Annotated in this window: 45 protein-coding genes, 1 rRNA gene and 7 pseudogenes (1 of these 53 running past the window's edge); 20 read left to right on the top strand and 33 right to left on the bottom strand. The window is 65.5% G+C overall.

Annotated elements, in window-relative coordinates:
* Window position 1: 1 nt before the first annotated feature.
* A 16S ribosomal RNA gene (locus tag ACAD63_RS13870) occupies window positions 2–1449 on the bottom strand.
* Between the two features lie 92 nt (window positions 1450–1541).
* Window positions 1542–2282 (bottom strand): FadR/GntR family transcriptional regulator, encoded by a 741-nt coding sequence (locus ACAD63_RS13875; RefSeq protein ID WP_133098579.1) that lies wholly within the window; start codon window positions 2280–2282, stop codon window positions 1542–1544.
* A gap of 267 nt (window positions 2283–2549) precedes the next feature.
* Between ACAD63_RS13875 and uxuA the strand changes: the two genes are divergently transcribed.
* The gene (uxuA, locus tag ACAD63_RS13880; protein ID WP_434032852.1) at window positions 2550–3590 is read left to right on the top strand and encodes a mannonate dehydratase; all 1041 of its coding nucleotides are present in this window, start codon (window positions 2550–2552) and stop codon (window positions 3588–3590) included.
* Between the two features lie 47 nt (window positions 3591–3637).
* Window positions 3638–4657, top strand: a complete 1020-nt coding sequence (locus ACAD63_RS13885) for a Bug family tripartite tricarboxylate transporter substrate binding protein (RefSeq protein WP_135705160.1) — start codon at window positions 3638–3640, stop codon at window positions 4655–4657.
* A 196-nt stretch (window positions 4658–4853) separates the two neighbouring features.
* On the opposite strand, the gene ACAD63_RS13890 is transcribed toward ACAD63_RS13885, so the two are convergent.
* The 4 genes from ACAD63_RS13890 to ACAD63_RS13905 form a co-directional block, all read right to left on the bottom strand.
* Window positions 4854–5798 carry a transcriptional regulator gene (locus ACAD63_RS13890; RefSeq protein WP_434032853.1) on the bottom strand — a complete coding sequence of 315 codons (945 nt, stop codon included), beginning with the start codon at window positions 5796–5798 and terminating at the stop codon, window positions 4854–4856.
* A gap of 628 nt (window positions 5799–6426) precedes the next feature.
* Complete coding sequence (locus tag ACAD63_RS13895) at window positions 6427–7548, bottom strand: hypothetical protein (RefSeq protein WP_434032854.1); 1122 nt, start codon at window positions 7546–7548, stop codon at window positions 6427–6429.
* Window positions 7549–7718: 170 nt separating this feature from the next.
* The gene (locus ACAD63_RS13900) at window positions 7719–9419 is read right to left on the bottom strand and encodes a hypothetical protein (protein ID WP_135705157.1); all 1701 of its coding nucleotides are present in this window, start codon (window positions 9417–9419) and stop codon (window positions 7719–7721) included.
* A 280-nt stretch (window positions 9420–9699) separates the two neighbouring features.
* Window positions 9700–10521, bottom strand: a complete 822-nt coding sequence (locus ACAD63_RS13905; protein ID WP_135706265.1) for a transcriptional regulator — start codon at window positions 10519–10521, stop codon at window positions 9700–9702.
* Window positions 10522–11162: 641 nt separating this feature from the next.
* Between ACAD63_RS13905 and ACAD63_RS13910 the strand changes: the two genes are divergently transcribed.
* On the top strand, window positions 11163–12542 hold the full coding sequence (locus ACAD63_RS13910; protein WP_195432161.1) for an undecaprenyl-phosphate glucose phosphotransferase: 1380 nt from the start codon (window positions 11163–11165) through the stop codon (window positions 12540–12542).
* 74 nt (window positions 12543–12616) lie between these two features.
* Window positions 12617–13729, top strand: a complete 1113-nt coding sequence (locus tag ACAD63_RS13915) for a glycosyltransferase (protein ID WP_434032855.1) — start codon at window positions 12617–12619, stop codon at window positions 13727–13729.
* Window positions 13730–13750: 21 nt separating this feature from the next.
* On the opposite strand, the gene ACAD63_RS13920 is transcribed toward ACAD63_RS13915, so the two are convergent.
* The 7 genes from ACAD63_RS13920 to ACAD63_RS13950 form a co-directional block, all read right to left on the bottom strand.
* On the bottom strand, window positions 13751–14917 hold the full coding sequence (locus ACAD63_RS13920) for a hypothetical protein (protein ID WP_240745961.1): 1167 nt from the start codon (window positions 14915–14917) through the stop codon (window positions 13751–13753).
* Between the two features lie 130 nt (window positions 14918–15047).
* Window positions 15048–16256, bottom strand: a complete 1209-nt coding sequence (locus ACAD63_RS13925; protein ID WP_135705155.1) for a lipopolysaccharide biosynthesis protein — start codon at window positions 16254–16256, stop codon at window positions 15048–15050.
* On the bottom strand, window positions 16256–17488 hold the full coding sequence (locus ACAD63_RS13930) for a polysaccharide pyruvyl transferase family protein (protein WP_195432152.1): 1233 nt from the start codon (window positions 17486–17488) through the stop codon (window positions 16256–16258). The genes ACAD63_RS13925 and ACAD63_RS13930 overlap by 1 nt, the downstream gene beginning before the upstream one ends.
* On the bottom strand, window positions 17451–18530 hold the full coding sequence (locus tag ACAD63_RS13935; RefSeq protein ID WP_434032856.1) for a hypothetical protein: 1080 nt from the start codon (window positions 18528–18530) through the stop codon (window positions 17451–17453). The genes ACAD63_RS13930 and ACAD63_RS13935 overlap by 38 nt, the downstream gene beginning before the upstream one ends.
* A 48-nt stretch (window positions 18531–18578) precedes the next feature.
* A complete protein-coding gene (locus ACAD63_RS13940; RefSeq protein WP_434032857.1) occupies window positions 18579–20813 on the bottom strand; it encodes a polysaccharide biosynthesis tyrosine autokinase in 2235 nt (744 codons plus the stop codon).
* Window positions 20814–20832: 19 nt separating this feature from the next.
* Entirely contained in the window at window positions 20833–21270 is a 438-nt protein-coding gene (locus tag ACAD63_RS13945; RefSeq protein WP_135705151.1) for a low molecular weight protein-tyrosine-phosphatase, read from the bottom strand.
* Window positions 21267–22406, bottom strand: a complete 1140-nt coding sequence (locus ACAD63_RS13950) for a polysaccharide biosynthesis/export family protein (RefSeq protein WP_135705150.1) — start codon at window positions 22404–22406, stop codon at window positions 21267–21269. Before ACAD63_RS13950 ends, ACAD63_RS13945 begins: the two co-directional genes overlap by 4 nt.
* A gap of 770 nt (window positions 22407–23176) precedes the next feature.
* On the opposite strand from ACAD63_RS13950, the gene galU reads away from it, so the two are divergent.
* Genes galU through ACAD63_RS13965 form a run of 3 tightly spaced genes read left to right on the top strand, consistent with a single transcriptional unit; the run spans window position 23177 to window position 25287 of the window.
* Entirely contained in the window at window positions 23177–24073 is an 897-nt protein-coding gene (gene galU / locus ACAD63_RS13955) for a UTP--glucose-1-phosphate uridylyltransferase GalU (protein ID WP_434032858.1), read from the top strand.
* Window positions 24074–24084: 11 nt separating this feature from the next.
* Window positions 24085–24438 (top strand): hypothetical protein, encoded by a 354-nt coding sequence (locus ACAD63_RS13960; protein ID WP_195432149.1) that lies wholly within the window; start codon window positions 24085–24087, stop codon window positions 24436–24438.
* A 33-nt stretch (window positions 24439–24471) separates the two neighbouring features.
* Window positions 24472–25287, top strand: coding sequence for an undecaprenyl-diphosphate phosphatase (locus tag ACAD63_RS13965; RefSeq protein WP_195432147.1), 816 nt, complete (start codon window positions 24472–24474; stop codon window positions 25285–25287).
* Between the two features lie 89 nt (window positions 25288–25376).
* Here ACAD63_RS13965 and ACAD63_RS13970 read toward each other — a convergent pair whose 3' ends face one another.
* Window positions 25377–26471, bottom strand: a complete 1095-nt coding sequence (locus tag ACAD63_RS13970) for a hypothetical protein (RefSeq protein ID WP_255519981.1) — start codon at window positions 26469–26471, stop codon at window positions 25377–25379.
* Here ACAD63_RS13970 and ACAD63_RS13975 point away from each other — a divergent pair.
* Window positions 26470–26739, top strand: coding sequence for a hypothetical protein (locus ACAD63_RS13975; RefSeq protein WP_240745959.1), 270 nt, complete (start codon window positions 26470–26472; stop codon window positions 26737–26739). The two genes, ACAD63_RS13970 and ACAD63_RS13975, sit on opposite strands and share 2 nt — an antisense overlap.
* Before the next feature lie 728 nt (window positions 26740–27467).
* Complete coding sequence (locus tag ACAD63_RS13980) at window positions 27468–28082, top strand: cysteine peptidase family C39 domain-containing protein (RefSeq protein WP_434032859.1); 615 nt, start codon at window positions 27468–27470, stop codon at window positions 28080–28082.
* Window positions 28083–28114: 32 nt separating this feature from the next.
* On the opposite strand, the gene ACAD63_RS13985 is transcribed toward ACAD63_RS13980, so the two are convergent.
* From ACAD63_RS13985 to ACAD63_RS14010, 6 genes and pseudogenes are all read right to left on the bottom strand, one after another.
* A complete protein-coding gene (locus ACAD63_RS13985) occupies window positions 28115–30343 on the bottom strand; it encodes a penicillin-binding protein 1A (protein WP_434033994.1) in 2229 nt (742 codons plus the stop codon).
* A 409-nt stretch (window positions 30344–30752) separates the two neighbouring features.
* Window positions 30753–31793: an AraC family transcriptional regulator gene (locus ACAD63_RS13990; protein ID WP_133098605.1), complete on the bottom strand. Its 1041-nt coding sequence runs from the start codon at window positions 31791–31793 to the stop codon at window positions 30753–30755.
* Window positions 31794–31949: 156 nt separating this feature from the next.
* Window positions 31950–32285 (bottom strand): hypothetical protein, encoded by a 336-nt coding sequence (locus ACAD63_RS13995; RefSeq protein WP_133098587.1) that lies wholly within the window; start codon window positions 32283–32285, stop codon window positions 31950–31952.
* Window positions 32286–32320: 35 nt separating this feature from the next.
* Window positions 32321–32788: pseudogene (locus ACAD63_RS14000) on the bottom strand (NADH-quinone oxidoreductase subunit F); the annotation flags it as partial.
* A gap of 19 nt (window positions 32789–32807) precedes the next feature.
* The gene (locus ACAD63_RS14005) at window positions 32808–34457 is read right to left on the bottom strand and encodes an FAD-binding protein (RefSeq protein WP_434032860.1); all 1650 of its coding nucleotides are present in this window, start codon (window positions 34455–34457) and stop codon (window positions 32808–32810) included.
* 15 nt (window positions 34458–34472) lie between these two features.
* Complete coding sequence (locus ACAD63_RS14010) at window positions 34473–35111, bottom strand: 2Fe-2S iron-sulfur cluster-binding protein (protein ID WP_434032861.1); 639 nt, start codon at window positions 35109–35111, stop codon at window positions 34473–34475.
* A gap of 105 nt (window positions 35112–35216) precedes the next feature.
* On the opposite strand from ACAD63_RS14010, the pseudogene ACAD63_RS14015 reads away from it, so the two are divergent.
* The 7 genes and pseudogenes from ACAD63_RS14015 to ACAD63_RS14045 form a co-directional block, all read left to right on the top strand.
* Window positions 35217–35388: pseudogene (locus ACAD63_RS14015) on the top strand (anion permease); the annotation flags it as partial.
* Window positions 35389–35469: 81 nt separating this feature from the next.
* A pseudogene (locus ACAD63_RS14020) lies at window positions 35470–35526 on the top strand (hypothetical protein); the annotation flags it as partial.
* Window positions 35527–35674: 148 nt separating this feature from the next.
* On the top strand, window positions 35675–36574 hold the full coding sequence (locus ACAD63_RS14025; RefSeq protein WP_434033995.1) for a DUF2950 domain-containing protein: 900 nt from the start codon (window positions 35675–35677) through the stop codon (window positions 36572–36574).
* A complete protein-coding gene (locus tag ACAD63_RS14030; protein ID WP_434032862.1) occupies window positions 36571–37713 on the top strand; it encodes a DUF3300 domain-containing protein in 1143 nt (380 codons plus the stop codon). Before ACAD63_RS14025 ends, ACAD63_RS14030 begins: the two co-directional genes overlap by 4 nt.
* A gap of 449 nt (window positions 37714–38162) precedes the next feature.
* Window positions 38163–39083 carry a TauD/TfdA dioxygenase family protein gene (locus ACAD63_RS14035; protein WP_135706260.1) on the top strand — a complete coding sequence of 307 codons (921 nt, stop codon included), beginning with the start codon at window positions 38163–38165 and terminating at the stop codon, window positions 39081–39083.
* A gap of 24 nt (window positions 39084–39107) precedes the next feature.
* Window positions 39108–40169 (top strand): 3-keto-5-aminohexanoate cleavage protein, encoded by a 1062-nt coding sequence (locus tag ACAD63_RS14040; RefSeq protein WP_133098594.1) that lies wholly within the window; start codon window positions 39108–39110, stop codon window positions 40167–40169.
* Window positions 40170–40348: 179 nt separating this feature from the next.
* Window positions 40349–41656, top strand: a complete 1308-nt coding sequence (locus ACAD63_RS14045; protein WP_434032863.1) for a multidrug effflux MFS transporter — start codon at window positions 40349–40351, stop codon at window positions 41654–41656.
* A gap of 46 nt (window positions 41657–41702) precedes the next feature.
* On the opposite strand, the gene mdcH is transcribed toward ACAD63_RS14045, so the two are convergent.
* From mdcH to ACAD63_RS14090, 9 genes and pseudogenes are all read right to left on the bottom strand, one after another.
* A complete protein-coding gene (gene mdcH / locus ACAD63_RS14050) occupies window positions 41703–42635 on the bottom strand; it encodes a malonate decarboxylase subunit epsilon (RefSeq protein WP_135705138.1) in 933 nt (310 codons plus the stop codon).
* Window positions 42623–43279 carry a malonate decarboxylase holo-ACP synthase gene (locus ACAD63_RS14055; protein WP_195432130.1) on the bottom strand — a complete coding sequence of 219 codons (657 nt, stop codon included), beginning with the start codon at window positions 43277–43279 and terminating at the stop codon, window positions 42623–42625. The genes mdcH and ACAD63_RS14055 overlap by 13 nt, the downstream gene beginning before the upstream one ends.
* The gene (gene mdcE, locus ACAD63_RS14060; RefSeq protein WP_434032864.1) at window positions 43267–44103 is read right to left on the bottom strand and encodes a biotin-independent malonate decarboxylase subunit gamma; all 837 of its coding nucleotides are present in this window, start codon (window positions 44101–44103) and stop codon (window positions 43267–43269) included. The genes ACAD63_RS14055 and mdcE overlap by 13 nt, the downstream gene beginning before the upstream one ends.
* Entirely contained in the window at window positions 44100–44951 is an 852-nt protein-coding gene (locus ACAD63_RS14065; RefSeq protein WP_195432128.1) for a biotin-independent malonate decarboxylase subunit beta, read from the bottom strand. Before ACAD63_RS14065 ends, mdcE begins: the two co-directional genes overlap by 4 nt.
* Entirely contained in the window at window positions 44948–45265 is a 318-nt protein-coding gene (locus ACAD63_RS14070; protein WP_195432127.1) for a malonate decarboxylase subunit delta, read from the bottom strand. The genes ACAD63_RS14065 and ACAD63_RS14070 overlap by 4 nt, the downstream gene beginning before the upstream one ends.
* On the bottom strand, window positions 45265–46212 hold the full coding sequence (locus ACAD63_RS14075) for a triphosphoribosyl-dephospho-CoA synthase (protein WP_434032865.1): 948 nt from the start codon (window positions 46210–46212) through the stop codon (window positions 45265–45267). The genes ACAD63_RS14070 and ACAD63_RS14075 overlap by 1 nt, the downstream gene beginning before the upstream one ends.
* Entirely contained in the window at window positions 46212–47870 is a 1659-nt protein-coding gene (gene mdcA / locus ACAD63_RS14080) for a malonate decarboxylase subunit alpha (protein ID WP_434032866.1), read from the bottom strand. Before mdcA ends, ACAD63_RS14075 begins: the two co-directional genes overlap by 1 nt.
* Before the next feature lie 134 nt (window positions 47871–48004).
* The gene (locus ACAD63_RS14085; RefSeq protein ID WP_135705132.1) at window positions 48005–48922 is read right to left on the bottom strand and encodes a LysR family transcriptional regulator; all 918 of its coding nucleotides are present in this window, start codon (window positions 48920–48922) and stop codon (window positions 48005–48007) included.
* 63 nt (window positions 48923–48985) lie between these two features.
* A pseudogene (locus ACAD63_RS14090) lies at window positions 48986–49426 on the bottom strand (AMP-binding enzyme); the annotation flags it as partial.
* Here ACAD63_RS14090 and ACAD63_RS14095 point away from each other — a divergent pair.
* Window positions 49355–49835 (top strand): annotated as a pseudogene (locus ACAD63_RS14095) (AMP-binding protein); the annotation flags it as partial. The pseudogenes ACAD63_RS14090 and ACAD63_RS14095 sit on opposite strands and share 72 nt — an antisense overlap.
* Here ACAD63_RS14095 and ACAD63_RS14100 read toward each other — a convergent pair.
* Window positions 49829–50518, bottom strand: a pseudogene (locus ACAD63_RS14100) (AMP-binding protein); the annotation flags it as partial. The pseudogenes ACAD63_RS14095 and ACAD63_RS14100 sit on opposite strands and share 7 nt — an antisense overlap.
* Before the next feature lie 36 nt (window positions 50519–50554).
* Complete coding sequence (locus ACAD63_RS14105) at window positions 50555–51961, bottom strand: SLC13 family permease (protein WP_133097364.1); 1407 nt, start codon at window positions 51959–51961, stop codon at window positions 50555–50557.
* A gap of 496 nt (window positions 51962–52457) precedes the next feature.
* Between ACAD63_RS14105 and ACAD63_RS14110 the strand changes: the two genes are divergently transcribed.
* The 3 genes and pseudogenes from ACAD63_RS14110 (at window position 52458) to ACAD63_RS14120 (ending at window position 54467) form a co-directional block, all read left to right on the top strand.
* Window positions 52458–54071: an alkaline phosphatase D family protein gene (locus ACAD63_RS14110; protein ID WP_434032867.1), complete on the top strand. Its 1614-nt coding sequence runs from the start codon at window positions 52458–52460 to the stop codon at window positions 54069–54071.
* 41 nt (window positions 54072–54112) lie between these two features.
* Window positions 54113–54256 (top strand): annotated as a pseudogene (locus tag ACAD63_RS14115) (hypothetical protein); the annotation flags it as partial.
* A gap of 49 nt (window positions 54257–54305) precedes the next feature.
* On the top strand, window positions 54306–54467 hold the full coding sequence (locus tag ACAD63_RS14120; RefSeq protein ID WP_431189919.1) for a hypothetical protein: 162 nt from the start codon (window positions 54306–54308) through the stop codon (window positions 54465–54467).
* An 18-nt stretch (window positions 54468–54485) separates the two neighbouring features.
* On the opposite strand, the gene ACAD63_RS14125 is transcribed toward ACAD63_RS14120, so the two are convergent.
* Together ACAD63_RS14125 and pxpB are read right to left on the bottom strand one after the other, a co-directional pair.
* On the bottom strand, window positions 54486–56216 hold the full coding sequence (locus ACAD63_RS14125; RefSeq protein WP_434032868.1) for an acetyl/propionyl/methylcrotonyl-CoA carboxylase subunit alpha: 1731 nt from the start codon (window positions 56214–56216) through the stop codon (window positions 54486–54488).
* Between the two features lie 5 nt (window positions 56217–56221).
* On the bottom strand, window positions 56222–56790 hold the final stretch of the coding sequence (pxpB, locus tag ACAD63_RS14130; RefSeq protein ID WP_195432227.1) for a 5-oxoprolinase subunit PxpB. The gene runs 1033 nt beyond the window's last position; only the last 569 of its 1602 coding nucleotides appear in the window; its start codon lies off the right edge, out of view; the stop codon is at window positions 56222–56224.

A 56790-nucleotide genomic window follows, 5' to 3' on the forward strand; every position in this document is an offset into this window, starting at 1 on the left:
GAAAGGAGGTGATCCAGCCGCACCTTCCGATACGGCTACCTTGTTACGACTTCACCCCAGTCATGAACCCTGCCGTGGTAATCGCCCTCCTTGCGGTTAGGCTAACTACTTCTGGCAAAACCCACTCCCATGGTGTGACGGGCGGTGTGTACAAGACCCGGGAACGTATTCACCGCGGCATGCTGATCCGCGATTACTAGCGATTCCAGCTTCACGTAGTCGAGTTGCAGACTACGATCCGGACTACGATGCGTTTTCTGGGATTAGCTCCCCCTCGCGGGTTGGCAACCCTCTGTACGCACCATTGTATGACGTGTGAAGCCCTACCCATAAGGGCCATGAGGACTTGACGTCATCCCCACCTTCCTCCGGTTTGTCACCGGCAGTCTCTCTAGAGTGCTCTTGCGTAGCAACTAGAGACAAGGGTTGCGCTCGTTGCGGGACTTAACCCAACATCTCACGACACGAGCTGACGACAGCCATGCAGCACCTGTGTCCACTTTCCCTTTCGGGCACCTAAGGCATCTCTGCTTCGTTAGTGGCATGTCAAGGGTAGGTAAGGTTTTTCGCGTTGCATCGAATTAATCCACATCATCCACCGCTTGTGCGGGTCCCCGTCAATTCCTTTGAGTTTTAATCTTGCGACCGTACTCCCCAGGCGGTCAACTTCACGCGTTAGCTACGTTACTGAAGAAATGAATCCCCAACAACTAGTTGACATCGTTTAGGGCGTGGACTACCAGGGTATCTAATCCTGTTTGCTCCCCACGCTTTCGTGCATGAGCGTCAGTGACGTCCCAGGGGGCTGCCTTCGCCATCGGTATTCCTCCACATCTCTACGCATTTCACTGCTACACGTGGAATTCTACCCCCCTCTGACATACTCTAGCCTGACAGTCACAAGCGCCATTCCCAAGTTAAGCTCGGGGATTTCACGCCTGTCTTATCAAACCGCCTGCGCACGCTTTACGCCCAGTAATTCCGATTAACGCTCGCACCCTACGTATTACCGCGGCTGCTGGCACGTAGTTAGCCGGTGCTTATTCTTCCGGTACCGTCATCCACGCCAGGTATTAACCAGCGCGATTTCTTTCCGGACAAAAGTGCTTTACAACCCGAAGGCCTTCTTCACACACGCGGCATTGCTGGATCAGGGTTGCCCCCATTGTCCAAAATTCCCCACTGCTGCCTCCCGTAGGAGTCTGGGCCGTGTCTCAGTCCCAGTGTGGCTGATCGTCCTCTCAGACCAGCTACTGATCGTCGCCTTGGTAGGCTCTTACCCCACCAACTAGCTAATCAGACATCGGCCGCTCCTGTAGCGCGAGGCCACGTGTGCCCGAAGGGTCTGAACCCGACCAAGGCCATCGGCAAGATCAAGGAACTGATGGTTCGCCGCGCGGTGTGACGCGTCGCGACGCCGGTCAGTGCGGTTGGTTCGCCTTGCCCTGAGGTGACTTTCCGCGCGACCGGCGGCTTTTACACCCTCCGCTCCTGGAGCGGCCCGGCGTGGAAAAGCCGAACTACGCCCAACGGGCTATCTGTCAACGCCACGCCTGGGTGAACTCGCTGATCACCCTCTCCAGGTGGTTGCGCATTGCCGCCCGCGCCGCCATCGCGTCGCGGGCCATCACCGCCGCGAAGATCCGCTGATGGTCTTCCTGCGATGCCTCCCGTAGCCCGGTGGTATGGAAGTGTTCCTCGATCTTGCTCCACAGCGGATCGCTGCGCCCGCTATCCCACAGTGCGGCGACCATATGCAGCAGGACCCTGTTGCCGGTCGATTCGGCAAGGCACAGGTGGAACTGGCGGTCCGCCGCCTCGTTGGCCTGCTTGTCGTCCATGTGCTCGCGCATCAGGCTCAGGGCCGAGAACATGCGGTCGAGGTCGCTGTCCTTGCGCTCGCTGGCCGCCAGGCCGGCGACTTCCGCCTCGATCAGCGCCCGGGCGCGCAGCGATTCGATAGGCCCCGGCCGCCACGGCATCTCAAACGGCTCGGGACCGGGCGCGGGCGCTCCTGCGCAGACATAGATTCCGGAGCCGCCGCGCACTTCGACCAGCCCCTGGACCTCCAGCGCGATGATTGCCTCGCGCACCAGGGTACGGCTGACGCTGAACCGCTCGGCCAGGGTGCGTTCGGACGGCAGCCGCATGCCGGCGGAGAACTCTCCGGATGCGATCAGTGCCTGCACCTGGCCGGCCAGGCTCAGGTACGACCGGTCGCTGGCCGCTGGCGGGTTCTCGACTGACGGACGGGTTGCAGGATCGCTGGTGGAATGTCGCATCGCAGGTAAGGCGGCGGCTGCCCAATGTCATCACCGGTTGACCAATCGCCACAAAAACGCGGCATGGCCGGGCAGTGCCTGATGCATCCCATGGTAAACCATGACGGCAAAATTGGGCAACCTGTTCATAATTGGTGAACCAGATAAACCAATCCGGTACACCAATGCTGCGTGGCCTCCGGGCCATGCCACGCGCCGGTTCGCACCACAGGTCGGAGTTTTTCCGCCCTGTTCTGCCGCAACAGAGTCGCCCCAAGGATGCCCCCCATGAAGATGTCGTTCCGCTGGTTTGGCCCGTCCGACCCGATTCCTCTCGAATACATCCGGCAGATCCCGGGCATGACCCACATCGTCTCGGCCATCTACGACGAACCCGTCGGCGAGGTATGGCCACTGGACAAGATCCTGGCGCTCAAGTCCACCATCGAGGCGGCGGGGCTGCAGTTCAAGGTCGTGGAATCGGTTCCGGTCCATGAGGACATCAAGCTTGGCAAGCCGACGCGCGAGCGGCTGATCGCGAACTACCAGCAGAACATCAGGAACCTGGCCGCCGCGGGCATCGAAGTCATCTGCTACAACTTCATGCCGGTATTCGACTGGACCCGTACGGAACTGGCGAAAAAGCTCGATGACGGCTCGACCTGCCTCGCCTTCAGCACGCGGGAGGTCGAACAGGTTGACGTCAGCCAGGGCATCGCCCTGCCCGGCTGGGATTCCAGCTACGAGCCAGGTGAGCTGCAGTCGCTGCTGGCTGAATACCGCGGCATCGACGAAGCCAGGCTCTGGGAGCATCTGGAGCATTTCCTGCACGCGATCATTCCCGTGGCGCAGGAGTGCGGGATCAAGATGGCCATTCATCCGGACGATCCGCCGCGCCCCATTTTCGGGCTGCCGCGCATCGTCAAGGACCGCGACGACCTGGCACGCATCCTCGGGATCGTCGACACGCCGGCAAACGGCCTGACGCTGTGCTCGGGCTCGCTTGGCGCCGGCCCGCAGAACAACGTCGAGGCGCTGGTGCGCGAGTTCGGCGGCATGGGCCGCATCCACTTCGCCCATATCCGCAACGTCAAGATCACGCCGGAAGGCGACTTCGAGGAAACCGCCCACCTGTCGAGCTGCGGCTCGCTGGATATCGCCGCGATCGTCAAGGCGTACCACGACGTCGGCTTCCAGGGCTATTTCCGCCCCGACCACGGCCGCATGATCTGGGGCGAGACGGGCAAGCCGGGATACGGCCTCTATGACCGGGCACTCGGCGCGGTCTATATCAACGGGATGTGGGAAGCGATGGGAAAGACGGCCTGAAGCGCCGTGGGGCTGCGGCCCTGTCAAAACATAATCGGAGACCTGTCATGACAATCACCAAGAAATCGCCCGTGAATTCGCGCCGTTCCGCGTTGATCCTGGGCGTCGCTGCGCTCGGCCTTGGCGCGCTGGCGACGACGGCCGCCTGGGCACAGACCACCTGGCCGACCAAGCCGGTGACACTGCTGGTCGGCTTCCCGCCCGGCGGCCAGACCGACTTCGCGGGACGTGCGCTGCTTAACGGCCTGCAGAGTTCGCTCGGCCAGCCGTTTGTCATCGACAACAAGGCCGGTGTGAATGGCAATATCGCCTCCATTGAGGTCATGCGCGCGGCGCCGGACGGGAATAAGCTGCTGGTAGGCAACGGCTCGATGACGATCATGCCGCACGTCTACACCAAGCTCGGCATCGTCGACCCGCAGAAGCTGACGCCGATCGGCGTGATGCTGCAGTCGCCGCTGGTCCTGGTCGTGCCCGCCAGTTCGCCCATCAGGACGTACGCGCAGTTTGTCGAGGAGGTAAAGGCGCGGGACAAGTCCGGCAAGACCATCGACTATGGCTCGGGCGGCACCGGCGCATTGCCGCATGTCACGATGGAGCTGCTGCGCGAGCGCATGGGCGGCCCCAAAATGAACCACGTGCCTTACAAGGGCAGCAGCCCGGCGATGGTCGACCTGATGGCCGGGCGCCTGGATGCGATGTTCGATGCAACCTCGGTCGTCGCGCCCTTCATCAAGTCGGGCCAGCTGCGGCCGCTGATGGTCACCGGACCCAAGCGCGTGGCCATGATCCCGGATGTACCGACGGCCACCGAGAGCGGCATCAAGGACTTCACCATCATCTCGTTCATCGGCCTGTACGGGCCGCCGGGCCTGAGCCCCGACATCGTCAAGAAGGCCAACGGCGCGTTGAATACGGCGCTGAAGGACCCTGCCGTCGTCAAGAGCATCGTCGACCGCGGCGACGAGCCCGGCGGCGGCACGCCCGAGCAGCTCGCAACGCTGACCCGCACCCACTACAAGATGTGGGGCGAGGTGGTGAAGGCCAACAACATCACGGCTGATTGAGGCCGTGCAGGCCGGCGCATGCCGGCCTGCCGCCAGCGCCGCGTCGCCCGACTGCGTTCCACCCTCCACGCAAAAAAAAAGACACCGCGCTAACGGTGCCTTCAATGGGAAATTCAATGAATGAAGATTGCGAATTGTCTCAAGTATTTTGACTCGGGAAAATTGAAAGTTTTTTACATCAGTTTTTTGGGTGGCACTAGACGAGGGATTCGCAATTTCCCGCTCGCGCGGGTTCATTAGCCGGAAACATTGGCCGGACACGTTCCACCGGACGACTACCACCCGCTTCGGCAGGCAGCCTCCTCGTCTCGCAGCGCTCCGGCAGGCGCTCCGCCCTGGCCGGCGCTCCATCGTCGACGGCATCGAGCTCGGCGCAGTGCCTGAAGTCGCTCTCCGCCAGCCGCATGCCCAGAAACTTTCCGAACGCATCGAGTTGAACCTGCGACGTCATCCCGGCGCTACCGCCGATTGCCGGGCAGATGATCCACGTCGTCCCGTCCTTGGTGAAGAGGCGCAGGCGCCTGACCTGGTCTGCCGGCTGGAGTGCATGCTCCTCGCTGGCGAGCCCGCCTAGCGAGAAGGCTTCGATGTATTCGTCGGCATGGCGATGGCTCAGGCAAATGACGACCTTCGGGCGCCAGCGGGCGCGTGTCTTTGCGAGAAACCGGAAACGTTCGCCATGCCGGCACAGATCCAGGTAGCGCGACTGCGGGATCAGTTCAGGCTGGCCCCGGAACGCCTTGGACCACGTCGTTCGTCCGTCGACATGGGCAGGCAGCGGAAACAGGCTGAGCCGGAACTCTGCACCCCTCGGCGAATAGAGATGGCGCCGGTAGTATTGCTCCCAGTCGTTGTCCCCGAGCCGGACGCGCAGCGCCTCGGCCCGCGCGGCCGCCATGATGCGCGCCATGCACTGATGGCCGAACCACTTGCCCATGTCTTCCCGGTGCTGGTGGCGGAACACGGCGTCCCAGGCCGGCGGTGCCATACGCGGCTGTAGCGGTGCGACGAGTGGCTCGGAGCAGGCTGGGCTTCTGTCGCATATCCAGACCGGAGCCTTCGGATTTCCGCCTTCCATCCCAACGTAGGAGGCAAAATAACGATCCAGGTCCGGACGCGCGAACACCTTTGAATGCTGCATACTATCCCTTGCTGCTTGGTGGGACCCCCGACAGACAATGCCGCGGCATGCCGCGGCCTCTGTGGCGCGCGTGCTGCCGTGGTCTTTCGCAAATCGTTATTGGCAGGTACGGTGCGAGGAATTCAGTGTGCCGCCGCATGCGACATCCTCGCGCCGACCGGGTCTTTTCAAATGCCCGGATCTGCTTGTTTTAATGATGGTTCGGGCTGGAACCCGCCTCCGATGCCCACCTGACACAAAATCCGGTCAGGCGGGGCGCCGAACGCAGTCGCGGGTTCGAGGAAATACGGTGAGCCCACGTCATCCTGTAACACAGGATTATTCCCATCCTTGTTTGAACTTCTGCCATGGAGGAAAAACGCCTTCCCTGGCATCGCACGCTTGGCGATGATTTACGCCGAAGATAAAAATGATATTTATCTGAACGCGCGCCCGGCGACTTTAGCAAAACTGAATAGAGCTATATAGATTTTTTCGATTGAATTAATTCTAACCCAGCCTCACCCATTTAGGAATTTCAATCTTCTAAGGTCTGACATAAGTGATTTGCTGCGATGCAATATCCCTGGGATTGCGTTTTCTATCCCCTCACCCGAGGGGATAGAAAACCGCGACCTGCTTCACAAACTCAGAACCCGGAGAAACGAATGCCGATCGAGCCGTAGCCGTAGTAGCGATCCAGCTTGCCCGCGGTCGTCGCGTTATAGAGGAACGGGATGGTGCCGACGAAGTTGTACAGCGACGCCTGGCCGCGCAGGAACACTTCCACGTTCTTCACCACCGCATACGAGACCTCCAGGCCCAGCGTGTGGTTGGAGCGGATTGGCGAATTACCGTAGCTTTGCGTGCGGCTGTCGACATTGCTGCGCAGCAGGTATTGGAACTGGTATCCGAGCCGCGCCGCGAAGCGCTCGTATTTCCAGCGCCATGACCCGCCCAGGTTCAGATAGCCGGCTGTGTAGTTGAAATCATCGTTGAAGTTCAGCCCGAACTGGCTGGCGTCGACCGAGAACGACGCCGACTGCAGGGTAACGTTGCCCACGTTGCATGGCGCGGCCAGTTGGCCATTGGCGAGATTGTCGGAGCCGATAGCGACATTGAAGTTGCAGTTGCCTCGCTGCAGGCGGGTATTGATGCTGCCGATCGACACGCGGCTGATGCCGAGGCCGATGAAGCCGGTGAGCTGGTTGCGCTCGGTCAGCTCGCCGGAGAAGATGACGTCGGCCTGCGCCTGGACGTCATTGGCGTTATTCACGGTGAGGCTGTTGAACGTCGTATTGCGGACCATCACCGGCGACGAGCGGTTCAGGCTGCCGGAGTGGTCTCCCCATAGCGAGAAACGCAGCATGATGCGATCGCGAGCACCGGCCTCGGCGAGCGGGTCGTAGTGCATCGCCAGCATCCAGGTATCGATCTGGTTGTGGTCTTGCCCATAATCGATGCCACGGCGCCAGTAGGTGGCCGACCCCGACCAGTGCGGCGAGAACTTGTAGCCCAGCATCAGCTTGCCGCCGCGATAATCGCCGGCGTTGTCCGACACCGGTCCCTGCCGCCCGCGCAGGTTGAAGACATCGACAGTGCGATCGACCATGTCGTAGCTGGCCTCCACCCGCACCGAGGTGAACTCCCCGGTGGCGGGCTCGGCCTGCATGAACACATCGTCGGGCGCGGCACTGGCCGTGCCCACGCACGACAGGCCCAGCATCAGGGCGCAGGCGTGGTCCAGCCGGCGCTTGCGAATCAGCTGCATAGAAGACTCCGAGGCCACTGGGCGAGCCTCATGCGTCGCGCGCTCCTGCGAGATGCCCGACACAGACACAAAAAAGCCCGGTCACCCGCGGCGCGGCCTTGAGACACGCGTTCGGATGACCGGGCGGCCTGGCCTTCCCCATCCGGGCGGAAGGCACCGCTACGCGCCGGTCACGGGTTCAGCGTCACCGTGGTCTTGAGGCCGTCACCGACCACCATCTCGGCGTCGGTCTTCACCAATGCCGTCTTGGCGAATTCCACGTCGCCGTTGACCAGCATGCCCACCTTCACATCCCTGCCCTGGGCACCGGTGGTTGTGGCAAACGCCACGGGGAACGTGCTGGTGGCAGTTGGCGTGAGAGCGTCAACCTGCGCCTGGCTCAGCGCGCCGGCAGACCTGAGCTTGCCGAGGAACACCGTGAACGGCAGGTTCAGCGAGCCGCCGTTTGCGGTGGAGAACAGGCTGTCGGCGGCGCTGTTGGTCAGGCTTGCCGCGGCAGACACGTTGCCACTGATCCGGAACGAATAAGCAGTATTGGCAGGCACCACCGCATCCACCAGTTGCGACCCGTTGAACGTCAGCGTCACGTTCTCGATGATGACATCGACCTGGTTGCCGCCGTAGGTATAGCTCAGGCCAGCGCGCAGTTGCGACGGGCCGCCGTTGAAGGCGTTGCCATTCTGCGTCACCGCAACCTGGATCGCGCCCAGCGTGCCGCCCGTGGCCGAGATCGTGTCGGTGATCGGGTAATTGACGCCGTTGATCGTCAGGTTTGACAGCAGCAGGTAGTTCTTCAGCCCGACCGCGTTTGCCACGTTGTTGATCGCGCCGGCATCCACCGTGCTGCCGAGTTCAGCAGTGACCTGCTGGATCTCGGCGGTGTTGCCGGTCGACACCGCTTCGCCGAGTTCAGCCAGCCTGGTCGTGATCGATGCATCGCTCAGCCCGTCGGTCGTCACCGCCTGGACCAGCGCCGTGGTCGTCGTCGACTGCGCGCTTTCGGTCACGATGTTGAGCGATCCGCTTTCCGTCAGCGCCGACAACGTCGCGGTCGGGCTGCTACCCAGATCGACGGCCTCCAGCGCCGTGCTCACGCTTGCCACCTGGGTTGTGATTACCGGCGCGGCCAGTGCGGCCACATTGGCGGCCACGACACCGATGTCCGAGCGCAGTTCGGCAGGCAGGCCGGCCTGGGCGTTCTGTACAGCGCTGGACACCACATTCGTGACCAGCGCAACGCTGGTCAGGTCTGCCGTGCCCGGAGTGCTGGCCACGGCGTTGGCGACTGCCTTGGAGGCGGCCGCGGCCGTATCCGCGGAAGTCAGCGTGCCACCCGTGCCCAGGCCGGTCAGCGTCTTGGCGACATGGTCGACAAGTTGCTGCACAACGACCGCCGCCCGCAGCGCCGCCGCGTCCTGCATCGGGTCGAGCGTGTTCAGATCCTTGCCTGCCAGGCCTAGGCCGGCCGCCAGGGGGGCCGCCTGACCCGAGCCGACCTGGACCGCCAACGTGGTCAGCGGCGAGACCACCTGGATTACGCCCTCCTTGCTATCCAGCGCCGGTGCCTGCAGTACACCGGTGAACGGCTGGTTGGTACCGATATCGGTGCCGCCGGTCACTCTCAGCGCACTCTTCGCGCAACCCGCCGGGAAGGTAAAGTCCCCGCTTCCATTCGTGACCGCGGTCTTGTTGTCGCAGTCAAGGAAGGTGACAGTCGAGCCGGACAGGTAGAAGTCCACCGCCTTGCCGCTCACGGTGGCGGGCTGCGAAGGCGGCGGCGAATCGTCGCCGCCGCCGCCGCAAGCCACGAGCGTTGCCGCGGCGCTGGCCATGATGCCAAGGATGAAGATGTTCCGGGTTTTGGTTTGCACGCTGCTCTCCTGAGATCGATACTTCGCTACAACGAAACATGGTGGGGACTACTGCGACGGAGTACTGCCGCGCACGGTCTCCGGCGCCCTACGCTGCCGCTGATGCCACGCACGAGACTGGCGAGCGGGTGCAGTGGCAGCATCTTGCAGATCGCGGCAGCCCGCAGATAAACGCATCCACCAATCCGTGTCACCCCTACATGGCGGGGGAAAGCCAATCATTTGCTGCACAGACCGCGCCACCAGGCGAACGGTATCGGCGACCCGCGCGCGCCATGGCTCATGACGCCCTCGCGATCGGCTTCTCTGTACCGGTCGAGAACCCGAGGAAATCGTCCGGCCGCAGCCAGCGCGTGATGTACTGCCCCATCGCGTCGAGCAAGACATCGGACATCATTCCCGCTGCGCCAGCCAGTGGCGGACAGATGATCCACGTGGTGCCGTCGCGCTCGAGCACACGCAAGGTCTTGGGCTGGTCGGCAGGCTGCAGGACGTGGTCGGTGGCGCGCGCCTGCGCGAGCACGAACGCCTGCACGAAGTCATCGGCGTGCCGTTCGCCCAGGCATATCACCACCTTCGGCTTCCAGCGCCGGCGGATCCCGTCGATGAAGGCAAAGCGCCGGCCTTCGCGGCAAAGGTCGAGGTAACGCTGCCGGGGCAACAGCTCCGGCTGGCCGCGAAACGCCTTCGACCACGGGGTCTGATTGATCAGGCGCGCCGGCAGCGGGAACAGGCTGAGCTTGAACTCGGCGCCGTGCGGCGCGTACAGATGATGATCGAAGTAGTGCTTCCAGTCCTGCTCGCCCATGGCCGTGTTGAAGACCTGTGCTCGCGCCGCCGACATGATGCGGGCAATCCTCTGGTGCGACTGCCAGCGCTCCATGTGATGACGATACTTGCAACGGTAGGCGGCATCCCATGCGCCGGGTTGGCGGCGAGGAACCAACGGGGCCAACAGCGACGCCCCGCTCGGATGCGGAGAGCTATCGCAGAACCATACCGCAGCGCCTGGGTTTCCACCTTCCATCCCTACGTACGAAGCGAAATACGCATCCAGCTGTTCCCGCGTGAATACCGTATGTGGCTCTGTTTTCTTTCTCATTTCCTTGCCGCGGTTGAGTGAAGGATGCCCGGCTGCCAAGCCGCATCGGCCTTTTCACGGGCATCACACAAACTCGGCGGTCCCGAACCTGCTCGCCAATGCTTTTTATTCTCACCCCCGGTGCGGGGGGTGTGCTGGCCTCTCGCTTCCCTCCTTGAGCGGGGTAACGCTGGAGTCAGCGTCACGGCATTTTCGCGCGCGGAAAATCGACGAAGCCCATCGCGAATAGCGGTCGAACGCTTCATCGGCCAAGGCCAGGCTTTCCCTTCTGATGAAGGGTACCGAGGCATTTCGCTGCATCGCACTATTCGCACCTGAAAACACGAAGCACGCCGGTGCCATCAGCGCGCCGGCAGCAAAAAGAGCGTTGCGGTTCCGTGGACGGCCCTCAAGGATGCGGCCGTGGCCGGTCGTCAGCTGACCGCCGCCACACCATGGAACCGGCTGCCGCAATGCAGCCCCGCACGACTCTGCTTTGTCCACACCTTGAGCATGCACAGCAACGATGCATGCCATGCAACGAGCCTGGACGCCACTGCGCGCGGACCGGAGGTTCGGAGGAGACAACAACGGCATGGGCACTCGATTGAACGCCCATTACTCAACGCTTCTGGGGGAAGCAATTGGGTATCTATCGCGATATGTTTGCCAGGCACCATGATCAGCTCGCGCTGATGGCCCGCCTGCTCGACGCCGGGGCCATCTGGCTTGCGGCAATCCTGGCCAGTGAAGTGCGGTTCTCGACCGCGCACGCGCCAATCCACCAGTTCATCCAGTACTTTGGTTGTGCGATCGCCTTTATCGTGCTGCCCGGGTTCGACGTCTACACATCCTGGCGCGGCCGCAGCCTGATCTCGCTCGCCGCGCGGCTGCTGTCTGCGTGGAGCCTGGTCTGGCTGGTCAGCTTGCTGCTGACCTACCTGCTCCATCAGGCCGACTCCCTGTCCCGCCTGTGGATGGTGTACTGGTACGCCTTCTCGCTGGGCGCCCTGGTGGGCCTGCGCGTAGTCACCCGCGCCGTGCTAAACCTGCTGCGCGTTGCCGGAGCCAACAACAAGCGCGTAATCATCGTCGGCTTCGGCCGGACCGGCCAGGAGATGTACCGCCGCGCGACCGCCCACCACACCACCGGATTCAAGGTCAGCGGCATCTATGCCGCAGAAGGCGAATCCACGCCGGAGGGACGCCGGCGCATCGCCGACAGCGCTCACATCGCCGATTTCGCCCGCGAGCACGGGATCCATGAGATCTGGATCACCCTGCCGATGAGCGAGCACCGCCTGATGCAGGAGATCGCCTTCTCGCTGCGCAATGACTTCATCGACATCAAGTGGATGCCGAGCGTGCTCGACTTCGACCTGCTCAACCACAACGTCGGCAACTTCCTGGGCATGCCCGCGGTGGAGATGAACAAGCCGCCCTCGCTCGGCGTGCGCGGCACCATCAAGGCCGTCTTCGACCGCACCTTTTCCGCGCTCGTGCTGGTCGCCCTGTCGCCGCTGTTCCTGCTGATCGCCATCCTGATCAAGCGCGATTCGCCGGGGCCGGTCTTCTTCAAGCAGGAACGCCTCGGCATGGATGGGCGCGTCATCCACGTCTACAAGTTCCGCAGCATGAAGGTGCATAGCGAGCATGGCGTCGTCACGCAGGCCACCCGGGGCGACAGCCGCGTGACGCCGATCGGCGCCTTCCTGCGCCGTACCAGCCTGGACGAACTGCCGCAGTTCATCAATGTGCTGAAGGGCGAAATGAGCGTGGTCGGCCCGCGGCCGCACGCCATGGCACACAACAACATGTACAAGGAGCAACTGGACTTCTACATGCTGCGCCACCGCGTCAAGCCCGGCATCACGGGCTGGGCGCAGATTAATGGCCATCGCGGCGAGACCGACACGCTTGACAAGATGGCCAAGCGGGTGGAGCACGACATCTTCTATATCCGGAACTGGTCGTTCTGGCTCGACCTGCGCATCATCTTCTGGACCGCGTTCCGGGGGTGGGTGGGAAGCAATGCTTACTGAGGCCGCCCCCTTCCATTACGCAGCAACACGCATCCCAAATACGCATCCCAATACGCACCAATTTGCGCAACCCAATGATTAAAGTCCTGCATGTGACCGAGTGCCTGGGCGGTGTCGAGACTTACCTCCACCTGCTGGCATCCCATATCAACGACGAGAACATCAGCTTCCACTTTGCGCTGCCGAAGCAATGCTCGATCTCGGCCGTTGCGGATGCGCGAAACTTTGGCGTCAGCTACCTGCCGATTCCCCGCAAGCTCGACCCGGTGAACGACCTGAAGGCTGCGCTCAGGTTGCGGGCGCTGGTAAAGAGCGTCGCGCCGCAGATCGTGCACCTGCACAGTTCGAAGGCGGGACTGGTGGGCCGGCTGGCATGCATCGGACTGGACGTGCGCGTTGTCTATACTCCGCATGCCTATTACTACCTCGGCCTCAGCGGGATCAAGCGCCGCGTGTTCCTGATGGCGGAGCGGTTTCTGCATCGCCTTACGGACGCGGTGCTGGCCACCTCGCCGTCCGAGCGGCATCGTGCCATCCACGAAGTCGGGCTGCCGCAGGACCGCGCGCACGCGATACTGAACGCCGTGGAACCCCGCTTTCCGCCGGCGGAAAGGCGGCTTGGCGACGGCGTCAAGCGCGTGATCATGGTGGCGCGGATCAGCCGGCAGAAGAATATCCCCATGTTCCTGGACGTGGCCAGGCTGTTCCAGGGCCGCCGGGACATCGAGTTCATGCTGGTTGGCTACGGCCACTACGAGGATGACCGGGCAACGCTCGACACGCTGCTGCGGGAGCGCGGCCTGGTCGAGGGCAAGGATGTGACGGCAATCCCGTGGATGAGCCGGTCCGAACTGCTGGAGTTGCTGGGGTCGGCCGCGGTGGTGGTGCTCACCTCGCACTATGAGAGCTTCGGCTACGTGCTGGCGGAGGCCAATGCCCTGGCGATACCGGTGGTCGGCACCGACGTCGACGGGATCAAGGACATCATCGTCGATGGCAGCAACGGCTTCATCGTGCCGGTTGACGATGCGCCCTCCATGGCGGACTGCATTGAGGCCATCGTCGGCGACGCCGCGCTCTGGCAGGCCATGTCGGAGCACGCGGTGACACGCGCAAAGTCGGAGTTCAATATCGTGACCCAGGCCAGGAAGTTCGAGTCCTTCTATTCAAGCGAAGTGCTTGCCTAGCACAGGCACCGTGCGTGCTGGTCAGGGCTGCGCAGTGCCTGCTGCCAGGCTGACCAGCACAATGTCCCCGTTGGAATATTCCGTGTCGGCCTGCAGCATCGCCGCGCAAGGCCGCGCCCCGGCGGAAGTGCCCAGGGCCCTGACCTTGCAGCCGTCCGCCCTTTCCTTGCCCAGCTCCTCGCGCATCATCGCCCTGCTCTGCGGTCCCCAATAGATGCGATGGACAGCGCCATCCTTGCGCAGCGACAGCACAAAGCTGCCGTGATGCTCGCGCCAGGACGCATCGGTCGCACCGGCAAGGACGCCCAGCAGATCGCGCAGCATGGCGACGACCGGCTTTTCCGACCCATCAACCCTTAGCAGGCCGAAATTCGCCTCCCGGTCCCAGCGCGCCTCGCCCCGGTCGCGCCAGGAATAGATGCCCAGCATGGGCACCTGGGAGATGACACCGGACAGCACCTGCCTGGCGATCAACGCGGCCTGCGTCGCTTCGCTGCGAACCGGAAGATAGGAGGCATAGCCCCATTCGCTGACAATCAGCTCGGCGGACGGACGTGCTGAATTGCGGATCCGGCCGCTCAGTTGCCGGTAGTCCTGCAGCAGCGTCTCCGGCGTTGGCCGGTACGGATGAATGCTCAATCCCCGGAAGCAGCCCAGCCGCGGATCCGCCAGCAGCCGGGTCAGCGACAGCTCCGCGGCCGGGTTCCCCGGCTTCGGCAGCCGCGCAAGGCCGAACAGGTACAGGGGCGGCGGCGGCGCGACGCCCTGCTGCGCCAGTTCGTCGCAAAGCCTGCCGGCGGTCGAGATCAGTCGCGAGATCGGTACCGAGGGATGCAGGAAGGTTTGGTTGTCCGGCTCGTTCCAGATCTCATACGACAGGTCCGGCCCCTTGTTGCGCAGCATGAAGCGGGCAGCGAACCCGGCGAACTTCGCCTCGTTCGCATCGCTCGAACCGTCCTGGCCGGTATCGCCCCAGATATACCGTCCGCCGTAAAGCGTGATTAGCATGCGCAGGCCAGCCTGGCGCGCCATGCTGATGACCTGCAGGTAGCGTTCCGCCGGCAGATGCCCCCGCACCACGTCGGGCCGCACGCCGAACCGCACCAGCGAGAATCCCAGGCCCTTGATCGTGGCCAGGTCGTGATAGGACACCGTGGCGGGATCGATCTGCACGGCAAAGGCAGGCATCGATGCGATCCGGCCCGGAGCCGGGCGCGGTTCGGCGTGCGCGTGCTGGCAGGGCAAGAACCCAGACAGGGCCATGTGCGCCGCCGTGGCGAGCGCGCCCGCCAGCGCCCGGCCGTGCCCGGAGGCAGCCCTATGCCGTCCCATGCCTGCGAAGGACGCCCATTGCGAGCGCACCAGTCTGAATCAGCGCGATGACGAGGAACGACAACAGCATGACCTGCGCTGCCACGAGGTAGTCGAGCCGGGGATAGCGCCATGCCCCAAGCCCGATCCCGGCCACCAGGCCGATGCCCGCGGCGAGGAAGATGGCACGGGCCATGCCGAATGATTTCAGCAAGGTCCTCAGGCACATCACGACTGCGAACACGACAGGGAACAGGGCAAAGAAGCGCACATCGAGGTCGCCGTACGCCGCGCCGAACAGTATGACGACGATCCGGTCGCCAACCAGCAGCAGCAGCACGCTCAGCGCGCCGGCCAGCGCGACGCCGCCCAGCACGAACAGTAGGGACGTCCTGGCCAGCGTCAGCGTGTCATCCTGCCGGAACGAGGTCGCGAACCTTGGCATCAGGTGATAGCCGAGCGCCATCAGGATGTATTGGGCCGGCAGCAGCACCGTCAGCAGGATCCGGAATTTCGCCGAGTCGGCAAAGTGTCCCAGCGATCCCAGCAGCACGACCAGCCCCGGCCCGACCAGCCAGCTCATCAGCTGCGCGCTGGCCGAGCTTGCACCGAATCCCAGCCATTGCCGCGGGGACGCCGGCCTTCCCGGGATGATTTCAATACGGCCATTGCGCATATCGCGCCGGATGGCACCGGCCCCCAGCAGCGTCGGGAGCAGGATCGCGGCGGCGAGCATCAGCATTACCGCGGACTCTTTCTGTGTGCCGGAAGCCAGGCCGATCACGGCAACGCCGCCACCGATCAGCGTGTGGCAGGCGAGCAGCCCGGTATAGCCCCTCGCCTTCGCGCCTACGGTCCTGAGCACCCAGTATGCGGTGTAGCTGGCGAACAGCACGGCGGCCGCGGCACATGCCGACGTGCTCAGGCCATGCCCGTACAGGTAGAGGATCGACCCCGCGGCAACCGGCAGCACGGTCAGCAATGCAACTTCTATCGAAAAGCCCACGCGCAGCTTCAGCCCCTCGATCAGCGCCGGCTCATGCAGGAAGGAGACATAGAAGATATTGATGAACACCACCAGCGACAGCACCACCGCAACCACGCCATAGCCGGCCACATCCATTGACCGGGCCAGGGCCACGTTGATGCCGAACTGCACTGCCGTATAGGCGGCCTGCTCGAACACCGCGCCAAGCGCCGACAGCATGCGGCGCATTACTGCATCCCCCCGAGCGAAGGCGCGGCCTTGATCTCTGTCCGGCATGCCGGGGATGGGCCCGGCATCGCCGGGCTCCGGGCAAAAAGCATGGACAGGCCCTGCCTGATTTCCTGACCGAGCCGCGCCGAACGCTTGAACTGCGCGGCCCCCAGGGACCGGGCGTATGCCAGCCGTTCGATCAGGTCGTCAGCGCTGGCCGTCTGCCGCATCGCGAAATCCCCGCGCCCGCTCAGCTTGAAGAACGAGGCGACCTTGGTGTCCCAGACAATGCCGACGGAAGGCACGCCGAAGCTGAAGGCGATGATATTCGCGTGCATCCGGTGGCCCACCATGCTCCGGCATCCCGCGATGACCGAGACCAGTTCCGCCGGGGACCTTGGCAAAATGAAGTCCACATCATCAACGCCGAGCCGGCTCCTGACCGCAGCCGCCGCGATATTGTCTTCCGCCGCGCCGTTAGTGAACAGAACGACGCGTTGCCCGCTCTGCCGCAGCTTGGTCACCAGCTCTGCGAACATGCCGATGCCCCGGCCCTGCTCCGATACGCTGACAAGGTCCGCGTTGTAGTGCAGCGCTTCGACGTCCGACACGCAGATGCCCACATCCCAGCGTTTTTCCAGTCCCTTGTCGGCATAGAGCGCCGAACTCAGGATGGCCGGGTCCGGAATGATGGTCACGTCGGAACAAGTGTCCCCGGCGACGCGGACGATATTGCGGCGGGAATTTTCATCACGAACGGAAATGAACCGTGGCGCCGCCTGCTTGAAGAATCTGGACAGCAGATACTTCCCCGCGCCGGACCAGTTGCCCGCCACGCCTACCGATACCAGCGCGACCTCGGCCTTCTTGCCAAGGCACTGGGCCAGCAGGTAGAGCTTCAGGGGGAAATTGAGGTCCACATCGCACAGCAGCTGGCCGCCGCCGATCACCACCACATCGGCATCGGCGAGCTGCTGCTTCCACCTGGCGCGCCATTGCCGGCGGTATTTCATCCCGATGGCAAGGGTCAGCGCGGGCACCCGTGCCCAGCCAGGCAGGCTGGAGAAGATCCGCATCAGCCGCCCCTTCTTCAGCGAGCTTTCGCCGAGCTGGGTGCGCCCCGCGATATCGAGGTAGCTGATCCGGCAGTCCGGCAAGGCCTGGCGGATCAGGAAGCCCAGTGTTTCGGCTATCACGGCATCGCCGAGGTTGTCACTGTACGGCACCGCGCATATGACGACGTGCTTCATCTTGATTGGCCGAGGGCAAAGTTAGCAAGGGAATGAGAAACAAGCTGACCGAGGTGAGATGGCGGACATAGCTGCCCAGGTCTGGCTCGAATATGAACTGCACCAGGATATGCGCGACAATCAGCGTGGCAAACCAGCGGCGCTTGCGGTAGTCGTCACCAGCCGGCAACGTCCCGGACAAGCCGCGCAGCGCAACCCGGATGATCGCGAAGTGCATCAGCATCATGGCAAGATCGACCGGCGCGCGGAAGCTGATCACCGGCAACACGAAGATGGCGGCTGCATACAGGTAGTTGACGATGAAATTGATACCCGAGGTGGGCGGGTACAGGTTCCAGATCATCGTCCGGTTTTCGCTGCCGATGCTCAGCGCGTAATTGTTTGAGATATCCCTGGGCGACTGAAGGATGTACAGGATCTCCGAGGGAGCCACCAGGATCGCGCCCAGCACGCAGGCCAGCACCGCGGCTTTCCATCCCGGCTTGAGCCCTGCCGACGCGCGGATGCCAAGCGCAAGCACCAGGATCATCGCATAGTAGTTCCGGATGAAGAAGGCGTAGCACCCGTAGATCACGATGACAATGACGACAAGTCCACGGGATGACACGGCCCTGGACATGCCGCATGCGACCAGGATGATCGACATGGCGATCACGACGGTCTCCTTGCCGGGTGCGAGCAGGTTCAGCAGCATGCACGGCAGCACGAACAGCCAGCGCACGGCCAGCTCGCGCAGGCTCGCGATGCGGCTCGACGCCACCACAAGGTAGGCAACGCCGACGCTGGCGGTGACGACGTTCACATACTCGGGTCCGAAGAAGGAGAACACGCGTGCGGTAGCGGCGAACGAATCGTCGAAGTTGGACGAGCCGGTCACCAGGAATTCCAGCATCTTGTTCGAATCGGTCACCCACTTCTCGGGAAGCGATTCGCGGCCGAAGAAATAGATCGCCAGATAGAGGATGCTCAGCAGCATGCTGGCGACTGCGGCCAGCCCACGCTCGGCAAGCACCCAGTCCGGATTCAGTCTCGTGGCATGCATTTCGATCCCCCGCTAGCGGCGTTCCACGATGGCCAATGCGCTTCGGCGTTACGGTTTCTCGCCATTGCCGTAGCCGTAGTAGGCATAGCGATAGCGCCCGTATTTGGAACCGTAGCCATAGCGGAAGGCATTGGGATCCAGTCCGTTGAAGATCACCCCCTTGACACTCACGTTTACCTGTCCAAGCTGCTTGGCGCACTCCGAGATCTCGCCGATCGAGCTCTTGCCGAAGCGCGTGACCAGGAAGACCGTGGCGCAACGTTCGGCCAGGATCGCAGCGTCGGCGACCGCCAGCACGGGGGGCGTGTCGATCATGAGCATGTCATAGCGATCGCTGAGGCCTTCGAGCAGCCTGACCATGCGCTCGCTGAGCATGAGCTCGGCAGGATTGGGCGGTATGGTCCCCGTGCCGATGAAATCCAGCCCCGGGACGACGTCGCGGTGAACGACCTCTTCCAGCGCAAGCTTCCCGGCGAGCACGTCCGACAATCCTGGATCCCGGTCCTTGCCGAAGTACTGGTTCAGGTAGCCCTTGCGCATGTCGGCATCCACCAGCAGCACACGCTTGCCGCCCGACGCCATCAACGCCGCCAGGTTGACCGAGACGAAGGACTTGCCCACGCCGGCCGTCGCGCCGGTCAGCAGCACGCGGTTGTTGTTCGCATCCAGCATGGCAAACTGCAGTGATGTCCGCAGGCTGCGCAGGCTTTCCACCGATGGCTCGTTCGGGTAGCGGTCCGCCAGCAGATACTGGCCCCGCTTGCGCGAATGGATTTCCTTGCTGAGGCTGATCTGGTGCTCGGATTGCGGAACGGTGGCATACACGTTGAGGCCGGTATGTTCCTCGATGTCCTTGGGATCCGTGATCCCGCCGAACAAGGCATTGCGGACAAAGGCCACGACCGCGCCCGCCAGCAGGCCCAGCACCGCGGCCAGGACGATCACCAGGGCCTTCTTTGGCTTGACCGGCTCCTCGGGGACCGGCGAGCCATCCACGAGGCGCACGCTGCCGACCTTACCGGCCTTCACCAGCTTGAGCTGCTGCATATTGTTCAGCATGCCGACGTAGAGGTCGTTGTTGACCTGGACGTCGCGCATCAGGCGCAAGGTGTCCTGCTCCAGGTTGGGCAAGGCCTTGACACGGCTGGCGATCGATCCGACCTTGGTACCGAGCGTGGCGATCTGCTGGTCCAGGGCCTGCATGGAAGGATGGCCCGGCGCGAAGCGCGTCAGCAACTCGGCACGCTTCTGCTTGAGTTCGAGCAGCGAGGTCTCGGCCGTCACACTCTCCTGCAGGAATGCCTTGCCCTCTTCGCTGAGGTTGAAGGTGCCACGCTCATTGCGCATGGCGTTGTACTTGACCTCGGCGCGTTCGAGCTCGCCCTTCAGCTGCGGCAGCAGGTTATTCAGGAACAGCAGGGACTTTTCTGCTTCCGCGGCCTTGCGATTGATGTTCTGCGCCACGTACTCGTCACCGATCTCGTTCAGGATCGCCGCGGTCAGCCTGGCATCGTTGCCTTCGAGCGAGGCCCCGATCATGCCGCTCTGCTTGCCCTTCTCCGCGATATTCAACTGGAGCTGCAACTGCTCCACTGTCTTCAAACGAGAGTTCCGCACAAGGTTGAAGACAATGCCGGGCTTCGCCTTCAGTGCGCTCACCAGCAGCCGGATCTTCCCGACGGCATGGTCCGCTTCTACGGTTTCCCCGACACGGCCGTCGATGGGCTTGTCGAGACTGCTCTGCTCGAGCCGGTAGCGGCCATCACCCAGGCTGGTCAGTACGAAGTTCTCGCCTTGCAGTTCCTCGGGTACGTCGAACGTGGAAACCGCGATGGATTCCGAACCCCAGGCATATCCTCCCGTGCCAAACAGGCCCGGCTCGGAAAGCCCTTTTGACTGGCTCGCGATCCATGGCCCGATCAACGGGAAATACTTTGGCTTGGCATCGATATAGAGCCGCAGATTGTCCACCGCCTTGCCGACGATCATTCGCGAGCGCAGGATCTCGATTTCCGCGGTCGCCTGCGTCTTGACGTCGAACAGCGAGGAGACGTCGCCCAGCAGGCCGTTGGGACTGTTCTGGCTGTCTTCGACCTGCACGAGGATATTCGCCTCGTAAACCGGCCGCGCCAGGAACGCATAGCTCACCCCAAGCGCAAGGATGGCAATGGCAATCGCCGCGATGAGCCAGCGGCTTGCCACCAGCACGTCCAGATAGCGAACGAGGGCGATCTCTTCTGACTGACTGGGCACCGCGACAGGAACGTAAGTGGAATTGTTCATTGGAGGCAGGACAGTATGTTTAACCCAGGGCCCGGATGCGAGGCACCCACGATTCCACGCCGCGCCGGATCAGTTGCAGCGCATTTTCGAAGGCCGGACGTGGCTGGCGATAGGGATCCGGCACATCGAACTTTCCCAGTTCGCCCAGGCGGAACACGCGCCCCGTGGTAGCGGGGTGCAAGCGCTGAATCTCCTGGCGCTGGGCGCCGTCCATGACGAGTATCAGGTCCGCGCGCCGGATCATGGCGTAACTGAGTTGCTGGGCCCGATGGCCCGAAATGTCCACGCCCTGCTGACTCATGAGGTCCACCGCCTTCGGATCGGCAGCCTGTCCGGCAAGCGCACCCAGCCCGGCGGAGCCGACGTCGCCCTCGGGCAGCGCCTGCCTGAGCAGGCCCTCCGCCATCGGACTCCGGCAAATATTGCCGATGCACACCACGAGTACGGTCTTGATCATTTGACTGCGTTCGCCGTGGACGTGAAGAAGTTTCCGCTCGGCAGCAGTTGGTTGATCACACGGCTCCAGCGGACCACGCCCGCGGCATCCACGTAGACAACGTCCCTCGGCTTCAATTCGAACGCTTCGGCCAGCGCAAATGCCACAGGCGACTTGCCGTCAAGGTGGAACACCTCGGCTTGTCCGTCCGTACCCTTGCGGATCACGTAAAGTTCCTTGGCGTTGGCGGAGTTGGGGTTCAGGCCACCAGCTTCACCAATCGCTTCGCTGAGCGTGAGCCGCCCGTTCCGCGGCATTACCGGGGTCGGCTTCACGACTTCGCCGGTCACGAAGACCTTGCTGTCCTCACGTTGCTCCACGCGCACGATGTCGCCGTTGCGCAGCAGGATGCTGGCCGGGTCGATGCCTTGCTGCAACAGCGCAGGCAGGCTGACGAAGTAATTTTTCCCGTCGCGCGAGATGCGGATGCGGCTGTTATCGCCGGTCAGGACGTTGACACCGCCAGCGCGGTTGAGCGCTTCGACCAGGGTCATCGGCACGTCGTCGATATTCTGCGGGCCAGGCGTCTTCACTTCGCCGTCGAGGTAGACACGCTTGCTGCGAAAGGCGAGCACACGTACGGTGACCTGCGGCATGTTGACGACGGGCTTTAGCTGGGTGCTCAGTTGCCCGCGGATCTGATCCGGGGTCTGGCCGAGAACCTTGAGCACACCGGCATAAGGAAACTGGATGGTGCCGGCAGGGCTGACGACATAGCCCGGTATGTTGGCGGCACCGCTGTAGCTCGGTATCTCGTAGGCCGCACCGATCGAGTAAGTCTGCGTGGGGAACACCAGCTCCGGGTGGTCCCAAACAACGATCGACAGGATGTCACCGACGCCCACGGTATAGGGCTTTGGAACGTCGTACAGCTCCTCCACCCCGACGTTTACCGATGGCGTGGTGGCCTTCAGCGTACGCACCAGCGCCGGCGTGATCTGCGTGATCCTGGGCACCGATTCCGGATCTTCCGGGTCGAGCGGACGCTGTGGGTCGAAGCGCATGCCTGGCGCGAGTGCGCAGGAAGCCAGCAATGGAATGATCCCCACGCACATGGCGGCCCTGCCAAACCTCAATCTGCTTGAAAGCTTTAGCACGTCTCGATGATTCCCTTGTTTGCAAGAAGACCCGCATTGCCCGCCGTCTCCCTGGCGGGTTGAGCAGCGGCGGTTCCGCTGGTTCGACATGGCACACGTGGGTGCCTTTCCGCTTGTTTGCATTGCCTGCGGACTTGAACCTGGCGGTGTTGGCTTCGTGTTGCACGGCGCGGAGGCGCGCTCTTTTTGCACTGCGTCATTTCGCAAATGACCGGCGAAGTTTATGGCCCGTGGGACTACATCTTCAAGGCGCAACCGGCGTTTTCAGCAAGTTTCCGATCCCCCCATCAGAGTGGAAACGAAAAATGGAATGGACGGCAATGAAGCGGTGTCGGGGTCGACGGGCGCCTCGTCGAGCAGGCCGCCCCGGGCCTAATGCCCTGCTTCGCGCAACTTGCGAAAGCCCAAAAAAGAGGGTGTAGACGCGGGGAAGCGTCTACACCCTTATGGGAGCGGCAACGGGGTCAGTGCTTGCCGGCCTTGATTATTGAGGGGCGGCGAAACCCGTCTTACCCCGCTTCGGTAGGCCCCACACCGAGGTGGGGAAAGTTTCCAATGATCTGGCTGACTGACATTTGCCGTCGCGCCAACCACGTTTTTGCCTTCTTCCTGTCCCAACGCGTGGGGGGTACCGTGGATGCTGCGACGCAGCACAATTCCCGGTGGCACCCCGTTGCCGACTTAAGGGTGTAGGCGATCGATTCCCTGTTGCGCCTACACCCTCTTTCTTTGCCGTTAGCAGCATTATCAAATAGAAGGGAGCAACTCAAATGACGAGTCGCGTCAGCAAAGCCGTCTTCCCGGTTGCGGGCCTGGGCACCCGCTTCCTGCCCGCCACCAAGGCCAGCCCGAAGGAAATGCTGCCGGTGGTGGACAAGCCGCTGATCCAGTACGCCGTGGAAGAAGCCATGGCCGCCGGCATTACCGAGATGATCTTTGTCACCGGCCGCTCCAAGCGCGCCATCGAGGACCATTTCGACAAGGCCTTCGAACTGGAGGTGGAACTCGAGGCCAAGAACAAGCGGGCACTACTGGACGTAGTGCGCTCGATCAAGCCGGCCAACGTGGAGTGCTTCTACGTGCGCCAGTCCGAGGCGCTCGGCCTGGGCCATGCGGTACTGTGCGCGGCCAAGCTGGTTGGCAACACGCCGTTCGCGATCATGCTGGCCGATGACCTGATCGACGGCAACCCGCCGGTGATGAAACAGATGGTGGATGCCTACAACCACTACAACTGCTCGGTGCTCGGGGTCGAAGAGATCTTGCCCGAGCAGAGCCGCTCCTACGGCGTGGTCGAAGGCCGTGAATGGGGCGAAGGCGTGATCAAGGTATCGGGCATCGTCGAGAAGCCCGCGCCGGAAGAGGCCCCTTCGAACCTGGGCGTGGTCGGCCGCTACATCCTGACGCCGCGCATCTTCGACCACCTGCGCGCACTGAAGCCCGGCGCCGGCGGCGAGTTCCAGCTGACCGATGCGATCCAGTCGCTGCTGAGCCACGAACAGGTGCTGGCCTACCGTTACCAGGGCACGCGTTACGACTGCGGCAGCAAGCTGGGCTACCTGAAAGCGACGGTCGATTATGCGCTCAAGCACCATGAAACCGGCGCAGAGTTCCGCAGCTACCTGGAGCGGCGTGGCTGCCTTTACGCTGACAGCGTGATTGCCTAGAAGCAGACGCGATGATCCTCGCTCCGCCCGAGCATACTGGAAACACCCGGATGTCTGCACAAAGCGAAATTGCCAAGGCGCTCAGGCAGTGGCTCACTCATCCGTCCTGGTACAGCGCACACCCTGTCGATGAGGGCAGGTTCTACCGCGCGATGGCTGAGGTCATTGCCCACGCGGGAACGGTCTGGACCGACTCCGAGTTCGCCGAAGCCATCTACGATGTGATCGGCAGGAACCCGAAGGCAGCGCTCGAAGAATACGTCCACGCGTACACCAGCATCGCGATGCGCATCCGGGACTACGAGACGGTTCGGCCTGATCCATTGTTTGCTTACGGCGGCGGTGGCTCATATGCCCGCTTGTAATCTCAGCAACGCAACCAGAGAGGCAGCAGCCACATGATTGACTGGATCCACGTGGGCAAGGCGTTCTTTCTCGGCATTCTCGAGGGCTTGACGGAATTCCTGCCCGTATCGAGCACCGGGCACCTGATTCTGGTCGGAGACTGGATCGACTTTGCGTCCAGCGAGGCGCGCGTGTTCGACGTGGTGATCCAGCTCGGCGCCATCCTGGCCGTGTGCTGGCTGTACCGTGCCAAAATCACGCACCTGTGCGAGGGCGTGGTCCGAAGGGATCCGGAGGCGCTGCGCTTTGCCACGGCGGTGCTGGTCGCCTTCCTGCCTGCAGCGGTCATCGGCGCACTGCTCATCGGGCCCATCAAGCACCGGCTCTTCCATCCCCCTGTCGTCGCGGCTGCGTTGATCGTGGGCGGCCTGGTCATTCTCTGGGTGGAGCGGCGCAGGGCAGTGCCTCGCATTCACACCATCGAAGATTTCGGCTGGAAGCAAGCCATCGGCATCGGCTTTGCACAGTGCGTGGCCATGATCCCCGGCACGTCCCGCTCGGGCGCCACCATCATCGGAGGCATGCTGTCGGGCGTGTCGCGGCAAGCCGCCACCGAGTTCTCGTTCTTTCTCGCCATCCCCACCATGCTGGGCGCCGCCAGCTACGACGCCATGCGGCACTACCATTTGCTCAGCATGGCAGACCTCTGGGCCATTGCCGCCGGTTTTACCGCGGCGTTCATCTCGGCGCTGTTTGTCGTCAATGCGATGATCCGCCTTGTCGCGCGACATTCGCTGCAGGTATTTGCCTGGTATCGCATCGCACTCGGCCTGCTGATTGCGGTCATGACCGCTGTCCCATCGCTTTGAGCCTGGTCTGGGCCCGCAATATGGCAAGCCGCGCCTACGTGGCCGGGCAATTCGATGCCCGGCCACGGGACGCGCCTGATCCAGCCAGCTTACTTGGCGCAGGCGAGGTTGACGGCCAGTCCGCCCCAGTCGGTGGCCTGGTTGGTGTCCACCTGGACCTGCAGCTTGTCGTTGTGGAGAACGGTTCCGGCGGCCACCTCCCGGGTGCAGCTCTGCAGGCCGTTGGTCACCTTGCAACTCAGGCTGCCAACCTCCGACAGGCTCGCTGTAACGCCCGCCCCCGTCACCTTGTACACCGAGATGTCCAGCGATCCCTGCACCTTGCCAAGCGTGCTTGCAGTGAGCGTGACGCGGGTGCAGTCATATGGAATCACGACACCGAAGTCGGACGGCCGTGGCACCGCACCGCCGGCGCCGGTCATGACGTAATGGCCGCGGGTAAGCGTGTCCGGTACGTTGAAATTGCCGTTGTACACAGTCGACGTCGTCATCGTCACGCCGGTGGTCGGCCACTTGCCGTCCTGCTTCGGCCCGTACATCGTCGAAGTCGAGGTATCGAAATAGAAATCGCCATCGACGCCGATGCTGTCGGTTGGCGCACCGCTGCCGTACAGGATGTGGCCGCCATTGCCAACCGTGCCGCCACCGGTACCGCCCGTGCCGCCGGTCCCGCCGCTGCCTGACTGCCCCACCAGCGACACCCCCGCCGGCCACTGGTCGTTGGCCTTGGGCCCGTACAGCGTCCAGGTGTTGGTATCGAGGTAGAAATCGCCATTGTTGCCGACGCTGTTGTCCGGAGCCCCCGCGCCGGTCAGCACGGTGCCGCCGCCGGGGCCCGACGATCCGGTGCCGCCACCCAGCGGAACGCCCGGCGGCCAGGTGCCGTCCGCCTTCGGCCCGAACAGGGTCGAGGTCGAAGTGTTGATGTAGTAGTCGCCATTGTTGCCGACGCCGTCAGTCGGATCGGTGGAGCCGGACAGGATGGTATTGCCCGCCAGGCCCGTATTGCCGCCGGTGCCGGTGTTGCCCTGGGCGCCGCTCCCGCCCGCCGGCCCTGCGATCGACACCCCCGCCGGCCACGCGCCGTTTGCCTTGGGCCCGAACAGCATCCAGGTCGCGGTATTCAGGTAATAGTCCCCGTCCTTGCCGATTTCGGGCCCGGGGTCAGTGGTACCGGACAGCATGGCGCTGCCCGCGTCGGCTGGCGCTGGCGCGTTCGTGGACGTGGACGGCCCGGTGTTGCCCGTCGTTGTCGCGGCGGAATTGGTGCTGGCGGGGGCCGAGTCGCCCCCGCCTCCTCCGCAACCGGCCACCGTGAAAATCAGACAGGCAAACGGTACCGCTGCGAGCCTCATGTGGATGCGTTTCATGAATACCCCCTTTTTCCCGGCTTTTTTTAGCTACATTGAGATCCGATCGCTTGCGCTGACGCCAACGATGCGTTCAATCTAGCTGGCGGAATTGGAAAGAAAAATCGCCCCTATGGACGAGCGCCGGGTACGCGCCAGGAGCGCCCGCAGCGTGCATCGGACCGGGTCGGAGGCGGTTGCCGGAGCGCACGATGGCCATTGCATGCGGGCCGGTCGACGGGCCTCGCGGATTCCCACAAAGCCTTTACGTACAAGGCTTTTCGGGTCATCGAGGCCACTATCGCGAGTTCGGGCACAGGTTGCGTGCACACGCTGTCTACCCCGCGAAAGCGGGAGCTTTATTCCGCCCGGGACCGCGCATTGGCAAGCCAAGGACAGACTCCCCCGAAAGGATGTTCGGAAAATGAAACGTGGGTGTCATCAACACACCGGCCGCCCCGGCCTGCGGCAAGGATTTCGGCTTGTTCTGCCCACTTGTCCTCGCGGTTTGGCGGCACTGGCCCGGAGTGCATGATCCAGCTGGTGTTTCAAAGCCGAATCAGCCTCGAAGTCCCCTGTCTGAACGATGGGAACGGGTGTCCTAGTGCACTACGCTTGCATGAAACTGCCACACCACTGAAACCGGGGGGAATCATGGGTGAGTGGAACCCGTGCGGGCCGCACGAGCCTGCCGAGCTTCTATTGTGCGAGGCGCCTGAACCAGTTGGAACACCGACGCCAAGGTCGACCCAGAAGCGGCCCAAGGCGTCACGTGTCGCGCCACCCTGGACAACACCCATTGTGTGGCCCGGCAGTTCCCAGTGCGACGCCATGGCCAGCCACCGCGAGCCGCCTGCGGGCAGGGAACGTCTGACGGGCGCGGATGATCCGCTGCTGGGCTGCCTGTTGCTGCTCAACCGGGTATGGCAGCGGCCAATCCCGACGGGCGTCCTGAAAGGGCTGCCACACCGCCTCACGTTGCCGCAGCTGGGCGACGCGGCGGCGCACGCGGGCTTGTCGACGCGGCTCGCGGAGATGGAGTTGGACACGATCCCTGACCGCGTACTACCGGTAATCCTGCTGCTACACAAGCGCAGGCCGTGCGTACTGCTGGAGCGCCGCGAGCACGGACGCCTGCTGGTCGCGCTGCCGGGTTGGGGTGGCGGTGAACAGGAGGTTAGTCGGGATGAGTTGCTGGCCCAGTACAGCCGGTACGCCATCCTGGTACAGCCTTTATCGCAGGCAGAAGGGCGGGCAGAAACGCGGGCAGAAACTCAGGCAGAAGCGCAAGCAGATATGGAGCCAGCGCAGCCGGGCCGTTCGACCGGTACCGCGACGCGCCCATCCTGGCGCCACCATTGGGACCGGCTGACTGCCTCTGCGCACAAGGTGTTCCGGTCGCGGCGCAGGCGGCGTGCGGACGAGGCTGCCGTCGTTGGCAGTTAGCCATGCCGGAAAGCGATTGGCGCCAAGCCTCTTCAGTCGCCCCAGAACAGGAAGCGCCGATGCTGCGGCGTATGGGCCGTATGGGCCGTATGGACTTTACGAGACGCCCGGGTCTCGGGACTGAAGCGCGCCCCCGGGTCGACCACTCGTGCGCGCAGCGCCATGTCGTAGAACGCGCCCACCATCGGCAGGGCGCTGCGCGCGCCCTGCCCCCAGTAGTCGCCGAGCGTCACACGTCCATCATCGAAGCCCACCCAGGCTCCCGCGACCAGTTGGGGATGCATCAGGATGAACCAGCCGTCGGCATTGTCCTGCGTCGTGCCCGTCTTGCCCGCCACGTCGGCGCGAATGCCGAAGCGCGTCCGGATCTGCGCTCCGGTGCCCCGGACCACGACGTCGCGCATCACGTCGACGAGTGTTTGCGCTGCGCCTGCGGGTAGTGCCTGCTCCGGCGATGCGCTCTTAAATTCGGCGAGCACCTTGCCCTCGTGATCCTCGATGCGGGTGACCATGCGCGGCTCGACATAGGCGCCGCGGTTGGCAATCGTGCTGTAAGCCGAGACCATTTCCTTGAGCGTGACCGGGCTCGTGCCCAGCGCGAGCGACGGTACCCGTTCGAGCGCGCTTTCTCGCACACCCATCGCGTGCGCAAGGCGCGCGACCTTCTCGGGCCGCGTCTCCTGCATGAGTTGCGCCGTGACGCGATTACGCGAGTACACCAGCGCGTCGCGCAGCGTGACCGGCCGGCCAGTTGGCGGCTCCGCATCGGAAGGCCGCCACATCGCCTGCCCGCGCAGTGGGATGGCAACGCTGCGGTCTACGAGCGTATCGTCCGGGCGGGCGCCGTCCGCGAACGCCGCCCCGTAGACGAAGGGCTTGAACGTAGACCCGGGCTGGCGCCGGGCCTGCTGCACGTGATCGAACGGCGCGTCAGTGAAATCACGACTACCGACCCATGCCTTGATATCGCCGTTGCGCGGATCGATCGCGATGAATCCCGCCTGGACCTGGGTCTTGCTTCGGCAGAGGTCACGGACAAACGCCGGGTTCCTGCCTAGCCTCCTGAGCGCCGTCTCATCCGACCGACCCGCATCGCGTGCGGTGCGGTATTCCGGCGTTTGCCGCATGAACGTCCGGAACAGGTCGTTGTCCGGCCCACAGCCCCGGCGTTCGCTCCAGGCCTCATTCGCAATCCATTGCAGCTGGCTGGCCTGCCAGTCCACCGCCTGCAACGCCATGGCCTGCAGCCGGAAATCTATGGTCGTGCGCACGACCAGTCCGTCGGCGTAGATGTTGTAGCCATTGCGCTCGGCCCATGCGATCAGCCATTTGCGCAACTGCACGGAAAAGTGCGGTGCTGCGCTTCTCGGCGCGGGCTGCACCGCGAAATTGACCCTGAGCGGTTGCCGGCTCAGCCAGATATGGGCATTGGGTCTGAGCTTCCCGTGCTTGCTCATCTGCCCAAGCACAGTGTTTCGCCGCTGCACGGCGCGCGACGGATTCAACACGGGGTTGTAAGTGCTGTTGGCCTTCAGCATGCCGACAAGTGTCGCGCCTTCGAGGATATCGAGCTGTTGGGCCGATTTGCCGAAGTAGGTGCGCGCCGCCATTTCCACGCCGTAGGCGTTGTACAGGAACGGTACATTGTTCAGGTACGTCTCGAGGACCTGGTCCTTGCTGTACACGGCTTCGATCTTGAGCGCCGTTATCGCCTCCCTGACTTTGCGCGCGAGGGTCGGCGCGCGGCCAACCTGGTCGGGGTACAGGTTGCGCGCGAGCTGCTGCGTGATCGTCGAACCGCCCTGGCGTTCGCCGGACAACGTATGCAGCGCAGCCGCCGCCATGCGCAGCCAGTCAATGCCGTGATGCTCGTAGAACCGGTGATCCTCGGTTGCGATCAATGCGTCCAGCACGTACGGCGAGATCTGCCTGAGCGACACCCACTCGCGATTAACCGGCTTGAACTCGTCGAGCACCCTGCCATCGCCGGACACGATGATCGCCGGGCGGTCGATGCGAGCTTTCCGAATGTCGCCGAGAGCGGGTGTGGACGGTACGAGCGCGAGCACGTACAGCAGGAACAGCGCGGGCACTGCAGCAAGGGTCAGCAAGATGCCTCGTCGCGTCGGGCGGCGAAGGCGGCGCAGTGCGCCGCTGAAGGCGCGCCTGGCTGTCAGGATGCTGGCAACGGCCAAGGGTCGGATGCGGATGAGCCACCGTGCGCAGAAATCTCGAAACAACGATACAGGGCGGCGATTCACGACGGCGGGACGCTTGGCGGAAAGAGCGGGATCGTACCAAAGTACCGGAACCCGTCTGTTGCCAAATGCCCGCGTAAATCGCGGCACTTACATTCGATTACATCTGTTTCATTTGGACGGAGTTACCGGCATTTCCCACGAAGATTGCCTGTCGGACAAAGCCGGATAGCCTTGCGACAGGGGAGCGGTTAAATTGGGCCGCTCGATCGGGCATCTTCATGGGAGGCATAGGCATGCAAGACATTCTCATCCTGACCGTCGGCACTCTATTGCTCGCAGCCCTCCTCTTCCCTGGCCGCAAAAGCCGGCGAGGCAAGTAGACAAGCTCGCGCACACGGAACTCGTGCCGGCAGCGGCCAGGTCGCCGCCGGCAACCGGAACGTCGCATCTGGCATGGCTTCCCGCGGTGCTAGGTGTTGGCTTGCAGGGAACCGGCCGGCCGGCGCATTGCGCCCCGCGCCGCCCTGCTCTCCTTGGGACTGCAGCCAAATTGCGCGTGATACCAGCGCGAGAATCCGCTTGGCGCGGAGAAACCGAGCAGGGTCGCCACCTCGGTCAACGGGCGATCGCTCTCCAGGACATGGCGCGCGGCGAGTTCCGTGCGGATGTCATTGACGATCGACGAAAAGCTCTGCCCTTCTTCCGCCAGCCGGCGCTGGACCGTGCGGCACACCACGCCCAGGTGGTCCGCCACCTGCTCGATGGTGCAGCGCCCGCCGGGCAGCAGCAACGGGATGATGCGCCGCACGTCATCGAGCATGGTCACTTGCCGGGAAATGGCAAAGGCATCCACCAGCTGTTGCGCGTAGCGCGCCATGGCGGGATCGGCGGAGGGATTGCGGGCGTCGAGATCGGCCTTCGTGCAGATAATGCAGTTGAATTCATGGTCGAATTCGATGCAAGGTCCGAAAAACCGCTGGTGCGTACCGAGGTCGCGTGGCGCGGGATGTTCGAAGCAGACGCGCCGCGGTTCCCAGTCCGGTCCCAGCAGCTGCCGGATCAATCGCACGATGACCCCGAGTGCGAGCTCCGCCCTTTGGCGCGTGGGCTGATGGGCGTTGCCGGCGATGACCGCCTCGCGGATGATCACCAGCCCGTCGCATTCCTCGACCGCCAGCGAGAGCGCACTGTTGAGCAGGGTCTGATAGCGCATCAGGACGCGCAGCGAGTCGCGCAGGGTCGCCTGGTCGCGGATCAGCAATCCTACCGGCCCGAGGTTGGACAGCAGGCGCGACTCGGCCATGCACAGGCCGAAACTTTCATTGCCCGACAGGGTCGCGGACGCCTGCAGCAGCCGCCCGACGCGCTCGCCCGGGATCATCAGGTCCGGCTCGCGCAGGACGCTCGGGCTCAGGCCCGCGTCAAGGAGCATCCGCACCGGATCCAGCCCGGCAGCCAGGGCGACCTCGCTGTAGTTGGTGAGGGCCGCAGCGCGGACAAGAGACGACATCGCAGGGCCGAGTGAAACGTGACAGGGAATGATAAAAGCCTGTGATCCACTGTCAAGCGGGAGAAACCCGTGGCGTCCGGCCTCCGCCGGCGATTATCCGGCGGCGATTGCTGCCGGGATCACCAGCAGATGGCGGACGGCCCGCCGTGGCGCCTTTCAGCGCCCCATGCGGCGGTCATAGCTGCGGGAAACGCGCTCGATCAGGCCTGGATCGCGCGTGCTCGCGGCATTGAACTCCACCCGCACGCTGCCGTCGCCTTGCTGGCGGACAGTGGCCGTGACGGTATCGCCATCTTTGCTGCCGACGACCGTGCCGGCCATCGCGTCCTGATTGGCGATCACCAGGCCCTGGTCGCGCATGGCATCCGCGGCCGCATAGAACGAACGATCGTAGCTGGCCGGCGCGCCCGCCGTGGGTGGATAGCCATAGTACGTGCAGCCCGCCAGCGACAGCATGGCAGCGGCAATCAGGGCAATGCGCGTGGGCTTCATGGTGGTACGCTCCTCTTCCAGTGGTGGCCGTGGCCAGGGCCGCCTACCAGTTGCGCCAGGTCGGCGAACTGCGCGTGCGCCTGCCACTGCCGCACGGCCTGGCGCGTCATGTCCAGCGCAAGCGGCTGGTGCGGATTGACGTACAGCACGACATGGTTGGCACGGGTGGCAGCCGCGGCGATCAATGCGCCCTCGATCACCTGGTGTGGCGTGTGCTCCAGCAGGAACCGGTCCTTGAACGTCCCCGGCTCGTCTTCATTGCCATTGCAGATGATGTATTTGTCGCCATCCGGGGCCGCTGCCACCGGTGCCCAGTTGCGATGCGTGGCGAAGCCGGCGCCGCCCATGCCGCGCAGGTCCGCCTGTTCGATTTCGGCGATGATCGTGGCCGGATCGCGCAGCGCCCTGGCCAGCCCCTCTCCGCCGCCCCGCGCAAGCCAGCGCTCCAGGTCCGCACCGACGTGGATGTCCTCCTTGAGGAGTACCTGATTCAGGGGTTCCATCGCGCGCTCCGTCGATCGCTCACCGCGTGCCGCCGACCGTGCGGCCCCGTACGCCGGCGCCCAATCCGGCATCGACACGCAGGTCGAAATGGGCGTAGCCGGGGAACAGCTGCGGTGCCTTGACATGCAGCGGCGGCCCGGCGAGCGTCAGTTCCCGCTGCCACGCATGCACGTGGCCGATGCCGGCGCGCACGGCCATCGCGCCGCGCCCTGCCTGTGCCGCGCTAACTCCGGCACGCCGGCCCATGCTCAGGATGTCGAGCAGCGCGTTGCCCATCAGCCGGTTGCGCCCGTGGATGCCGCCCGTGACCTCGCCCTCGCAGTAAAGTCCCGGCACGCTGGTCGCGCCATCCTTGTCGATGGCGACACCACCATTCTGGTAATGCAGGGTCGGATAGACCAGGAAAGGCTCCTGCGCCACATCCTGCCCGCACTTGTGCGCGAGATGGCGCAGCGTGACCAGGCGCTTGGCCAGGATGCCGGGGTTTTCCATTTCCAGCGTCGGCGTGTCGAGGAATACCCCGACTTGCCCGCCCCGCTCGATGCCGCGGCCCTGCGCGCATTCGCGCAGGATGGCCGAGGCCACGATGTCCCGTGGCTTGAGCTCATCGACAAAGCGCTCGCCCTCGCCGTTGATCAGCCGTGCGCCAGCCGAGCGCGCCGCTTCCGAGATCAGCCCGCCCGCCAGGTGCGGCGGGTAGGCGATGCCGGTGGGGTGGTACTGGAACGAGTCGAGCTCGCGCAGCCGCGCGCCGTGCCGATAGGCAAGCACCAGGCCGTCCGCGGTCGCGCCGTAGTGATTCGACGTGGGGAAGCTGTTCAGGTGCAGTCGCCCCGCCCCGCCGGTGGCGAGAATCACGGCACGCGCGCGCACCAGCATGAAGGTGCGCCATTCGAGGTTGTAGATCACGGCGCCGGCGCAGCGGCCGCGCTCGTCGGACAGCAGCTCGACCGCGGGGCAGCGGTTCCACACTGCAACCCCGGGTTCCAGGTCCACCGCCTCGCGCAGCACGCGCATCATCTCCAGCCCGGTGTAGTCCCGATAGGACAGGATGCGCGCGGCCGACGCCCCGCCCGGCTTCTTGCGAAGCAGGTTGCCGCCAAAGGGCCGGTCCTCCTCCTGGTCGAACATCATGCCCAGCCGGATCAGCCAGCGGATCACGTCGGGGCCGTCCATCACCATCTGCGCGACAAGCTCGGGCTCGCCGCGGAAATGACCGGCGCGCAAGGTGTCCTCGAAGTGCAGCTGGGGACTGTCATCCTCGCCGATGGCCGCCTGGATGCCGCCCTCGGCCATGACGGTATTGCTGTCGCCAAGGCGCAGCTTGGTGGCAAGGATCACCTGTGCGCCCTGCGCGGCGGCGGTCAGTGCCGCCGCGCAGCCGCCCCCGCCGCCGCCGATGATCAGCACATCGGTGGAGACCAGCTGCGCACCGGCGATGTCGACATCGTCGATCAGCGCGTTAGCCTGCAGGCAGCGCGCGAGATCCGGCTGGCAGGGTTCGCCGCGGTTCACGCCGACGGCCAACGCGACGCGCGCATTGGGCCCGTGGTCGGGGTGATAGGCCTTGAGCAGGGCGTCAACGTTGGTCTCGTCGCTGCGCATCGGCGCGGCCACACCGGGCCGGTAGCGCCGGCGCGCTTCGTCGTAGGGGATGCCGGTCGGCATGGTCGTGTGCCTCCGTCAGCGCGGCGGCTGTGCGCCGGGCGCGTCGAAGTCGATCGTCATCGCCCCGCTTTCGATCTGCTGCAGGCGCAGCATCAGGTTGGCGGGCCGCAGTGTCTGCGCCGCGATCATGCGGCGCACGAACAGGCCGAGATGATTGGGGCGGATGTGTTCCGGGCAGGCCAGCGTGCAGAGGTTGCACATGACGCATTCGTCGAAGACCTGGCTGGCAGCGGTGAGCTTGCCTTCGACGGCGAACTGCACGCCCTGCTGGACATCGAGTTCCTTCGGGCAGGCGCGGTCGCAGCCGCTGCAGTGGCGGCAATGCGCGGCCTCGGGGAAGGTCGTGGAGATCGCCTGCAAGGCCTCCCAGCTCTCGCCGATCTCTTCCATGTGGTAGACGTGCCGCTCCGTCGCCGTAAAGTAGTCCAGGAACGCGACCTGCATGCCGTCTTCGACGAGCGTCTCGCACGCCAGCGCCGTGCGCACGTCCTGCTCGCCGCTGCGCCGCACCATGACCCGGCACGAGCCGCACACGCCCTGGCCCATGCATCCAACGCCTTCGACCAGCGTCTCGCCCGCATGCAGGAAGGCCTGCAGGATGGAGCAGTTTTCCGGTGCTTCGATCTGCCGCCCTTCGATGCTCAGACGTACCATCGCATGCCCCGTGGAATCGGCGGCGCCCACTTCACACTGGCGCCAGGGTCGAAAAGGTCATATAAAACCATAGCACACCGAAGGTCTTTGCCTAAGGGAGCCGTAATGGAAACCTGGCTGAAGGCGCTTGCGCCCGTCGTTGCAGCGATCGTGGTCGCCGCAGGCATCGTGTTGTTGCTGGCCGTGCCGCTGCTCGCATACCTGCTGTATCCGCCGGAAGTGAAGCAAGGCACCGAAGTGCCGGCCTGGGCGGCGCAGGAACTGCAGAAGATGGGCGCGCCAAACCGGCGCGAGCTGCTGCTTGCGCTGCTGGTGCTGATCGCGCTGGCACTGTGGACTGGCCCTGACGCTGGGCATCATGGGCATCCTGACACCTTATGGCACCGGTCCGAGCCCGGTCTACTTCGGCAGCGGCTACCTGCCCGCCGGAGACTACTGGCGGCTTGGCGCCATCTTCGGCGTGATCTACATCGCCGCGTCCTCGCGCTCGGCGTGCCGCTGCTGCTTTGATACGGAGCCCTCCCACCATGGCCCACGAACCGAGTTCAACGCATCCGCCGGCGATGGCGCGATCCCGTGGTTTTTCGCTTGGTGCAGCCGCCGCCGTGGCCTGCCTTTACCTGCTCGCACCAACTCCGGCGCATGCCCAGGCGCGCCAGGTCTTCGCTTCGCCCGATGCGGCAATGGCGGCTTTCGGCCAGGCGGTGCGCGCCGACGACGAGGTCGCCATGCGCCGCATGCTGGGGCCGAAGTTCCGCGACATCATTCCGCCGGCCGGCGCCGAAGTACGGAAACGGTTCGACACCGCCTGGGCGCAATCGCATCGCTTGCAGCAGGCGGACAAACATGCCTTCATCGCGGTCGGCGACGATGGCTGGACCCTGCCGGTGCCGCTGGTCAAGGCGCCAGGCGGCTGGCAATTCGACACGCGGGCGGGTGTCGAAGAAATGCGCGTGCGCCGCATCGGCCGCAACGAGCTTGCGGTGATCCAGACCATGCAGGCGATCTGCGATGCGCAAGCGGAATACGCCCAGACGATGCACGATGGCGAGAAGCGGCTGGTCTACGCCAGCAGGCTGTCCAGCACCCCGGACAAGCATGACGGGCTCTATTGGCCGACCACCTCGAGCGAGTCACCGAGCCCGCTCGGCCCGGCCTTCCGCGACGCCGGCACGCGCAATGCAAGCAAGGACGGTTACCACGGCTACCACTACAAGCTGCTGACCGCGCAAGGGCCGCATGGCGACGGCGGTGCGCTCAATTATGTCGTCGACGGCAAGCTGTTCGGCGGCTTTGCGGTCATGGCCTGGCCGGTGCGCTACGGCGACACCGGCGTGATGAGCTTCATCGTCAGCCACAAGGGGCAAGTGTACGAACGCGACCTGGGGCCCAACAGCGCGGCCAAGGCCGCTGCAACGAAAACCTTTGACCCAGCCCCGGGCTGGAGGAAGGTGTCGCCATGAGCCATCGCATCCTCACCATGGCCTGCTGCGGCGTACTGGCACTGGCCGGATGCCAGGGCGCCGGGCCGCCGGCCGCAACGCCGGCGTCCGCGCTGCCTGGCGGCGGCCCGACCCAGGTCCAGCGCGAACCCGCCCCGTACAAGGCAGAAGAAATCGAGGCCCTGGTCGCCCCGATTGCGCTCTACCCCGATCCGCTGCTGTCGCAGGTGCTGATGGCGTCCACCTATCCGCTGGAGGTCGCCCTCGCCGCGCGCTGGCTCAAGGAGCGCCCTGACCTGAAGGGCGATGCCGCGGTCAAGGCGGTGCAGAACGAAACCTGGGACGTCAGCGTGAAATCGCTGGTGGCGTTTCCGCAGATCCTTGGACCCATGGGCGACAAGCTGGACTGGACCCAGAAGCTGGGCGATGCCTTCCTGGCCCAGCAGAAGGACGTGATGGCTGCGGTGCAACGCCTGCGCGTGCGCGCCCAGCAGGCCGGCCACCTCAAGTCGGGGCCGCAGCAAACTGTGATCGTGGAACCCGCGACCGCGGCCGAATCCACGCAGCAGACCATCGTGCGCATCGAACCGGCGCAGCCCGACGTGATCTACGTGCCGGTGTATGACCCCGCCATTGTCTATGGCGGCTGGGGCTATGCAGGATACCCGTACTACTATTGGCCACCCTACGGACCCTACTATCCTGGCGACGCCTTCCTTGGCGGCATCGCATGGGGCGTCGGCCTGGCCGCGGCCGTCGCCATCTTCGGCGACTGCGACTGGAACAACGGCGGCGTCCATGTGGAGCACCACAAGGCCCGCAATATCGACCGCAACTTCGACGCCAGCAAGCTGGACCAGGGCCGCTGGCAGCACGACGCGCGGCACCGCCAGGGGGTGGCCTACCGCGACAGCGCCACGCGCGAACGATTTGGCAGGAGCACCGCCGATGCGTCGGGCCGCGCCGGCTTCCGCGGGCGCGACGCCACCGGCGGCCGGGACAACGGCTTCCAGGGCGTGGGCCGCGGCGGCAGTGCCGTGCAGCGTGATGTCAGCCGCGGAAACCAGAGCCTGCACTCGGGCGGCGGCCGGGCCGGCGGATTTGGCGGCGGACGCGGCGGAGGCTTTGGCGGCGGGCGTGGTGGCGGTGGACGACGTTAGGGAACCAATGCCCGTTTGGAGTGGTGCACTGGCACCTGGCTCCCGACATGACCGGATTCCCGAAGCGCAAGGGAAATCCATCGGCACAAAGACGCAGAATATCCATCCTCGCGCCCCCTCCTTCGCGCGCTGGAATGACGCCGGCGCCAGTCGCGTCAGCCGAGAGATCCTTATTCTTGCCGGCTAGCCGCCCTGATTTGACCACGATCAAGTCCGAATCATCCAGCGCCGTTTCCTGGCGCCGAACGCAAAGCTTCTGGCATGGAAAGCAAAGTCCGGACGTAGCCCCCACGCTTACCTTGATGACAACGCAATATGCGTTGGACCCATATCAAGAGGAGACACAGAATGGCTACACCCGGTTATTGCATTGCGCATCTTGTTGCCGAAGTCTGCCTTGCTGAATTAGCACATTCCGATTCAGTCATGGTGCGTTCGGAGGCCGAATGATGCGCGTAGAACAACTGACCGCCAGCATCGGCGCCGAACTCGTTGGCGTGAAACTCTCCGATGCCATTCATGACGATGGCTTGTTCAATGAGATCCGCGCCGCGTTGCTGCGGCACAAGGTTCTGTTCCTGCGAGACCAGGATATTTCTCGCGCCGAGCATGTCGCGTTTGCCGAGCGCTTTGGCAAGCTCGAAGACCATCCCGTTGCCGGCAGCCATCCGGAGCATCCGGGTCTCGTCCAGATCTACAAGCGGCCGGACCAGCCGATGGACCGCTACGAAAACGCCTGGCATACCGATGCCACGTGGCGCGAGGCACCTCCGATGGGCTGTGTCCTTCGCTGTGTAGAAACCCCTCCGGTCGGCGGCGACACGATGTGGACGAACATGGTTCTCGCGTACGAGAACCTGCCCGGTCACGTCAAGGCGCAAATTGCCGGCCTGAGAGCACGTCACAGCATCGAGGCGAGTTTCGGCGCGGCCATGCAAATCGAGAAGCGCCTGGCGCTGAAGGCGCAGTACCCGGATCCCGAGCATCCGGTGGTACGAATCCACCCGGAAACCGGCGAGCGGATCCTCTTCGTCAATGCCTTTACCACGCATCTCACCAACTTCCATACGCCTGCGTACGTGCGCTATGGCCAGGATTACAACCCCGGTGCGGCCGACCTGCTGCGTTACCTGGTGAGCCAGGCCTTCATTCCCGAATACCAGGTGCGCTGGCGCTGGAAGGCCAACAGCATGGCGATCTGGGATAACCGCAGCACCCAGCACTACGCGGTAATGGACTACGCGCCCTGCCATCGCAAGATGGAGCGCGCCGGCATTGTCGGCGACAAGCCGTTCGGCATTGGCGAGAAGCCATTCGGAATCGGCGAGGGCGACGTCAAGCGACACGCCGCACAGCCGGCCCAGGCCTGAACTATTTATCCCAAGGAGAGAGACATGGATTTCATCGACGGTTCGCTGTTCCCGGAGAACCAGCAGAAGCTGGTCATCACCGCAGCCCCTTATGGCCCGGAATGGATGCCTTCGGATTTTCCGCAAGATATTCCGGTGACGATGGAGGAACAGATCCAGAAGGCAGTGGACTGCTACAACGCCGGCGCTACCGTGCTGCACGTTCACGTACGCGAAGCCGATGGGAAAGGCTCGAAGCGCCTGTCCAAGTTCAATGAGTTGCTTGCCGGCATCCGGGCACGCGTGCCGGACATGATCCTGCAAGTGGGCGGATCGATCTCGTTTGCGCCGGAGAGCGAGGGGGATGTGGCCAGGTGGCTGTCGGACGATACTCGCCATATGCTTGCGGAACTGAAGCCGACGCCGGACCAGGTGACGATCGCGATCAACACCAACCAGATGAATGTGGTCGAGCAGATGTGCGCGGCAGATGTGGCCGGAACGTCCCTGGCCGAGCCGGCTAATTATCGCGCCTATCGCGAGATGACCATCCCCGCCGGACCGGAATGGGTGGAAGAGCATATCCGCCGGCTCAGCAGCAACGGCATCCAGACCCACTTCCAGCTTGCCAACATCGCGCAACTTGAAACGGTAGAGCGGATGATGCGCCGGGGCACCTGCAACGTGCCACTGATCCTGACCTGGGTGGCAATCGGCGGCGGCTTCGAAGCGCCCAACCTCTACAACCTGGCGAACTTCGTGAGGGCCTGCCCCAACGGCTCGGTGCTGACCCTGGAAACCTCGATGCTCAACGTGCTTCCGCTCAACATGATGGCTATCGCCATGGGGCTGCACGTGCGTTGTGGTATCGAGGACAACATCTGGACGCAGCGGCGGGACCGCAAGACGGGCACGGTCGAACAGATCGAGCAACTCGTGCGCATCTCGCGGGAGTTCGGCCGGGACGTTGCCAGTGCGAAGGAAGCGCGTGAGATCTACAAGATCGGCACGTTCTACGACGGCGCCGACGAGACGCTGGCGCAGAATGGTTTCGCGCCGAACCGCAAGCCTGGCCAGGTCGGGTTCACCCAGCACGCACGCCGTTGATCTGAAAGGATCAGGCCGCGTGGAGGTACAGAGATCCTCCGTCCCTGTACCTGCCCTGATCGCGTCTAGCATGTGAAGCGCCCGCACCCGGCGCGCTCCACCTGCTGGGGAAGACAGTCGGCTCGTTATATCCAGCCGGGTATTCATGTATGGATAGCACGATGTCACGCGAAGATTCCATGAGCCTGCAGTATCCGGAGACACGCGCGCAGGTGTCGGCCACAACCAGCACCGGCCCTCGCTTTACGATACTCGTGGGCGGCCTTGTGATGCTGGGCCAATTCGCCATCGGGACCTATCTACCAGCCTTCGGCTCGCTCAGCACGTCTTTGTCGGCCAGTCCGGCACAAGTACAGCAGTCTCTGACGGCATACATGCTTCCTTTCGGGCTGATGATGCTGTGGCATGGAGCAATCTCCGACGCAATCGGGCGTCGCAGATCCGTCCTCGCCGGACTCGCGCTGTTCGCCCTGGGGTCGCTGGTCTGTGCAGCGGCTTCGCAAATAGAGACCCTGTACGCCGGCCGCATCATGCAGGGGCTGAGTGCGGGAGTTGGGGCCGTCGTTGGCCGGGCCATGGTCCGGGACGTTGCCAGCGGGGCAACCGCTCAAAGGCAACTGGCACTGGTCGGCATGCTGTTCGCGCTGGCCCCGGCGCTGGCACCAGTCTGCGGTGGCTGGCTGCTGGCCTGGGCGGGCTGGCGCAGCATCTTTTTCTTTCTTGCTCTGCTGTCCGCAGGCTTGCTCGGGGCCTGCTGGCTTTGGCTGCCTGAAACCCTGCCGCCACCTGAACGGCATGTGCTGCATCCCATCCGGCTTGCTCAGGCGTATGGCAACGTTCTTTCGCATCGCAGCTTTGTGTTGTTGGCGCTGGCCAATGCTAGCGTCAACATGGCCATCTACGTCTATGTACTCGGTGCTCCCAGTTTCGTTACGCAGCACCTCGGATTGAATGCGCAATCCTTCGCATGGCTGTTCGTGCCGATTGTTGCGGGATTGCTGCTAGGCTCGCTCGCGCTATTTCGTCTTGCTGGCAGGGTGAGCCCATGGAAGACCATCGCGGGGGGGCACATCGTCATGTTCGCCGCGGCATTGGTCAATCTTTCCCTCGGCGTGTTCCATGCATCCGCGCTGCCGTGGATCGTGACGGCTCTTCCCTGCTTTGCCTTCGGCATGATGCTGACCCAGCCGAGCCTGCAATTGCTGGCTCTGGATTGCGCCCCGGCGCGCCGAGGCCTGGCGGCCAGTTGCTACCTGACGTTTCAACAGGTCGGGAATGCGTTGTTGTCCGCGCTGGTCATGCCGCTCCTTGCTGTCTCCCTTACGCGAATGGCACTTGGCATGCTGTCGATCCAATGCCTTGGCGCGCTCCTGGCCTACTTGGCGCTACGTTCAATGGACCGATCGCAATCCATGAATGGGGCCGGCGGATCTGGCGGCGGGAGAGGCGGGAGAGGCGGGAGAGGCGGGAGAGGCGGGAGAGGCTAGCGGGAGCCGGTGCGAACGCCTCTGTCCGCTCTGGTTTGGACCTGCTTCAGGGACTCGCCCGCGTGCGCCGCATCAGCGCCACGATCGAATCCAGCCGCGTCCGGTCGCACGCCAGCGGCATGCCGTCGGCGAACATTGGCTGGGCCAGGCGCGTCAGCACGTCGCCCGGCGGCGCTTCCACCACCAGCCGTGCGCCATTGGCATGTGCCAGCAGCATGGTTTCATGCCAGCGCACCGGCGTGGCCATGTTCAGCGCCAGGTCGTCGGCGATCCTGCGCGGGTCGCGCAGCTCGCGCGCCTTGCTGGCGCTGAAATAACGCAGCGAGGGCGCGCACAGCGCCACGCCCTGCATGGCCTGTTGCAGCGCCTGCGCCGCGGCATCGAGCAGCGGGCAATGCGATGGCACATGGATGGCGACCGGCTTTGCGGCCTGCGCGCCGGCGGCAAGCGCCAGCGCTGATACCTCGGCCATCGCCGCCTCGCTGCCGGCGATCACGATCTGCGTCGGGGCGTTGAAGTTAGCCAGGTATACCGGCCGTTGCGGCGAGCACACCTGCGCCACCAACGGTGCGAGCCGGTTGCGGTCGAGCCCCAGGATGGCGGTCATGCCGTAGCCGGCGGGATAGGCCTGCGCCATCAGTTCCCCGCGCAGGCGCACCAGGCGCAAGGCATCGGCAAAGGAGAGCACGCCGGCAGTCACCGCGGCGGCATACGCGCCGATTGAAAGTCCGGCCACGGCGTCGGCGCGGGCGTCGTAAGCGGCCAGGCATCGTGCCATCGCCACGCCCGACGTCAGCAGGCACAGCTGCGTCCAGACCGTCGATTGCAGGCGCTCGGGCGTATCCATCCCTGCCGCCGGTACTTGCAGGACCTCCTCCGCTTCGGCCAGCACCGCCGCCACTGCCGGGTCGGCTGGCAGGTCCTTCAGCATGCCGGGGCGCTGTGTCCCCTGCCCGGGGAACGTGATCAGGACTTGCATGGCGATGGCTGCCACGGATCGTCGCACAGGCACGGTCCGTGGTCCGTCTTCAGCAGCACCCTGCCCCCGCTGCGCAGGCGTTCCAGCAGCGAAAAGCCGCCGTACGGTGTCGCGATCTGGATGTCGACGCGGACCGGCGCGTTGCGCTGCAGTTCGCCAAGCAACTCGAGATGGCCCGCCGCCAGCGGCTGGTCTGCCGTCACGACCAGATCCAGGTCGCTGTCGGCATGCAGCACGTTCTGCGCGCAGGCCAGCGAGAAGCCGGCGCTGCCGGTCACGCCCCAGCGGATGCCTGCGGCGTCGAGCCGGCCGGCGATGGCCTCGAGCGCGCGGATTGCCGGCAATGCCGCCAGGTCCGGGCGCAGGCGCCAGGCGCGCTGGGCGGCCAGCTCCATCGGCGTGACGAGCTTGCGCATCGCCGACGGCGCAATCCACGTGCCGAAGCGCTCTGCACGCGAGCGGCCGCGCAAGCCAACGGGGATCTCCCCCGGCCGGCGGCCGTCGCGACGCACGACCACCGGCGTGTCGTGCAGCGCCGGCAGCGAGACCCACGCCGGCAGCGCCGCGCCCTCCAGCGCGCTGGCCGGGTCGTCCAGCCAGACCAGGTCGTGCGGCGCGGGCGGCGCGAAATTCACGCTTGCCATTGCCGGGACAGGCACGCGCGTACCTCTGCCGACGCCTTCCGGTTGGCCCCGCCGAGGCGGCCTTGCAGGCCCGGCGTCGGGTCGCGGCGGATGTCGGCCAGCGCGGACAGGATGGTGTCGCGCGCGAGGAGCGCATCGGCCGCCACCGGCGCACTGGCCGACTCGACCTCGATCAGCCGCCACAGGATGCCCAGCGTGGCGAAGTTCTCGATGTCGTAGGCCATCGGCGGTACTGTCGACGCCAGCGCCTCCAGGTCCTCGACCGTGCGCATGGTGATGCGGGCCGCGGCTTCCTTGCCCATCGCATGCACCAGCACGCCCGGGTCATTGAGCGCGATGATCCGGTTGGCCTGGTAGCCGTGCGCAAGGAAGGCGCCCGACATGGCGCGCCCGACAATCAGCGCCACCACCGGATGCCCGGCCAGGCGTGCCTCGGCATACGCGGCCACCGCGCCGGCCAGCGACTGGTGGACGCCCAGTGCCTCCTCGCGCCGGCCGTAGGCCTGGCTGGGCGTATCGACGATCGCCACGATGGCGCGCTTGACCGGCGCGGCGCGGTCCGCCTCGATCGCCTCGCGCACCGCGCGCGCCAGCGACCAGCCCTCGAGCAGTCCGGCTTCGCCGTTGCGCGCGCGCGGGAAGCGGCTGGCGGCATCGGGCACCAGCGCAATCCAGCGCACCGCGGCGCCGGCCAGTTCGCCGTCGGCCACCTGCACGGAATCCGGATAGCCCGGCTGGCGCGACGCCGCCGGCGCCAGCGCCTGCAGCCAGCGTTCGCCGCGGCTGGCTTCGCGCGCGGCAGCGGGATGAAGTGGTGCGTTCATGCGTCGGTCCCCCGTTGAAACAGTGCCTGCACCTGGGCGGGCGTGGGTTGGGCGCTGGCGTCGTACGCCTGCAGCGCGGCCAGGTATCGCGCGACTTGCTCGCTGCGATGGCTGGCGGCGACCGGCCCGCGCAGCAGCGCGGCAACCTGCGCGCGCATTGCGTCGCAGTCGTCGTCGACATACGCATCGGCGAAACCGGTGGCGACGCGCTGCGCGCCGCCGGTGAAGCTCCAGATAAAAGGCCGGTCGCGCGAGTCGTACTCGGCGATGCCCGCCTCCTGCTCGATCACGGCCGGGCCGTTCAGCCCCAGCCGGCCCTCCTGCGTCATCACCAGCGCGCTGCACAGGCCGGCTGCGATCGACATGCCGCCAAAGCAGCCCACCTGCCCCGCGATCACGCCGACCACCGGCTGGTAGCGGCGCAGGTCGACGATCGCCGCGTGGATCTCGGCAATCGCCGCCAGGCCAAGATTGGCCTCCTGCAGGCGCACGCCACCGGTTTCCAGCAGCAGCACCGCGCGCGTCGGTTCGCCGCGGCGGTTGTCTTCGGCCGCCAGTTCCAGCGCCCCGGCGATCTTGGCGCCACCGACCTCGCCCATGCTGCCGCCCTGGAAGGCCCCCTCGATGGCCAGCACCACCACCGGCATCCCGTCGATGCGCCCCTTGGCCACCACCACGCCGTCATCGCTCTGCGGCACCACGCCTTGCGGCGGCAGCCACGGCGACTGCAGGCCGTCGAACGGCCCCGCCAGTTCGCGGAAGGTGCCCGGGTCGAGCAATGCACGCGCGCGCTCGCGTGCGCCGAGTTCGATAAAACTGTTGCGCGCCAGCAGTTCCGCGGTGTTCATGCGCTGTCTCCTTGCTGCGGGCCGCCCAGCGCCTCGAACGCTTCCGCCAGGCGCATGCCGACCACGCCGGGCGTCGCGCCAAAGTCGTGGATGCGGATCTGCATCGATGCGCGCGGCTCGGCGGCGAAGACGCGCGAGAGCTGCGCATCCCAGACGCGGCCGTAGCCATTGACCGAGGTGGTGACCTCCACCGTGGTCCTGCCGCCCTGGCCCGGCTCGACCACTACCTCGAGGTCGCCCGACCCCACCACGCCGACCAGGACGCGTCCGGTAGCGGGTTGCCCCGCCGGGAATTCAAATCGCAGTTGTTCCATCACAGTCCCCTGAAGTCGTTTTCTGCAGCCGTCACGTTGGCCGTCCCGTCCCGTGACAGCCGGTCGAGGAAGATCGTCGCGGCCAGCAGGTCCGCCGCGCCGCCCGGCGAGGCCCTGCGGGCCAGCATGCCGGCATCGAGGCTGCGCAGGTGGCGCCGCCCGGCGACCGTGCCCGCGCCGCCTGCCGACAACACCGCCTTCGCGCCGGCCTGCATGTAATCCAGCCCTTGCCGTCCTGACCGGGCCAGCACGCAGGTATCGTCCAGTTCGCTCATCAGCGCGAGCAGCGCGTTCAGGCGGGCCGTCGATTCGGTATCGCCGCGCGCGCGGCTGCGCTGCAGCGCCGGCAGCGCCAGCCGCGTCACGTGCGGGAAGCCCGCGCGCGCCTGGGCGCGCGCGCCGCCGACACCGTAGGCCAGACAGGCGAGTTCGCCCTTGTTGCCGGTGAGCCTTGGCCGGTGCCGGTCCGCCAGCGCGGCGATGGCGCCGGCCGTGGCGCTGATCGTCCCGGCACTGGCGGCCAGCCCTGCCGCGCTCGCGTGCGCCGCGGCCCCGACCAGCAGGCCCATGCACCAGATCGCGCCACGATGCGTGTTGACACCGCCGGTGGCGGCCAGCATCACGGCCTCGGCCTCGCGGCCGAGCGCGCCCAGTTGTTCGCGCAGGCCATAGCCCACACGCGGCGCCCGCAGCCCGGCATCGGCCATGGCCGCGAACGACGGCCCCAGCGCGTGCGCCGAGCGCAGCATCAGCGGCAAGGTCAGGTCGGCATGGGCCCCGCTGCCGCGGCTGTCGACCAGGCCGGGCTTGGGCGAGAGCCGCGCTTCTTCGGCAATGGCGCCGACGGCGAGTCCCGCCAGCGCCTCGGCATGGGCCGAGGCCGCCGGGCGCTGCGCGGGCGCGTACGCGGCCTGCGCTTGCAGGATCCTTGCGGTGGCGGCTGCCATCACCAGCTCCGGAAGCGTGCCGGCGGCTCGTACAGCCCGCCGGACCAGTCGACCAGGTCGGCCATGCTCTTGGCCGCCAGCAGGCTGCGCGTGGCCTGGCTGCGCTGCACGCCCAGGTCTTCCGGCAGCGCGATCAGGCCGTCGCTGCGCATCCGGCGCGTGGTGGCGGGATCGTGCTTCAGGCCGATGGGCGTGACGCCGGCCACGGCGGCAATCATCCGGCGCCGCTCCTCCAGCGATTGCGCCTTGTAGAGGTAGGCGATGCCCTCTTCGGTCAGCACGTGCGTGACGTCGTCGCCGTAGATCATCACCGGCGCCAGCGGCATGCCGCTTTCGCGCGCGACCTCGACCGCATCCATCGATTCGACAAAGGTCGGCTTGCCGCCGGCCTGGAAGGTCTCGACCATCTGCACCACCAGCTTGCGGCCGCGCGCGAGCGGGTCGTCGGTTTCGATCAGGTCGAGCCACGCCGGCGTCGGGTGGCGGCGCCCGCCCGGCTGGTGGCCCATGTTGGGCGCGCCGCCAAAGCCGGACAGCCGCCCGCGCGTCACCGTGGACGAATGGCCGTCGCCGTCGATCTGCAGCGTCGAGCCGATGAACAGGTCCACCGCATACTGGCCGGCAAGCTGGCAGAAGGCCCGGTTCGAGCGCATCGAGCCGTCCGCGCCGGTAAAGAAGACGTCCGGCCGCGCGGCGACGTAGGCTTCCATGCCCAGCTCGCTGCCGAAGCTGTGCACGCTCTCGACCCAGCCGGTCTCGATCGCCGGAATCAGCGTCGGGTGCGGGTTGAGCGTCCAGTACTTGCAGATCTTGCCCTTCAGCCCGAGCGACTCGCCGTACGTCGGCAGGATCAGCTCGATCGCCGCGGTGTTGAAGCCGATGCCGTGGTTGAGCGACTGCACCTGGTGGCGCTCGTAGATGCCGCGGATCGCCATCATCGCCATCAGCACGTGGACCGGCTTGATCAGCCGCGGGTCGCGCGTGAACAGCGGTTCGCAGAAGAATGGCTTGTCCGCCTGCACCACGTAGTCGATCCAGGAGCCCGGCACGTCGACGCGCGGCAGGCCCGCGGGATCGTCGACGATCTCGTTGACCTGCGCGATCACGAGCCCGTCGCGAAAGGCCGCGGCCTCGACCAGCGCCGGCGTGTCCTCAGTGCTCGGACCGGTGTAGAGGTTACCCTGGCGATCGGCCTTGTAGCCGGCGATCAGCACCACATTGGGCACCAGGTCCACGTACAGCCGCGAATACAGCTCGATATAGGTATGGATCGCGCCGACTTCGAGCTGACCGTCCTCCAGGAACTGCGAGATGCGGATGCTTTGCGCCCCCGCGTACGAAAAATCCAGCTTGCGCGCGATGCCGCGTTCGAACAGGTCAAGGTGCTCGACCCGGCTGACGCTGGGGATGATCATGTGGAGCGCATTCACGCGCGCCGGATCGACCTGCGCCAGCGAGCGCGACAGGAAGTCGGCCTGCTTCTGGTTGTTGCCCTCCAGCACCACGCGGTCGCCGGACGCCAGCACGGCTTCCAGGAACGCGACAATGTCGCTGGTCGGCACCACCTTGCCGTCGGCAATGGCTGCGGCATTCTGCTTGCGGCGCGCCTTGGCTTGCCTGCGGGTATTCCACTGGCGGCCCGTGCTGGTGTTGGTCATCGCGTCTCCGGCTGGTGTCTGTCTGATGGCTCCACCTTAAACAGGCGGCGTCCGGCAAACAATCACGCCAGCAAATGAACCGTTACGCTGGCCGGAAGCGAGACCAGGGAGTGGGCGAAAAGCCGCCCGCGCCCCTACTGGTCGGCTTCGCGCATCGCCATCCGGCACGCCGCTGCCAGCGCCAGCAGGTTGGGATCGCGCTCGCGGCGGCGCAGGAAGTTCAGCGCGATGGTCTGCTTGATGTCGTACTCGCCGGCCAGCGGCACGAACGCCACATTGCGCGAATACACGCCCTTCACCCGGCCCGGCAGCAGCGTGTATCCGATGCCGCCGCCCACTAAGTTCATCAGCGAAAAGATGTCGCCGACCTTCATCACCACATTAGGCGTGAATTCGGCAATACGGAACGCCTCGACAAAGCCGCTGTAGGTGACGAAGCCCTCGCTCAGGCTGACGAAGGGCTCGTCGCGGCAGGCACGCAGGTCCACCGCGGGCATCGAGGCATAGGGCGAACCGGCCGGCGCGGCAAAGAAGATATCGTCCTCGAACAGCGGGATCGACTCGATCTCCGGATCGGGCTCGGGCACGGCCATCAGCGCGGCGTCGATCGAGCCCTGCTTGAGCTTCTGCAGCAGGTCCGCGTTCGATCCCAGCATCAGCTCGGTCTGCAGCTCCGGGCGCCGCAGCTTCAGGCCGATCACGATCCTGGGCACGGTCTGGACCGTGAGCGAATAGAGCGAGCCGATCTTGAGGTGGTCGGCCGAAAAGCCGGCGGCCTCGCGCGTGGCGCGGATGCCGTCGGCCATGGCCTTGAGCACTTCCCTGGCCGTATCCGCCAGCACATGGGCGGCGTCGGTCGGGATCAGGTTGCGGCCCTCGTGGCGGAACAGCGCGCAACTGGTGCCCTCTTCCAGCGAGTGCAGCGCGCGGTGCACGCTGACCGTGCTGGTATCCAGGATCTCGGCCGCCTTGGCCAGGTTGCCCGATTCCATGAACGCCAGCAGGGCTTCGAGTTTGCGGAAGGTGATCTCTTCGCCGATGCGGATTCTCATGGGTCGGGGGGCTGTGGTTGGGGCAGGCTCCTATCTTAGCTGCGTGGCGGGCAATGCGCACCGCTAACTGGACTGGCCGAGTTGCGTGAGGATCGCCGGGTTCTCCAGCGTCGAGGTGTCCTGCGTGATTGCCTCGCCCTTGGCCAGCGAGCGCAGCAGGCGGCGCATGATCTTGCCTGAGCGCGTCTTGGGCAGGTTGTCGCCAAAGCGGATGTCCTTGGGCTTGGCGATCGGGCCGATTTCCTTGCCGACCCAGTTGCGCAGCTCGGTGGCAAGCTTGATGGCCTCTTCGCCGTTCGGGCGGGCGCGCTTGAGCACGACGAACGCGCAGATCGCCTCGCCGGTCATGTCGTCGGGACGGCCGACCACCGCGGCCTCGGCCACCAGCGGGTTGGCCACCAGCGCCGACTCGATCTCCATCGTGCCCATGCGGTGCCCCGACACGTTCAGCACGTCGTCGATGCGGCCCATGATGGTGAAGTAGCCGGTGTCCTTGTCGCGGATCGGCTGTACCTGGCCGGCGACGGCTCGTGCTTGCCGCCCAGCTCCCACCCGAAGCAATACGACCTGTCGAGCCTGCGCCTGCTCGGCACCGTGGGCGAGCCGATCAATCCCGAGGCGTGGATGTGGTACTACAAGAACATCGGCAACGAGCGCTGCCCGATCGTCGACACCTTCTGGCAGACCGAGACCGGCGGCCACATGATCACGCCGCTGCCGGGCGCGACGCCGCTGGTGCCGGGTTCGTGCACGCTGCCGCTGCCGGGCATCATGGCCGCCATCGTCGACGAGACCGGCCATGACCTGCCCAACGGCAATGGCGGCATCCTGGTGGTCAAGCGCCCGTGGCCGGCCATGATCCGCACCATCTGGGGCGATTCCGGAGCGCTTCAGGAAGAGCTACTTCCCCGAGGGGCGGTACACGATCACGTTCTTCACGGCCTCGCAGCCGCCCAGCGCCAGCGCATCGTCGGCGATGGCCTTCAGCGGCAGCGCCTTGCCGCCGCGCATCTGCTCGTCGGCGGTGATCAGCGCCACCGCGCCCACGTCGACCAGCCGCTCCTGCAGCGACTTGGCCGAGAAGCCGCCGAACACCACCGAGTGCGTCGCGCCCAGGCGCGCGCAGGCCTGCATCGCGGCCACGCCTTCGACCGACATCGGCATGTAGATCACGACGCGGTCGCCCTTCCTGATGCCGAGCGTCTTCAGGCCGTTGGCCAGGCGGCACACCTTCGCATGCAGTTCGCGGTAGGTGACGCGCGTCACCGTGCCGTCGTCGGCCTCGAACACGATCGCGACCTTGTCGGCATTGCCGTTTTCCAGGTTGCGGTCCAGGCAGTTGTACGAGGCATTGAGCTGGCCATCCTCGAACCACTTGTAGAACGGCGCGTTGCTCTCGTCCAGCACCTTGGTGAAGGGCTTGTTCCAGTGCAGCAGCTCGCGGGCGTGGCGTGCCCAGAAGCCTTCGTAGTCGCGTTCGGCTTCCTCGCATAGCGCGCGGTAGGCGTCCATGCCGGGAATCGCGGCCTGGCTGGCCGGGGCCCGCGCCGGCAGGATGGCCTGCTGGGCGGGCATGACGGATTCAAGCAGTTTCATGGTCAGGAATCAGGAGTCAGGTAGCGGCAACAGGAATCAAAGCACGACGAAGACAAGCCACAGCACCACCGGTGCGATCACGGTGACCAGCGCGCCATAGATCAGCAGCGTGCGGAAGAAGGCCTGCCGGTCCACGCCCTGCGCGTTGGCGAGCACCAGCGCGCCGTTGGTCGAGAACGGGCTGACGTCGACGATGGTCGAGGACACCGCCATGGCGGCGATAAAGCCGATGGCGCTCACGTCCGATCCCTGCTGCAGGAACGGCACCGCCAGCGGGATCAGCGAACCCAGCACGGCGGTCGACGACGCGAACGCCGACACCACCGCGCCGACTACGCACAGCAGCAGCGCGGCCATCAGCGGCGACGTCAGGCCGGCGACGCTGTGGCCGACGAAGTCGATGGTGCCCATCTTGTCCATCACCCCGACGAAGGTGCTGACGCCGACGATCAGCATGATCTCGGGCCACGACACCTGGCTCAGCGCCCGCTTCTGCAGCTCCGGCGCCATCAGCGTGAGCAGCAGCGCGATGGTCAGCGAGACAAAGCCGATATCGAGCTTGAAATAGAGGGTCAGCACCGCCAGCGCGACCAGGCCGCCTACGGTCAGGTACTGGTAGAGCCCGGCGGGAGCCGCGGCAGCAGCTTCCGCTTCGCTGCCGAGCAGCGCAGCGCGGTCGCGCGCCATCGTCTTCTGCTCTTCGACGCCGGCCTCGGCCTCCGCATCGCCGTAGATCTGCGCGCCCTGTGCCGGCACCGTGCGCGCGCCGAACGGCGCACCCATGGCCAGCACGCCGCCGGCGACCGATTGCGGCGCGGCCACCGCCGGTGCCGATTGCCGCATCAGGCGCAGCCCGCCCAGCGCCACGAAGAGGCCCGCGGCCACGGCCAGGTTCACGCCCAGGCTGGCGAATGCCGTCGCCATCTCGTTGAGCGGCAGCCCTGCCTTCTGCACGATCTTGTTGGTGATGCCGCCATAGATGCTGATCGGCGAAAAGCCGCCGCCCTGCGCGCCATGGATGACCATCAGGCCCATCAGCAGCGGGTTGATGCCGTAGCGCGCGGCAAAGCCCAGCGCGATCGGCGCGATGATGGCCACCGCCGCCGGGCTGACCGCGCCGACCGAAGTCAGCAGCGCCGCGATCATGAACATGATCCACGGAATAGCGGCGATCCTGCCGCCCACGGCCCGCACCGCAAGCCGCACCAGCCAGTCGATGGTGCCGTTGTTCTGCGCCACGGCGAACAGGTAGGTGATGCCGACCAGCGTGAGGAACAGGTCGGCGGGAAAGCCGGCAAGGATCGCCTTGGCCGGCATGGCCGCGACCAGGGTGCCGACCAGGAAGGCACCGACAAAGGCTAGCGCGCCCATGTTGATCGGCAGGACCGTGGCGATGACAAACATCAGCCCTAGCACTGAGATGGAAATGACGTGTGACGACATAACGGCTCCGTCGCGGCTTGCGCGCGTCTGCGCATGCCGCCTGGCAAGAAGGTCAGGGGAATCCGGCAGCGCGGGGGCCCGGCTGCCGGAGATTCGGATCTGCCGCTACGGCAACGTATGGAAGGGATAGGCCATGATGTCTTGTCTCCTTGTCTGTGAGGCCGCATGGAACGGCACCGACCGGGGCCGGAATTGCGCCCCGTAGTTTTTGTCTTTGTTGGTCTGGCTGAACGATATGGCGCCGGCGCGAAGCCATCAATTAAGCGCTCGGGCCGATCCTTACGGAAAGCGGAAAGCAGGCGCGCACGAAACGCTGGACGGCCGGCAGAAAGGCGGGATCGTTGCCATGGCAGGCTTTTGACTGCACGGCGGCGATCTCCGGCGGCCAGCCAGGTGCACCCGGGACGACTTCCGATGTCCCGAACCGGCAAACCCGTTTCGCTATAGTTCTGCACATCGACAGCGCGAGACGAACCTCCGACATCCCGGAACCGGCATGCAAAAGAGAACTTTCCTGAAGCTGGCGGCAGCCTCCGCCCTTGCCACCCAACTGCCCCGCTGGGCCATCTCCGCCACGCTGCGCGAGCGCGACCTGTTCTCGCTGGGCGCGGCCAGCGGCGCGCCGACGCCCGACGGCTTCGTGCTATGGACGCGCCTGCTCGGCGGCGCCATCCCTGGCACGCCGCAGGCCGATGCCCTTGGCACCACGCCACTGCAAGGGCCGCTGACCGTCCAGTGGGAAGTCGCCGAGGACGAGGCATTCCGGCGCATCGTGCGCCGCGGCCAGGCGCAGGCGCTGCCGGAACTCGGCCATTCCGTTCATGTGGAAGTCGACGGGCTGCGCCCCGACCGCTGGTACTACTACCGTTTCATGCACGGCGACGCAGCCACCGCCCCGGCCCGCACCCGCACCGCGCCGGCGGCCGATACGCTGGCCCCGCGCGTGCGCTTTGCCTTTGCTTCCTGCCAGCGCTGGGAGCAAGGCCACTACGCCGCGTACCGGCAGATGCGGCAGGAAAACCTGGACCTGGTGGTTTTTCTGGGTGACTACATCTATGAGGCCGCGGTCCCGGCCCACGCGCGCGCGCACCTGCCGCGCACGCATAGCCTGCCCACAGCGACCAGCCTGCAGGACTTCCGCGACCGCTACGCGCTGTACAAGAGCGACCCGCTGCTGCAGGCCATGCACGCCGCGTGCCCCTGGCTGGTTACCTGGGACGACCATGAAGTGCAGAACGACTATGCGGGACGCGCGGGCAGCGAGCCGGCGGCCGCGTTTCTCGCAAGGCGCACGGCCGGCTACCAGGCGTTCTATGAAAACATGCCGATCCGCGCGAGCTCGCTGGTGCATGGCACGGCGGGCCTTGGCACGCCGGATGCGCTGAGCATCCACGCGCGCCACCGCTGGGGCCGGCTGGTCGATTTCCATGTGCTGGACGACCGCCAGTATCGCGATATCCAGCCCTGCCGCGAACCCGGCCAGCCCGCCAGGGGTTCGGTGTCCCCCGGCGAATGCAGCGCGCTCTACGACCCGCGCCGCACCATGCTGGGCAGCGCGCAGGAACAATGGCTGGCACAGGGACTGGCGCAGGACCAGCGCGACCAGACGCGCTGGAGCGCGATCGCGCAGCAGACCATCTTCTCGCGGCGCAACTACAAGGCGCCGCCGGAAGAAGCCTTCCACAGCGATACCTGGGACGGCTATCCCGCCGCGCGCCAGCGCCTGCTCGACAGCATCGCGGCGGCGGCGCCGCGCAATACCGTGTTCATCGGCGGGGATATCCACCAGCACTACGCCTGCAATGTGCTGGCCGACTTCGGCAACCCGTCATCCCGCGTGATCGCCAGCGAGTTCTGCACGACCTCCATCGCCTCGGCCTCCGGCAGCAGCATGCAGAGTGTCGCCAGTATCGTGGCCCGGAATCCGCATATCGTGCATGCGCGGCCGGACCAGCGCGGCTACACCGTGGTCGAGGCCACGCCCGCACGCTGGGCCGCCACGCTGCGCGCCGTGGAAGACGTGACGCGCGCGGACAGCGCGGTCGGCACGCAGGCGGCGTTCGTGGTCGAGGACCGGCGGCCGGGCGTGCAGCGGGCCGCGGCTGGCTAGGCCGGCGCCCTTTGCACACTGCGGTGGCACGAACCTGCTGATTGTGTGCTCCCTCTTCCGCTTGCGGGTTAGGGGGCCGCGACGAGGCCGCGATCGCGCTGGTCGAAGCGTATTCGCGCCGCGTCGGCCTGTGGTTCGACGACGCCGCGCAGCCACGCTACACCACCGTGCTGGAGCTGGATCTCGATACCGTGGGCATGCATGTGGCCGTCCCGCGCCGTCCGCAGGACCTGCTTGGCTTATGCCGACACGGCGCGCGCGCTGGAAGGGTTCGGCTTCACGCCATCGCATCCGCATCCCTTCATGCCCAGGCATCCGGTGGCGCTGGCCGCCGCCGCGCTGGCGGCGCCGTTCGTGTTCAAGGGGCTGCGCAAGATGGGCGGCGCCGACAAATAGCCGGCGCCCCGGGCGCACTTACTCCACGCTGGCCAGCGGTGCGCCCGCTGCCAGGAACACGCCCGTCTCAGCCTGCCATGCAACACGGCCGCTGCGATGGGCGTGGACCTGCATCTCCATCTTCATCGCTTCCATCACGGCGATCAGGTCGCCTTCGCTGACCTCGTCACCCACGTTGACCTTCCAGGCCTGCACCGTGCCGGCGATCGGCGAAGGCAGGTCGGCGGCGTTGGTGGTGGCAGCTGGCGCGGCGGCGGCCGCACTGCCCTGCCCCGGCGCTTCGGCCAGGCCGCGCAGCAGCTGCGCCGGCAGCCCCAGCACCATGCGGCGGCCGTCGATCTCGATCGCGGTGCGCAGCAGGCTGCCGTCCGGCTGCGGCTCGGCGCGCACGGCGGCGGCCAGCGGCTCGGTGAAGTCGGACTCGATCCAGCGCGTATGGACCTTGAAGCCGTCGGCGCCAAGGAAATCGGCGTGATCGATCACAGCACGATGGAACGGCAGCACCGAGGCTACGCCCTCGATCCGGAACTCGCGCAGCGCGCGGCGCGCACGCGCCAGCGCCTGCTCGCGCGTGGCGCCGGTCACGATCAGCTTGGCCATCAGCGAGTCGAAGGTGCCGGGCACCACCGAGCCGGTCTGCACGCCCGAATCGACCCGCACACCCGGGCCGGACGGGGCCTCGAAGCGCTGCACCGGGCCGGGCGTCGGCAGGAAGCCGCGGCCGACGTCTTCGGCATTGATGCGGAATTCGATTGAATGGCCCAGCGGCGCCGGCGTCTCGGTGATCGACAGCGGCAGGCCGTCGGCCACGCGCAGTTGCTCGACCACCAGGTCGACGCCGGTGGTCTGCTCAGTCACCGGGTGCTCGACCTGCAGGCGGGTGTTGACCTCCAGGAACGAGATCGCGCCGCCGGTGCTGAGCAGGAATTCGACGGTGCCGGCGCTGGTGTAGCCCGTGGCGGCGCAGATATCGCGCGCGGCGGCGTGGATGCGGGCGCGCTGTTCGTCGCTCAGGAACGGCGCCGGCGCCTCTTCCACCAGCTTCTGGTTGCGCCGCTGCAACGAGCAGTCGCGCGTGCCGAGCACCACCACGTTGCCGTGCTTGTCCGCCAGCACCTGCGCTTCGATATGGCGCGGCTTGTCGAGGAACTGCTCGACGAAGCATTCGCCACGGCCAAAGGCCGTGACCGCTTCGCGCACGGCCGACGCGTACAGCTCTTCGACCTCATCCATGCGCCAGGCGATCTTCATGCCGCGGCCGCCGCCGCCGAACGCCGCCTTGATGATGATGGGCAGGCCATGCCGCTCGGCAAAGGCCAGCACTTCGTTGGCGTCGGTCACCGGGTCGGGCGTGCCGGCCACCAGCGGCGCGCCTACCTGCAGCGCGATCTTGCGCGCTTCCACCTTGTCGCCCAGCCGGGCGATGGTTTCCGGCGACGGGCCGATCCAGGTCAGGCCGGCATCGATCACCGCGCGGGCGAAGGCTTCGCTTTCCGACAGGAAGCCATAGCCGGGGTGCACCGCGTCGGCGCCGCTGCGGCGCGCGATCTCGAGCAGCTTGGGGATATTCAGGTAGGTGTCCGCCGGGCGGTCGCCGTCGAGGCCGTAGGCTTCGTCGGCCAGGCGCGCGTGGATCGCGTCGATATCGGCGTTGGCATAGACTGCGACGGAGGCCACGCCATAGTCGGCGCAGGCGCGGATGATGCGAACGGCGATCTCGCCACGGTTGGCAATCAGGACTTTCTTCATGGCAGTTACGGTTGCAGTTCTTCGAAGGCGCCGACGGGATTGAAGCGCAGCCAGGCACCGACCGGGATTTGTCCGGCGCGGTCGAGGTGATAAGGCGCCACGGCACCGATCACGGGATAGCCGCCGGTCAGCGGATGGTCGGCCAGGAACAATACGGGCTGGCCGCTCGGCGGCACCTGCAGCGCCCCGAGCGCGGTGCCTTCGCTGGGCAGCTCGCCGGCGATGGCGCGCTCCAGCGCCACTTCGCCGGCCAGGCGCAGGCCCACGCGGTTGGATTGCGGCGTGACCTGCCAGCGCTGCGCGGCCAGCCGTTGTACGGATTCGGTGGTGAACCAGTCGGTGCGGGGCCCGAGCACCACGTCCAGCACGACTTCCTGCTCGACCGTGGGCAGGTTCTCCGCGGGCATTTCGGGTGCGCCGACGATGGCACCAGCCGGAGCCTGGCGCAGGTCGATCACATCGCCCACCGCCAGCGGCGCGGGGCCGACCCTGGCCAGCGTGTCGGTGGCGCAGCTGCCCAGCACCGGCGCCACCGCATAACCGCCACGCGCGGCGACGTAGCAGCGCGCGCCGG

Source organism: Cupriavidus sp. a3 (genome assembly GCF_051015765.1).
GTDB classification, from domain to species: domain Bacteria; phylum Pseudomonadota; class Gammaproteobacteria; order Burkholderiales; family Burkholderiaceae; genus Cupriavidus; species Cupriavidus oxalaticus_A.

What these genes read in the sequence shown, in the direction of transcription:
- ACAD63_RS13875 (WP_133098579.1), bottom strand. Translation starts at nt 2,282, where the DNA reads ATGCGACATTCCACCAGCGATCCTGCAACCCGTCCGTCAGTCGAGAAC.
- uxuA (WP_434032852.1), top strand. Translation starts at nt 2,550, where the DNA reads ATGAAGATGTCGTTCCGCTGGTTTGGCCCGTCCGACCCGATTCCTCTC.
- ACAD63_RS13885 (WP_135705160.1), top strand. Translation starts at nt 3,638, where the DNA reads ATGACAATCACCAAGAAATCGCCCGTGAATTCGCGCCGTTCCGCGTTG.
- ACAD63_RS13890 (WP_434032853.1), bottom strand. Translation starts at nt 5,798, where the DNA reads ATGCAGCATTCAAAGGTGTTCGCGCGTCCGGACCTGGATCGTTATTTT.
- ACAD63_RS13895 (WP_434032854.1), bottom strand. Translation starts at nt 7,548, where the DNA reads ATGCAGCTGATTCGCAAGCGCCGGCTGGACCACGCCTGCGCCCTGATG.
- ACAD63_RS13905 (WP_135706265.1), bottom strand. Translation starts at nt 10,521, where the DNA reads ATGAGAAAGAAAACAGAGCCACATACGGTATTCACGCGGGAACAGCTG.
- ACAD63_RS13910 (WP_195432161.1), top strand. Translation starts at nt 11,163, where the DNA reads ATGTTTGCCAGGCACCATGATCAGCTCGCGCTGATGGCCCGCCTGCTC.
- ACAD63_RS13915 (WP_434032855.1), top strand. Translation starts at nt 12,617, where the DNA reads ATGATTAAAGTCCTGCATGTGACCGAGTGCCTGGGCGGTGTCGAGACT.
- ACAD63_RS13920 (WP_240745961.1), bottom strand. Translation starts at nt 14,917, where the DNA reads ATGCCTGCCTTTGCCGTGCAGATCGATCCCGCCACGGTGTCCTATCAC.
- ACAD63_RS13925 (WP_135705155.1), bottom strand. Translation starts at nt 16,256, where the DNA reads ATGCGCCGCATGCTGTCGGCGCTTGGCGCGGTGTTCGAGCAGGCCGCC.
- ACAD63_RS13930 (WP_195432152.1), bottom strand. Translation starts at nt 17,488, where the DNA reads ATGAAGCACGTCGTCATATGCGCGGTGCCGTACAGTGACAACCTCGGC.
- ACAD63_RS13935 (WP_434032856.1), bottom strand. Translation starts at nt 18,530, where the DNA reads ATGCATGCCACGAGACTGAATCCGGACTGGGTGCTTGCCGAGCGTGGG.
- ACAD63_RS13940 (WP_434032857.1), bottom strand. Translation starts at nt 20,813, where the DNA reads ATGAACAATTCCACTTACGTTCCTGTCGCGGTGCCCAGTCAGTCAGAA.
- ACAD63_RS13945 (WP_135705151.1), bottom strand. Translation starts at nt 21,270, where the DNA reads ATGATCAAGACCGTACTCGTGGTGTGCATCGGCAATATTTGCCGGAGT.
- galU (WP_434032858.1), top strand. Translation starts at nt 23,177, where the DNA reads ATGACGAGTCGCGTCAGCAAAGCCGTCTTCCCGGTTGCGGGCCTGGGC.
- ACAD63_RS13960 (WP_195432149.1), top strand. Translation starts at nt 24,085, where the DNA reads ATGATCCTCGCTCCGCCCGAGCATACTGGAAACACCCGGATGTCTGCA.
- ACAD63_RS13965 (WP_195432147.1), top strand. Translation starts at nt 24,472, where the DNA reads ATGATTGACTGGATCCACGTGGGCAAGGCGTTCTTTCTCGGCATTCTC.
- ACAD63_RS13975 (WP_240745959.1), top strand. Translation starts at nt 26,470, where the DNA reads ATGGCGCTGCCCGCGTCGGCTGGCGCTGGCGCGTTCGTGGACGTGGAC.
- ACAD63_RS13970 (WP_255519981.1), bottom strand. Translation starts at nt 26,471, where the DNA reads ATGCTGTCCGGTACCACTGACCCCGGGCCCGAAATCGGCAAGGACGGG.
- ACAD63_RS13980 (WP_434032859.1), top strand. Translation starts at nt 27,468, where the DNA reads ATGGCCAGCCACCGCGAGCCGCCTGCGGGCAGGGAACGTCTGACGGGC.
- ACAD63_RS13990 (WP_133098605.1), bottom strand. Translation starts at nt 31,793, where the DNA reads ATGTCGTCTCTTGTCCGCGCTGCGGCCCTCACCAACTACAGCGAGGTC.
- ACAD63_RS13995 (WP_133098587.1), bottom strand. Translation starts at nt 32,285, where the DNA reads ATGAAGCCCACGCGCATTGCCCTGATTGCCGCTGCCATGCTGTCGCTG.
- ACAD63_RS14005 (WP_434032860.1), bottom strand. Translation starts at nt 34,457, where the DNA reads ATGCCGACCGGCATCCCCTACGACGAAGCGCGCCGGCGCTACCGGCCC.
- ACAD63_RS14010 (WP_434032861.1), bottom strand. Translation starts at nt 35,111, where the DNA reads ATGGTACGTCTGAGCATCGAAGGGCGGCAGATCGAAGCACCGGAAAAC.
- ACAD63_RS14025 (WP_434033995.1), top strand. Translation starts at nt 35,675, where the DNA reads ATGGCGCGATCCCGTGGTTTTTCGCTTGGTGCAGCCGCCGCCGTGGCC.
- ACAD63_RS14030 (WP_434032862.1), top strand. Translation starts at nt 36,571, where the DNA reads ATGAGCCATCGCATCCTCACCATGGCCTGCTGCGGCGTACTGGCACTG.
- ACAD63_RS14035 (WP_135706260.1), top strand. Translation starts at nt 38,163, where the DNA reads ATGCGCGTAGAACAACTGACCGCCAGCATCGGCGCCGAACTCGTTGGC.
- ACAD63_RS14040 (WP_133098594.1), top strand. Translation starts at nt 39,108, where the DNA reads ATGGATTTCATCGACGGTTCGCTGTTCCCGGAGAACCAGCAGAAGCTG.
- ACAD63_RS14045 (WP_434032863.1), top strand. Translation starts at nt 40,349, where the DNA reads ATGAGCCTGCAGTATCCGGAGACACGCGCGCAGGTGTCGGCCACAACC.
- mdcH (WP_135705138.1), bottom strand. Translation starts at nt 42,635, where the DNA reads ATGCAAGTCCTGATCACGTTCCCCGGGCAGGGGACACAGCGCCCCGGC.
- ACAD63_RS14055 (WP_195432130.1), bottom strand. Translation starts at nt 43,279, where the DNA reads ATGGCAAGCGTGAATTTCGCGCCGCCCGCGCCGCACGACCTGGTCTGG.
- mdcE (WP_434032864.1), bottom strand. Translation starts at nt 44,103, where the DNA reads ATGAACGCACCACTTCATCCCGCTGCCGCGCGCGAAGCCAGCCGCGGC.
- ACAD63_RS14065 (WP_195432128.1), bottom strand. Translation starts at nt 44,951, where the DNA reads ATGAACACCGCGGAACTGCTGGCGCGCAACAGTTTTATCGAACTCGGC.
- ACAD63_RS14070 (WP_195432127.1), bottom strand. Translation starts at nt 45,265, where the DNA reads ATGGAACAACTGCGATTTGAATTCCCGGCGGGGCAACCCGCTACCGGA.
- ACAD63_RS14075 (WP_434032865.1), bottom strand. Translation starts at nt 46,212, where the DNA reads ATGGCAGCCGCCACCGCAAGGATCCTGCAAGCGCAGGCCGCGTACGCG.
- mdcA (WP_434032866.1), bottom strand. Translation starts at nt 47,870, where the DNA reads ATGACCAACACCAGCACGGGCCGCCAGTGGAATACCCGCAGGCAAGCC.
- ACAD63_RS14085 (WP_135705132.1), bottom strand. Translation starts at nt 48,922, where the DNA reads ATGAGAATCCGCATCGGCGAAGAGATCACCTTCCGCAAACTCGAAGCC.
- ACAD63_RS14105 (WP_133097364.1), bottom strand. Translation starts at nt 51,961, where the DNA reads ATGTCGTCACACGTCATTTCCATCTCAGTGCTAGGGCTGATGTTTGTC.
- ACAD63_RS14110 (WP_434032867.1), top strand. Translation starts at nt 52,458, where the DNA reads ATGCAAAAGAGAACTTTCCTGAAGCTGGCGGCAGCCTCCGCCCTTGCC.
- ACAD63_RS14125 (WP_434032868.1), bottom strand. Translation starts at nt 56,216, where the DNA reads ATGAAGAAAGTCCTGATTGCCAACCGTGGCGAGATCGCCGTTCGCATC.